This window comes from Cupriavidus sp. UYPR2.512 (genome assembly GCF_000379565.1).
Taxonomy (GTDB): Bacteria; Pseudomonadota; Gammaproteobacteria; order Burkholderiales; family Burkholderiaceae; genus Cupriavidus.
In genome coordinates this window covers 1-52,039 of record NZ_KB903153.1, presented here as the reverse complement: position 1 = coordinate 52,039, position 52,039 = coordinate 1, and the positions used below count along the sequence as shown (strand labels likewise).

At 67.4% G+C, this 52,039-nt stretch carries 42 protein-coding genes, 1 tRNA gene and 4 pseudogenes; 26 read left to right on the top strand and 21 right to left on the bottom strand.

The features are described from left to right. Positions 1-700 precede the first annotated feature (700 nt). Positions 701-2,761 (top strand): serine/threonine protein kinase, encoded by a 2,061-nt coding sequence (locus tag A3A5_RS0126250; RefSeq protein ID WP_018313448.1) that lies wholly within the window; start codon positions 701-703, stop codon positions 2,759-2,761. A 38-nt stretch (positions 2,762-2,799) separates the two neighbouring features. On the opposite strand, the gene A3A5_RS45800 is transcribed toward A3A5_RS0126250, so the two are convergent. Then, on the bottom strand, positions 2,800-3,450 hold the full coding sequence (locus A3A5_RS45800) for a formylglycine-generating enzyme family protein (protein WP_369797817.1): 651 nt from the start codon (positions 3,448-3,450) through the stop codon (positions 2,800-2,802). 863 nt (positions 3,451-4,313) lie between these two features. On the opposite strand from A3A5_RS45800, the gene A3A5_RS0126240 reads away from it, so the two are divergent. The 8 genes from A3A5_RS0126240 (at position 4,314) to A3A5_RS0126205 (ending at position 16,573) form a co-directional block, all read left to right on the top strand. Continuing rightward, the gene (locus A3A5_RS0126240; RefSeq protein ID WP_018313446.1) at positions 4,314-4,739 is read left to right on the top strand and encodes a DUF4399 domain-containing protein; all 426 of its coding nucleotides are present in this window, start codon (positions 4,314-4,316) and stop codon (positions 4,737-4,739) included. A gap of 57 nt (positions 4,740-4,796) precedes the next feature. Further along, entirely contained in the window at positions 4,797-5,225 is a 429-nt protein-coding gene (locus A3A5_RS0126235; protein ID WP_018313445.1) for a DUF4399 domain-containing protein, read from the top strand. 364 nt (positions 5,226-5,589) lie between these two features. Beyond that, a complete protein-coding gene (locus A3A5_RS0126230; protein WP_026201144.1) occupies positions 5,590-7,110 on the top strand; it encodes an efflux transporter outer membrane subunit in 1,521 nt (506 codons plus the stop codon). A 225-nt stretch (positions 7,111-7,335) separates the two neighbouring features. After that, on the top strand, positions 7,336-9,948 hold the full coding sequence (locus A3A5_RS0126225; protein WP_018313443.1) for an FHA domain-containing protein: 2,613 nt from the start codon (positions 7,336-7,338) through the stop codon (positions 9,946-9,948). Then, positions 9,945-11,327 carry an HlyD family efflux transporter periplasmic adaptor subunit gene (locus A3A5_RS0126220; RefSeq protein WP_018313442.1) on the top strand — a complete coding sequence of 461 codons (1,383 nt, stop codon included), beginning with the start codon at positions 9,945-9,947 and terminating at the stop codon, positions 11,325-11,327. Before A3A5_RS0126225 ends, A3A5_RS0126220 begins: the two co-directional genes overlap by 4 nt. Before the next feature lie 80 nt (positions 11,328-11,407). Further along, positions 11,408-12,160: a peptidylprolyl isomerase gene (locus tag A3A5_RS0126215; protein WP_018313441.1), complete on the top strand. Its 753-nt coding sequence runs from the start codon at positions 11,408-11,410 to the stop codon at positions 12,158-12,160. Continuing rightward, positions 12,141-15,260 (top strand): peptidase domain-containing ABC transporter, encoded by a 3,120-nt coding sequence (locus A3A5_RS0126210; RefSeq protein WP_018313440.1) that lies wholly within the window; start codon positions 12,141-12,143, stop codon positions 15,258-15,260. Before A3A5_RS0126215 ends, A3A5_RS0126210 begins: the two co-directional genes overlap by 20 nt. Then, positions 15,257-16,573: a sigma-54-dependent Fis family transcriptional regulator gene (locus tag A3A5_RS0126205; protein ID WP_018313439.1), complete on the top strand. Its 1,317-nt coding sequence runs from the start codon at positions 15,257-15,259 to the stop codon at positions 16,571-16,573. The genes A3A5_RS0126210 and A3A5_RS0126205 overlap by 4 nt, the downstream gene beginning before the upstream one ends. A 26-nt stretch (positions 16,574-16,599) precedes the next feature. Here the strand turns inward: A3A5_RS0126205 and A3A5_RS0126200 are convergent, their stop codons facing one another. Next, positions 16,600-17,376, bottom strand: a complete 777-nt coding sequence (locus tag A3A5_RS0126200) for a PP2C family serine/threonine-protein phosphatase (RefSeq protein WP_018313438.1) — start codon at positions 17,374-17,376, stop codon at positions 16,600-16,602. 63 nt (positions 17,377-17,439) lie between these two features. Further along, entirely contained in the window at positions 17,440-17,805 is a 366-nt protein-coding gene (locus A3A5_RS39380) for a hypothetical protein (protein WP_232431462.1), read from the bottom strand. Between the two features lie 398 nt (positions 17,806-18,203). On the opposite strand from A3A5_RS39380, the gene A3A5_RS0126190 reads away from it, so the two are divergent. The 6 genes from A3A5_RS0126190 (at position 18,204) to A3A5_RS0126160 (ending at position 22,035) form a co-directional block, all read left to right on the top strand. Beyond that, on the top strand, positions 18,204-18,695 hold the full coding sequence (locus tag A3A5_RS0126190; protein ID WP_018313436.1) for a lecithin retinol acyltransferase family protein: 492 nt from the start codon (positions 18,204-18,206) through the stop codon (positions 18,693-18,695). Between the two features lie 327 nt (positions 18,696-19,022). After that, positions 19,023-19,097: transfer RNA gene (locus A3A5_RS0126180), tRNA-Arg, on the top strand. 455 nt (positions 19,098-19,552) lie between these two features. Then, the gene (locus A3A5_RS0126175) at positions 19,553-20,725 is read left to right on the top strand and encodes a glycosyltransferase family 4 protein (RefSeq protein WP_081623992.1); all 1,173 of its coding nucleotides are present in this window, start codon (positions 19,553-19,555) and stop codon (positions 20,723-20,725) included. 18 nt (positions 20,726-20,743) lie between these two features. Continuing rightward, positions 20,744-21,472, top strand: coding sequence for a polysaccharide deacetylase family protein (locus tag A3A5_RS0126170; protein ID WP_018313433.1), 729 nt, complete (start codon positions 20,744-20,746; stop codon positions 21,470-21,472). Between the two features lie 84 nt (positions 21,473-21,556). Further along, complete coding sequence (locus A3A5_RS0126165; protein ID WP_018313432.1) at positions 21,557-21,766, top strand: hypothetical protein; 210 nt, start codon at positions 21,557-21,559, stop codon at positions 21,764-21,766. 32 nt (positions 21,767-21,798) lie between these two features. Then, the gene (locus A3A5_RS0126160) at positions 21,799-22,035 is read left to right on the top strand and encodes a hypothetical protein (protein WP_018313431.1); all 237 of its coding nucleotides are present in this window, start codon (positions 21,799-21,801) and stop codon (positions 22,033-22,035) included. Between the two features lie 27 nt (positions 22,036-22,062). Here A3A5_RS0126160 and A3A5_RS45120 read toward each other — a convergent pair. Both A3A5_RS45120 and A3A5_RS0126150 read right to left on the bottom strand, forming a co-directional pair. After that, positions 22,063-22,203: pseudogene (locus tag A3A5_RS45120) on the bottom strand (transcriptional regulator); the annotation flags it as partial. A 48-nt stretch (positions 22,204-22,251) separates the two neighbouring features. After that, positions 22,252-22,584 carry a multidrug efflux SMR transporter gene (locus tag A3A5_RS0126150; RefSeq protein ID WP_018313429.1) on the bottom strand — a complete coding sequence of 111 codons (333 nt, stop codon included), beginning with the start codon at positions 22,582-22,584 and terminating at the stop codon, positions 22,252-22,254. Between the two features lie 266 nt (positions 22,585-22,850). Here A3A5_RS0126150 and A3A5_RS0126145 point away from each other — a divergent pair, with 266 nt between their 5' ends. Then, positions 22,851-23,360 (top strand): hypothetical protein, encoded by a 510-nt coding sequence (locus A3A5_RS0126145; protein WP_018313428.1) that lies wholly within the window; start codon positions 22,851-22,853, stop codon positions 23,358-23,360. A 17-nt stretch (positions 23,361-23,377) separates the two neighbouring features. Here the strand turns inward: A3A5_RS0126145 and A3A5_RS0126140 are convergent, their stop codons facing one another. Then, complete coding sequence (locus tag A3A5_RS0126140; protein ID WP_026201142.1) at positions 23,378-24,556, bottom strand: benzoate/H(+) symporter BenE family transporter; 1,179 nt, start codon at positions 24,554-24,556, stop codon at positions 23,378-23,380. A gap of 338 nt (positions 24,557-24,894) precedes the next feature. On the opposite strand from A3A5_RS0126140, the gene A3A5_RS0126135 reads away from it, so the two are divergent. Beyond that, positions 24,895-26,826 carry an ATP-binding cassette domain-containing protein gene (locus A3A5_RS0126135; protein ID WP_018313426.1) on the top strand — a complete coding sequence of 644 codons (1,932 nt, stop codon included), beginning with the start codon at positions 24,895-24,897 and terminating at the stop codon, positions 26,824-26,826. Between the two features lie 2 nt (positions 26,827-26,828). On the opposite strand, the gene A3A5_RS44180 is transcribed toward A3A5_RS0126135, so the two are convergent. Both A3A5_RS44180 and A3A5_RS0126125 read right to left on the bottom strand, forming a co-directional pair. Beyond that, the gene (locus A3A5_RS44180; protein WP_018313425.1) at positions 26,829-26,969 is read right to left on the bottom strand and encodes a hypothetical protein; all 141 of its coding nucleotides are present in this window, start codon (positions 26,967-26,969) and stop codon (positions 26,829-26,831) included. Beyond that, positions 26,969-28,180, bottom strand: a complete 1,212-nt coding sequence (locus A3A5_RS0126125) for an MFS transporter (protein ID WP_026201141.1) — start codon at positions 28,178-28,180, stop codon at positions 26,969-26,971. Before A3A5_RS0126125 ends, A3A5_RS44180 begins: the two co-directional genes overlap by 1 nt. Positions 28,181-28,527: 347 nt before the next feature. Here A3A5_RS0126125 and A3A5_RS0126120 point away from each other — a divergent pair, with 347 nt between their 5' ends. From A3A5_RS0126120 to parC, 3 genes are all read left to right on the top strand, one after another. Continuing rightward, positions 28,528-30,519 carry a DNA topoisomerase IV subunit B gene (locus tag A3A5_RS0126120; protein ID WP_018313423.1) on the top strand — a complete coding sequence of 664 codons (1,992 nt, stop codon included), beginning with the start codon at positions 28,528-28,530 and terminating at the stop codon, positions 30,517-30,519. 116 nt (positions 30,520-30,635) lie between these two features. Then, the gene (locus A3A5_RS0126115; protein ID WP_018313422.1) at positions 30,636-31,433 is read left to right on the top strand and encodes a lytic transglycosylase domain-containing protein; all 798 of its coding nucleotides are present in this window, start codon (positions 30,636-30,638) and stop codon (positions 31,431-31,433) included. A gap of 72 nt (positions 31,434-31,505) precedes the next feature. After that, complete coding sequence (gene parC, locus A3A5_RS0126110) at positions 31,506-33,848, top strand: DNA topoisomerase IV subunit A (protein WP_018313421.1); 2,343 nt, start codon at positions 31,506-31,508, stop codon at positions 33,846-33,848. Between the two features lie 53 nt (positions 33,849-33,901). Here parC and A3A5_RS0126105 read toward each other — a convergent pair whose 3' ends face one another. Both A3A5_RS0126105 and A3A5_RS0126100 read right to left on the bottom strand, forming a co-directional pair. Then, positions 33,902-35,731: an ABC transporter ATP-binding protein gene (locus A3A5_RS0126105; protein ID WP_026201140.1), complete on the bottom strand. Its 1,830-nt coding sequence runs from the start codon at positions 35,729-35,731 to the stop codon at positions 33,902-33,904. A 162-nt stretch (positions 35,732-35,893) separates the two neighbouring features. Continuing rightward, complete coding sequence (locus A3A5_RS0126100) at positions 35,894-37,576, bottom strand: L-lactate permease (RefSeq protein ID WP_026201139.1); 1,683 nt, start codon at positions 37,574-37,576, stop codon at positions 35,894-35,896. Positions 37,577-37,990: 414 nt separating this feature from the next. Between A3A5_RS0126100 and A3A5_RS0126095 the strand changes: the two genes are divergently transcribed. Then, a complete protein-coding gene (locus A3A5_RS0126095; RefSeq protein ID WP_018313418.1) occupies positions 37,991-38,644 on the top strand; it encodes a LysE family translocator in 654 nt (217 codons plus the stop codon). Between the two features lie 34 nt (positions 38,645-38,678). On the opposite strand, the gene A3A5_RS0126090 is transcribed toward A3A5_RS0126095, so the two are convergent. The 8 genes from A3A5_RS0126090 to A3A5_RS0126055 are packed head-to-tail and all read right to left on the bottom strand — an operon-like array spanning position 38,679 to position 44,508. After that, positions 38,679-39,323 (bottom strand): glutathione S-transferase family protein, encoded by a 645-nt coding sequence (locus tag A3A5_RS0126090; protein WP_018313417.1) that lies wholly within the window; start codon positions 39,321-39,323, stop codon positions 38,679-38,681. A gap of 32 nt (positions 39,324-39,355) precedes the next feature. After that, complete coding sequence (locus A3A5_RS0126085; protein ID WP_018313416.1) at positions 39,356-40,546, bottom strand: PLP-dependent aminotransferase family protein; 1,191 nt, start codon at positions 40,544-40,546, stop codon at positions 39,356-39,358. 51 nt (positions 40,547-40,597) lie between these two features. After that, entirely contained in the window at positions 40,598-40,927 is a 330-nt protein-coding gene (locus A3A5_RS0126080) for a DHCW motif cupin fold protein (RefSeq protein WP_010813560.1), read from the bottom strand. 7 nt (positions 40,928-40,934) lie between these two features. Then, the gene (locus A3A5_RS0126075) at positions 40,935-41,393 is read right to left on the bottom strand and encodes a RidA family protein (protein WP_018313415.1); all 459 of its coding nucleotides are present in this window, start codon (positions 41,391-41,393) and stop codon (positions 40,935-40,937) included. Positions 41,394-41,408: 15 nt separating this feature from the next. Beyond that, positions 41,409-42,392 (bottom strand): DMT family transporter, encoded by a 984-nt coding sequence (locus tag A3A5_RS0126070; protein ID WP_026201138.1) that lies wholly within the window; start codon positions 42,390-42,392, stop codon positions 41,409-41,411. A 46-nt stretch (positions 42,393-42,438) separates the two neighbouring features. Next, positions 42,439-43,077, bottom strand: coding sequence for a LysE family translocator (locus A3A5_RS0126065; protein WP_018313413.1), 639 nt, complete (start codon positions 43,075-43,077; stop codon positions 42,439-42,441). Continuing rightward, positions 43,077-43,790 carry an alanyl-tRNA editing protein gene (locus A3A5_RS0126060; RefSeq protein WP_018313412.1) on the bottom strand — a complete coding sequence of 238 codons (714 nt, stop codon included), beginning with the start codon at positions 43,788-43,790 and terminating at the stop codon, positions 43,077-43,079. The genes A3A5_RS0126065 and A3A5_RS0126060 overlap by 1 nt, the downstream gene beginning before the upstream one ends. Before the next feature lie 40 nt (positions 43,791-43,830). Continuing rightward, entirely contained in the window at positions 43,831-44,508 is a 678-nt protein-coding gene (locus A3A5_RS0126055) for a VOC family protein (protein ID WP_018313411.1), read from the bottom strand. 84 nt (positions 44,509-44,592) lie between these two features. Between A3A5_RS0126055 and A3A5_RS0126050 the strand changes: the two genes are divergently transcribed. The 4 genes from A3A5_RS0126050 to A3A5_RS0126035 all read left to right on the top strand — a co-directional run bounded on the left by A3A5_RS0126050 (position 44,593) and on the right by A3A5_RS0126035 (position 49,630). After that, complete coding sequence (locus A3A5_RS0126050) at positions 44,593-46,143, top strand: PLP-dependent aminotransferase family protein (RefSeq protein WP_018313410.1); 1,551 nt, start codon at positions 44,593-44,595, stop codon at positions 46,141-46,143. 122 nt (positions 46,144-46,265) lie between these two features. Beyond that, positions 46,266-48,170, top strand: coding sequence for a molecular chaperone HtpG (gene htpG, locus A3A5_RS0126045; protein ID WP_018313409.1), 1,905 nt, complete (start codon positions 46,266-46,268; stop codon positions 48,168-48,170). Positions 48,171-48,243: 73 nt separating this feature from the next. Continuing rightward, a complete protein-coding gene (locus A3A5_RS0126040) occupies positions 48,244-48,738 on the top strand; it encodes a DNA-deoxyinosine glycosylase (protein ID WP_018313408.1) in 495 nt (164 codons plus the stop codon). Between the two features lie 454 nt (positions 48,739-49,192). Further along, positions 49,193-49,630: a universal stress protein gene (locus A3A5_RS0126035; RefSeq protein WP_018313407.1), complete on the top strand. Its 438-nt coding sequence runs from the start codon at positions 49,193-49,195 to the stop codon at positions 49,628-49,630. A gap of 43 nt (positions 49,631-49,673) precedes the next feature. On the opposite strand, the pseudogene A3A5_RS0126030 reads toward A3A5_RS0126035, so the two are convergent. From A3A5_RS0126030 to A3A5_RS39370, 3 genes and pseudogenes are all read right to left on the bottom strand, one after another. Then, positions 49,674-50,483: pseudogene (locus A3A5_RS0126030) on the bottom strand (YoaK family protein); the annotation flags it as partial. A gap of 57 nt (positions 50,484-50,540) precedes the next feature. Beyond that, positions 50,541-51,409, bottom strand: a pseudogene (locus A3A5_RS39375) (spermidine synthase). Further along, the gene (locus tag A3A5_RS39370; RefSeq protein WP_018313405.1) at positions 51,406-51,768 is read right to left on the bottom strand and encodes an HPr family phosphocarrier protein; all 363 of its coding nucleotides are present in this window, start codon (positions 51,766-51,768) and stop codon (positions 51,406-51,408) included. Before A3A5_RS39370 ends, A3A5_RS39375 begins: the two are co-directional and overlap by 4 nt. A 97-nt stretch (positions 51,769-51,865) precedes the next feature. Here A3A5_RS39370 and A3A5_RS44175 point away from each other — a divergent pair. Continuing rightward, positions 51,866-52,039: pseudogene (locus tag A3A5_RS44175) on the top strand (IS630 family transposase); the annotation flags it as partial.

The following is a 52,039-nucleotide window of genomic DNA, read 5'->3' as shown; positions in this document are numbered from 1 at the left end:
TCGGCGGCGGCGGCTTTGCCAGCCCGACCATCGGCTTGCAGGTCGGGCCGACCGTGAACACCATCGACGCGAGCTCGCACCTCAGCCTGAAGATGCCCACCATGCAGAACTTCGGCAACGGCACCCAGTTGGCCGCGCTGTAACGGGATCGAGATGCGTCGCCCCCCGCTTCAACGGGTGGCGACGCACCTCGGAGTCCGCAGCGGAAGATACCACCTACGCGATCTTCCACTGCCTTCTCCGGCCAAGTCTGAGCGGGTCGNCATGGTGGTCCCTAGGGGGTGTCCTAGGATGATGATTCCGGAGACTTGGACTGCATAACCCGGATTGCATAACCCGCCCTATTCCGGGCGGGTCTTTTCGTCACGGACTTTGGGGCCGCGCTTCGGTCGTTATTAGAATTTCCCAGAACGCATGCGCAACTGCCTGAAAACATGGGGATCTATTCTCGATGTCGGTTCGCGCGCACTGGCAATGGGCTGTACCGCGCGCCGCGGGTGACGGGCCGGAGCCAACAGGCGGGGCGCTGGTGTTGGCGCGGCCGCGACACTGGCGGCCTGTAGCTGCCGTGATTGGCAAAGGCAGCACGCGCGCTGCGTTGCACGCCGGCCTCGCATGGATTGCGCATGCCTTGGGTGCGCACTAGTATCCATCGAGGACAGGGCATATCCGCGCTGTGGGGCGGGCCCTGCCAGCAACCATGTCGGGGCATCCCGTGGCCAGTCTCAAAGACCTGATCCGCAAGTTCCAGAACGGTGGTCTCTCCGACGACGAGTTTGTTGCGTCGTTCGAAACGGCGCTGGCGCAGGACCCCACCACGCCCAGCCAGGCCGCGCGCGTGATTATTGAAGAGAACACGCGCTTCCCGTTCCCGCCCGCGGTCTATGCCGAAGTCATGCGGCGCATCGAGCGCCGCGGCGCCACGCAGTACGACGGCGCCACCGAAGCCACGCGCCTGGCCGGCACGCAGACGGGCTCGCTGTATGCGACCTCGCCCGAGCCGGGCACGCTGCCGCAGGCGGCGCATACCAAGGGCGTGGGCGATACGCTGAACGGCCGCTTCGTGCTGGAAGAATGCCTGGGCGTGGGCGGCATGGGCACGGTCTACAAGGCGCTCGACCTGCGCAAGCTGGAGGCCTCGGACCGCAAGCCCTATATCGCCATCAAGGTGCTGAACCTGCAGTTCAGCGGGCACCCCAAGTCGCTGATGGCGCTGCAGCGCGAGGCGCGCAAGGCGCAGACGCTGGCGCACCGGAACATCGTCACCGTCTATGACTTCGACCGCGACGGGCCGGTGGTCTTCCTGACCATGGAATACCTGTCAGGCTCGTCGCTCAACCATGTGCTCAAGGCCCCGGGCTTCACCGGCATGCCGATGGCGCGTGCCATGCCGATCATCAACGGCATGGGCAATGCGCTGGCGTACGCGCACGAGCGCGGCTTCGTGCACTGCGACTTCAAGCCTGCCAACGTCTTCCTGACCGCCGACGGTGAGGTCAAGGTGATCGACTTCGGCATTGCGCGCGGCTTCCTGCCGCCGGCCGACGAATCCGACCGGACGGTGTTCGATCCCGGCTCGCTGGGTGGCATGACGCCGGCCTACGCCAGCCCGGAGATGTTCGACCATTGCGAGCCCGACCCGCGCGACGACATCTTTGCGCTGGCCTGCGTGACTTATGAATTGCTGACCGGCAAGCATCCGTACCAGCGGCTCTCGGCCAACCAGGCGCGCGACGCCGGGCTCAAGCCGGCGCAGCCGCCGCAGTTGAGCCGCACGCAATGGAAGACCCTGCGTGAGTCGCTATCGCTCGACCGCGAAACGCGCACCCCCACCGTCGCGCGCTTCCTGCATGGCATGAGCGCGGTGCCGGTGGTGTCCACGCGGCGCCCCTCGCCGCTGCTGGCCGGCGGCGTGCTGGCCGTGCTGGCCGTGCTGGCGGGCGTGTCGGCGATCGGCTACTACGCGTGGCATTCGCAGCGCCAGGCCGCAGCGCCGGCTGGCGACGCGCGCGTGGAGGCCCCGGCTGCGCCTGTGCCGGCGGCGCCGGTCACCCCGCCCGCACCGCCTGCCCGTCCGGCAGTGCTGTCGATGGCCGACGTCACGAAGATGCTGGCCGGTGTGCCGTGCTCGCTGCTGACCGCCACCCAGCAGGCGCAGACGTTGCGCGTTCGCGGCTTCCTGGCCGAGAGCGTGGGTGCCGCGCGGCTGCGCGAGCAGCTCAGCGCGTTGCCGGGCGTCAAGGCGCTGAAGGGCGTGTCGATCGACACCCAGCCGCTGGCTGCCGACAAATGCGACGTGGCCACCCTGATCGCGCCATACTGGTCGGGCCACCGCGAGGGTGGCACGGCTTCATCGCTGCGGCTACGCGGCCAGGGCACGCAGCTGACCGAGGGTTCACCACTGGTGCTGGATCTGCGCACGCCGGCGCGCGACTCTTATGTTTATGTCGATTACTTCGCGGCCGATGGCAAGGTGGCGCACATGGTGCCGAGTGCGCGCGTGCCCGCCCACCAGGCGCCGCCCGGCCATGGTGCCACGGTTGGCGACGGTGGCGACTGGATCATCTCCCGGCCTTTCGGCACCGAGCTGGTGGTGTTGCTGACCACGCCCGCGCCGCTGTTCGAGGGCCTGCGCGCAGACGTCGAGTTGCACAAGGACTATCTGAAGGCACTGGAAAAGCCGCTGGCGCAGATGGCACGCACCTATGGGCGGGACCGCATCAGCGCGGACTTGGTGCAGATCTCCACGCGCGCGCGCTGATTGCCGCCGCCTGGCGGGCTTGCCAGTTCCGCCGGCCGCTACTTCATGTCGCGCGCCACGCGAAAGCCGTTCTGCGACTGCCGCACGCTGGGGCTGTATTTGAAGCGCGTGGACGACACCATGTAGCTCGCGCCTTCGCGCCAGGAGCCGCCGCGGATCACGCGTGCGCCGCAGGCGTTCTCGTTCCACACGCGCCCGTCGGCGGGCGCGCCCTTGTATGTGCTGTGCCAGCAATCGGCCACCCATTCCCACACACTGCCGTTGACGTCGTGCAGGCCGTATGGATTGGCGGCGAACGTCCCGACCGCGGCCGGTGCGTCCTGGCTCCACGGGTCGCCGCAGTCCTTGCAGTTGGCATTGCCCTTGCGCATCTGGTCGCCCCACCAGTAGGCACTGGCGGTGCCGCCGCGCGCTGCGTATTCCCATTCGGCCTCGGTGGGCAGCCGGTAGGCCTTGCCGGTGGTCTTGCTGAGCCAGGCCACGTACTGCTGCGCGTCGTCCCAGCTGACATCACGCACCGGCGCGGTCTTCGGGCTGTCGGCGACGGTGGGGACGCGCTGGCAGCCGCCGGCGTCAGCGCAAGCATTCCATTGCTCGACCGTGACCTCATAGCGGCCGATGGCAAACGGCTGGCCGATGGTGACGTGATGCGGGGGCTTCTCGGCGGGATCGCTCGCACTGCTGCCCATGGTGAAGCTGCCGGCCGGCAAGGAGACCAGCACCGGGCAGGTCGGGCAATCGCGGATCTCGCCGGTGCGCAATGTGGTGCTGACCGCGCCGGCCGCCGCCGTGGCCGGGCGCGGCGATGCCGTTGCCGGTGGCGCGGCAGGTGGCGCAGCGGGCGGCGATGCCGGACGCGCTGCCGCGGCGGGTGCCGGAGGGGGCGGGGGCCGCGTGACCTGGCCCCCGGCAGAGGTGCCGGAGCGGGGCGGCGAGGCTGGCGCCTGGGCCTTGGGTGCGGAGGCGGACGCCGCCAGCCGCTCCAGGCGCGCCCTGGCCAGCACCGCGAAGCGTCCGTTGGGGTACTGCTTCAGGTAGGCCTCGTAGTCGCCGGCGTAATTGCTGTTCTTGATCGATTCCCAGAAGCTCAGCTCGTACTGCTCGTCGGTGTTCTTGGGCATGATGCCGGCGAGCAGCAGCGGTTCCGTGGCCGCGGGGCCTGCGGCAGCGGTGGCCGCAGGCGCAGGCACCGGCGCTGCGGCGAGGATCGCGGCCATGGCGGCCATGGCCGCGCATACGACTGGTAGATTGCGCCACATCTTCACACCTCGCTGGAGCCGCGGCGATCCCGCTGCATGCCGGTAACTGCCGGCACATGCGTCGGGGGCGCATTGTGGTGTTGCCGAGACGTCGACCGGCTTGCTTCAAGATAGCACAGCGATTGTGTCTCCGGCGGGGCATTGCCATGGCGCCGCGACGCGCCGGGTTCGCTTTTTCCGGGCTTGCGACCTAACCTGAATGACGAATCGCCGAGCGCTGACCAACAAGCAACAAGAATGGGCTTTCGGGACAACGTGATCGGGTTTCGGACTGTTTCCGGGAGGCGCCGCGTATGTCCAGACGATTCCTGTTCCGCCTGCTGGCGGCTGCCACCCTGGCCGCTGCGCCGTCGCTTTCGCTGTCGACGGCAGCCCCGCCCAATGCCGAGGCCTACATCATCTGGCCGCACGATGGCACCGTCATCAGCGGCGGCAAGTTCTGGGTGCGCATGGGCCTGCGCAATATGGGCGTCTGCCCCAAGGGTGTCGAGTCGCCGCGCTGCGGGCACCACCACCTGCTGGTCGACGCCGAACTGCCGCCGCTGGACAAGGAAATCCCTTCGGACAAGAACCACCTGCACTTCGGCGCGGGCGAGACCGACGCGCGCGTTGAGTTGCCGCCCGGCAAGCACACGCTGCAGTTGCTGATGGGCGATGCCAAGCACGTGCCGTTCGAGCCGCCGATCTATTCAAAGAAGATCACGGTCACGGTGAAATAGCGGTGCAGCGCGCCGCAGATGCCGAACCAGGCCGATCAGCAAACAGGGGAGAGCACCATGTCCAGACTACTTGCCGCGGCTGTCTTTGCCGCCAGCCTGCTGCTGTCCACGGTGGTGCAGGGTGGCTCGACGCCGGCGCCGCCCAACGCCTACCTGTATATCGGCTGGCCCAACGACGGGCAGACGATGCCCGCGGGCAAGCCATTCAAGGTGTGGTTTGGGCTGCGCAACATGGGGGTGGCGCCGAAGGATGTGAAGTATCGCAATACCGGGCACCATCATCTGCTGGTCGATGCGGATCTGCCGCCGATGGACAAGGAAATCCCCAATGACCGCAACCATCTGCATTTCGGGGCGGGGGAGACCGAGACCATGATCGAGCTGCCGCCTGGCAAGCATACGCTGCAGCTTTTGATGGGCGATGACAAGCACATTCCCACCAACCCGCCGGTATATTCGAAGAAGATCACGATCTACGTGAAGTGACCCGGACCTTGCGGTGACGGCGGCGCGCGTGCGCCGCCGTTTTTTTGCGCCGGCTCCGCAAGTGTCGCGTGCCATCCAACACCGACGCGCGATCTGTTGGTTGCGCCCCGCCAGTACGCCTTGACGCCAGCTCGCCGCGCATCCGCGGCCGGCGCCGGCGGCAATGAAAAACCCCCGTGTTTACAGGCACTTCCGTGATCCGCGCGGGCATGGCGCTGGAGCTGGCATGCTCCCTGCGATTGTCTCTTCCAACCCGATGCGAGACCAACCCCCAAGACAACACCTTCCGCTGACCTCATGCATCTCGGGGTTGGTGCGCGCGTCCGCGCGCACCACAATACAGACAGACTTCGCGGCCCCCGGCATGCCATGGATAACTCAAGTGCATGCCGCCCGCCGCCGTCGCACGCAGGAACTCATCGTGCCCGAATCCATCATTGCCTCGCCCGGGGTTACGTCAACCGCCGCGCCGCACCGTACTGCCTGGCTGACCGCGCTGGCTGCCTGCACGGCGCTGCTGGCAGGCTGCGCCGACTTCCGGCCGCCGGTGTACCAGCGCCCGGAAATCCCGGCCAAGGCCGAATGGACGCGCCAGGGTTCGATCACGGTGTCGCCGGCCGAAGCGGTGCAGCCCAACTGGTGGCACGGCTTCAAGGATCCCTACCTGAACAAGCTGATCGAACAGGCACTGGGCGGCAACTACGACATCAAGGTGCTGGCGGCGCGCATCCGAGTGGCCAACGCGCAGATCGGCGAGGCCCGCGCGGGAGCGCTGCCCGTGATCGGTATCGGCGCCAGCGCGAACTTCCAAAAGACCTCGGGGCAGAAGTCCATTACGACCTATAACGCCGCCGCCCAGCTGAACTGGGACATCGATATCTGGGGCAAGGTCGAGAAGGGCGTGCAGGCGCAGACCGCTGAATTCAACGCGACCGAGGCCGACTGGCGTGCCGGCTACCTGACGCTGGTGTCCAATGTATCGACCACTTACTTCCAGATCCTGCAGTTCGACGAGCAGATTGAGCAGCAAGCGCGCACCGTCGCCAAGAACGGGCAGATCCTGTCCACCTTCCAGGCGATGTACCAGAACGGCCTGGTGCCCAAGATCCGCGTGATGCAGCAACAGGCGGAAATCAACCGTCTCAACAAGGACTTGCTCGAACTGCGCCGCTCGCGCGATGTGGCCGAAAACGCGCTGGCGACGCTGGTCGGCGTGCCCGCGGGCAATCTCAAGGTTCCGGCAGGGCGCCTGCAGGACCGCGTGCAGCCGCCCGCAGTGCCGGCCGGGCTGCCGTCGCAGCTGCTGGCGCGCCGTCCGGATGTGGTGGCCGCTGAATACCGCGTGCTGGCGGCCTACAACATCGTCGGCCAGGCACGCCTGGCGCAGTTGCCCACCATCAGCCTGACCGCGAGCGGCGGCGCCGCCAGCATTGCGCTGAACTCCCTGCTCAAGTCCTTCACCTTCGGCCTGATGCCCAGCATCAACCTGCCGATGCTCGATCCCAACGTGCGGGCGCGCGTGAAGACCACCGAGGCGCAGGTGGGCGTGGTGGAAAACGAATATGGCCGCACTGTGATGACCGCGTTCGAAGAGGTGGAGAGCGCTCTGGTCAACGTCGACGCGCACAAGAAGCAGCGCATCGAGTTGCAGCAGCAGGTTGAGCAGCTGCGCGTCGTATCCGCGCAGATCGAGGCGCAACTGAAAGAGGGCGTGGTCTCGCAGCTGGAAGTGTTTGAGACCGAGCGCTCGCTGCTGGCCGCGCAACTGCAGTTGTTGGCGGTCCACCAACAGATTCTGGCCGACACCGTCACGCTGTACAAGGCGCTTGGCGGTGGCTGGCCCGATACCGATGTGCGCAACGCGGCCTCGAATCCGCCGCAATAAGTGCTGCCAACGATGCTGTGGAGGATTCAAGTGATGCCGGCGCCAGCAACGCGTTGCGCAACGCGACTGTAGCCCTGGCCACTGGCCCCGCTGCATGTGCCGCTCCCGTGCCAACCGCGCGTTCCCGCGGCCGATTGACTAGCCTTAGCCGTCGCCTACTATGTTCTTAGTCGCTTCACCCCTGGCCTGCCGCCGCGGCAGCCGCGCTGTTGGCTTGCTGGAAACATGGCTCCTGACGAAGCACTGATCATGGAAATGCCGGTGAAAATGGCCCAGGGATTCGCTCGGGAGTTCTCTCAGGATCTGGCGCAGGAATTCGATGTATTCCTGACGCCCGTCGCGCGCCCCGAGCTGGGCGAGATCCGCATCGACGAGGACCTGTTCGCCGTCGGCCGCAGCGAACTGCCGTTCGCCGCCTACCCGGAAGACCTGGCCGCGCCGCTGTCGCGCCGGCATGCGCGCATCTTCGCCGAGCATGGCGCGGTCTATGTGGCGGATCTCGGCAGCAAGAACGGCACGCGCGTGAACGGCGCGGCGGTGGCGCGCCAGCCGGCGCAGCTCAGCGATGGCGATGAGGTGGCCTTCGGGCCTGCGCTGTCGTTCCGTGTCCGGCTGTCGCCGCGCGCGCCGCAGCCCGAGCCGCCGCGGGTGGCGGTGACGCTGGTGCCAGAACGCGGCGATGTCGGATTGCAGCCGCTGCACGTGGACGGCTTCCCGTACCTGATCAGCAAGGCCGACGATGCCTTCGCGCGCTACCGCGACAGTTATCCGCAGCAGGTCAACTACCTGTCGCGGCGCCACGCGCACGTATACCTCAAGGGTGGCGTGCCATTCGTGGAAGACCTGGGCAGCACCAACGGCACCTTCGTCAACGGCAAGCGCCTGGCAGACCACGGCGTGCCGCTGGACGACGGCGACCTGATCGCGTTCGGCGGCAACCACTTTGTCTACCAGGCGCAGGTCCAGCGCACAGGCGATGGCGATGCCACCGCGACGCGCTCGATGCTGCAGCCCGTCGCCGCGGCACCGGACACGCCAGCCGCTTGCCCGGCGCCGGCCGCACGCGACGAGGATGATCGCACCACCTTTGTCGGCGCGGCCGATTCCTTCCTCGACATCTTCTGCGTCGACTATGCGGCGCAGCAGGACGACGAGGTCAACGCCGAGGCCGACGCACAGGCCGCGGCGGCCACGGCGGCGCACGACGGCGCGCAGGCACGCCGCAAGCGCGGACGTGCCGCGCTGCTGCTTGCGGAAGGCGCCAGGCTATTCGGCCTGGACGATCCCGCACGCACGCGGCGCGCGGGGCGATGGGGCGGCGCGTTGCTGTTGCTCGCGATACTGGCGGGCGCGGCCGTGTACTGGCGCGGTGCGGCGGAGCGCGAAGTGCAGGCCTTGTTTGCCGCCGGCGACCACGCCCGTGCGGCGCAGGCCGCCGACGACTACCTGGCGCGTCATCCCGACGATGCCCAGGTGCAGGCCATCGGCACCGAGGCACTGATCCGTGCTGGCGTGCCCGATTTCGCCGCCAGGCTGAAGGCCGGCGATTTCAGCGGCGCCGATGCCGTGCTGGCCCGGATGCGCAAGCTCAGCGCGCACAATGCCGATGCGCGGCCGCTGGTGGCGGAACTCGACTGGATCGGCCGGCTCGAACGCTTCACCGCGCAGCGCGGCGCCGACGCGCCGATCCGCCTCTACACCGACGAGGTGCCGATCCGGCAACTGCTGGCGTACTGGAACCAGGACACCATCGCGCACCAGCGCGCGCTCGGGCGCATCGCGGCCGAGGTGCCGGCGTTCCGCGATCGCTATGCCGATGCGCTCAGCGACGTGCGCCGCCTGCAGAACGACGCCTCGGTCTACCTGGCAGCGATCGACAGGCTGAACGCCACCATTGCTGCCGAACTTGGCCGCGACCGCCCGGAGGCGTTGCCGCCGGTCATCGCCGAGTATCGCGAGAAGTATCCGCGCCTGGCCGGGCTGGACCACGTGCAGTCAGACCTGGACCGCTACACCGCGCTGATGCAGGCACTGCGTGCGCGCCGGCCCGGGCCGCTGGTGGCGCGGCTCGCCGACAGCCGCTTCGCCACGCCGCCGTTCCAGGCGCAGTTCAACCACCTGGCCGCGCGCCTGCCGCCGCCGGAGATGGTGCGCCAGTATGCCAGTGCGGCCAGTGCGTGGCAGCAGGGCGACAGCGCCGCCGCGCTCGCTGGGATCAAGCAGATCAGCGGCGGCCCCTGGGCCGACGACCTGGCGCGCGACCTGTCGCACAAGCAGAAGGTGGCGGCGCAGTACGCCGAGCTGCAGTCCGCGCGCGGCAGCAAGGGCTATGAGGACCGGCTGCTGGGCTTCTACGCCATGCTCGATGCCGACGAAGACGGCCATTTCGCCAAGGCGGTCGAGGCCGACGTCAACGGCGTGCGCGACAGTGCCCTGCGGCGCGCGCGGGAATTGATGGGCAGTGCCGTCGCCGCATGGAAGCAATACCGCAGCAATGGCGTGATCGGCAGCGAGCAGCGGCTTGAGCCCGGCATCTCGCCGAAGTTCCGCGCGCAGGCCCGGTTGCTGTCGCAGGCGCAGGAAGACGCGCGCCAGGGCATGCGCATCTTTACGCAACTGCGTGCGGGGGAAAGCGCCGACCTGGCGCAGCTCGCCAAGATCGAGGAAGAGATCCGCGCCGAGGCCGACCAGCAGCGGCACGCACTGCGCGAGCTGCGCACCGTGCTCGATCCCGCCGTGCTCAAGACCAAGCTGGAACTGATCGGCGGTGAAGACACCGGCAAGGCGCCGGATTCCACCGCGGCTGCCGCGGCGCCACAGCAAGCGGGGCAGCCATGAAGGACGATGCTCGCCAGGGCGGCCTCAAGCCACTCTCCGAGGCGCTGGAAGACCACAGCGCCGAGGGCATTGGCTTGTTGAGTGCCGAGCCGTCGCGCCTGGGACTGCTGACCATCGTCACGACTTTCGCGCTGGTGTTGTGCGGGCTGGTGTGGTCCTTCGTCGGGCATGCCGATGTCATTGTCACGGCGCAGGGCACGCTGGCACCGGAATCCGAGGTGCGCCGCTTTTATGCCCCGGTGGACGGCGAGCTGGCCGACCTCTACGTGGCCGAAGGGCAACCCGTGTCCAAGGACGACGTGCTGGCGCGTCTGAATGCGCGCGGCGCGATCGAGGCCGCGGCCAATGCGCTGGAAGCGCAGCTCAAGCTGGAAGACTCCGAGCGCGAATGGAAGCAGTTCCCCGACAAGAAGGCGCTGATGGAACGCCGCGCGGCGGCGCTCAAGCAGCAGATCGACGTGGCCACGCGCCAGCACGAGACCCGTATCGCCGAAGGCACCACACGGCTTGCCGAACAGCAACGCGCGCAGCTGCAGGAAGCGCGCAGCAACCTCGAGAACGCCCGGCGCGCACGGGAATTCGCGCGCCAGGAGCAGGACCGCTACGCGCGCCTGCTGGCGTTGCCGGGTGGCGGTGGCGTTTCGCAGTCGCAGGTGGATGCCAAGCGCGCCGCGGCGCAGGACGCGGAGAACAACCTGCGCGTGGCGCAGTCGCGCCTGGCAGAGCTGGACGCACGCCTGGGCCGCGAGCTTACCCAGGCCAGTTCCCAGCTTGAAAGCAGCGGCCAGGACCTGGCCGGGCTGCGCGTGCAGTACGACGCGGCGCTGCGTGAGATCGCCAATACCGAGGACAAGCTGCGCCTGCAGGTGCAGACCGCCCGCCTGGTGGCGGACGCGGCGGCGCGCATCCGCTTCGAGAACATCGACAAGGACAACTTCCTGCTGATCCTGGCGCCGGTGGCAGGCGTGATCACCGATGTCACCTCCACCCAGCGCGGCGACAAGGTACAGGCCAACACGCCGCTGGGCGGCATTGCCCCCAAGGATGCGCGCCCGGTGGTGAAGATTGTCATCGCCGAGCGTGACCGCGCCTTCCTGCGCGAGGGCCTGCCGGTCAAGCTCAAGTTCAGTGCCTTTCCGTACCAGCGCTACGGGATCATCGAGGGCACGCTGGAATTCATCTCGCCCGCCACCAAGCCGGGCGGGCCTGACAAGCAACCGGTCTACGAGGGCCGCGTGCGCCTGGCACGCGACTACTACGCCGTGGCCGACAACAAGTATCCGTTGCGTTACGGCATGACCGCGACTGCGGAGATCGTGGTGCGCGAACGTCGCCTGATCGACCTGGGGCTGGACCCCTTCCGAGAGGTGGCCGGCTAGCGTTGCCGGGGCAGTCGGGGGAAACACAAGCACAGCAGCCTGGCGCGCAAGCGCGCGGGGCCGCCAAAGGAGCCGAGAAAATGACTGGCATTGTGCGTATCGACGACGAGGTGCTCGGCGTCGAGGAGTTCGTGCGGCTGCTCAAGCTGACCGGGCAGTTCGAAGGGCTGATCGAGCAGATCGTGCGCGACAAACTGACGGTGCACGCGGCGAAGCGGCAAGGCATGGTGGTCACGCCCGAGGAGATCCAGGAACGCGCGGACCAGTTCCGCCGCGTGCAGGGCCTGCATCGCGCTGCCGACATGAACCACTACCTGGATGCGCTGAACATCAGCCTGGATGAGTTCGAGGCCTTTGTCACCGACAGCCTCTACCAGGAGCGGATGATGGAGCAGGTCTGCAGCGAGGCCGCGGTGCAGGCGTACTTTGCGCTCAACTCGCCGCGCTTCGACAGCATCGAGGTCAGCCATATCGTGGTCGACAGCGAGGGCAAGGCCAAGGAGCTGATCTCGTACCTGCAGGATGATCCGGATGCCTTCGCCGAGATGGCGCGCGAGCATTCCATTGCCGACACGCGCGAGCGCGGTGGCGAGATCGGCAAGGTGCTGCGCGGCTCGCTCAAGACCGATATCGAGGCCAAGGTCTTCAACGCCGAGCCGGGCGACCTGCTGGGGCCGTTCCCGGCGGCGGACCGTTCCTTCTTCGAGGTCTTCCTGGTGCGCAGCAAGCACCCGGCCACGCTCGACAGCGAGGTGGCGGTGGAAGTGCGCCGCCTGCTGCGCGAAGACTGGCTGATGGCCAGGGCGCAGGAACATGTCATCGAAGCCCGCTAGCGAGTCCGGCCAGGCCGGTGATCGCGCCGCCGCGGCTGCCCCGGACACGCCGGAGGCAGGATCGGCGCTGGCCGCCTTTCTTGCCTCCGTCGAGATCCTGTCGGTGCTGACGCCGCAGGAGCTGGCACGCCTGGCGGAAGCCGCGCAGGTACTGACCTTCGGTTTTGGCGACACCGTCTGCAATGCCGGCGAAGCGGCCCCGGGCCTGTTTATCGTCAAGTCCGGCTCGGTGCGCGTGTTCAACGAGGAGCACGGCAAGGAAATGAGCATGGGCGTGCGCAAGGCCGGCGAGGTCTTTGCCGATATCGCGCTGCTGCGCGACTACCGGCATGAGTCGTCGGTGCGCGCCTCGGGCAAGACCGAGCTGCTGATGATCCCGCGCAGCGTGGGCGAGCCGGTGGTGGCCGGCAACCCGGCGGCGCTTGCGTTTATCACTAGCTATGTCGCGATCAGTTCGGCCGGCGGCTTTGTCGCGCGGCTCTTCGACCTGCGCGGCAAGCTCGACAAGCAGGAGCTGGAAGACGCCGTGCGCAGCGTCGGCGTCAAGCGCGTGGCGGGCGGCAAGGAGATCCTGAAGCAGGACGGGCGCGAGGACCGCCGCCTCTATGTGGTGCGCCAGGGCACGGTGCGCATCGTGCGCAGCGAGGAGGGCAGCGAGTTCCCGCTGGCCACGCTGGGGCAGGGCGACATCTTCGGCGAGCGCGCCTGCGTGTTGCGGCAGGAGCAGCTGGCCTCGGCCATTGCAGAAACCGACGTGCGCCTGCTGGTGATCCCTGAGAAGACGGTGCAGCTGATCCTGGAGCGCAACCCGCGCCTGCGCGAGGTGCTGGAAGAGCGCATCCGCGTGCTGGACCGCGAGCTGCATCGCCAGAAGAAGCTGGCCGAACGGCGCAAGCGCCCGGTGCTGCTGGACCTGCATTCCAAACCGGAGTTGGGCGAGAAGCTGATCCGCCGCTTCGCGCTGGTGGAGCAGGCCGAGGAGATGGATTGCGGCGCGGCCTGCCTGGCGATGATCTGCCGGCACTACGGCATCCCGATGACGCTGGGCAAGTTGCGCGAACTGGCCAACGTGACCACGCAGGGCGCCACGCTCGACAGCCTGGCGCGCGCCGGCGAATCGCTCGGCTTCACCACGCGCGGGGTGCAGTGCACGCGCGATTCGCTGATGGGCTTCGAGCTGCCCTTTATCGTGCACTGGGAGGGCTACCACTACGTGGTGGTGTACGGGATCTCGTCGCGCTGGGTGTGGGTGGCCGACCCGGCCATCGGCTTCCGCAAGATGAGCGCGGAGGAGTTCGAGCGCGGCTGGAGCGGCACCTGCCTGCTGTTCAGGCCGGGCGAGAGCATGACCCAGCTGTCGGTGTCGCGCTCGCCGTGGCTGCGCTTTATCGGCTACCTGGCACCGTACAGGAAGATCCTGGCGCACCTGTTCCTGGCCACCTTCGTGATCCAGATGCTGGGGGTGGTGCCGCCGCTGATCATCCAGAACATCCTGGACGGCGTGGTGGTGCACCAGAACGTGGGGCTGCTGCACCTGCTGATCGTGGGGCTGATCATCTCCAGCGTGTTCTCGCAGCTGATGGCGACCATCCGCGCCTACCTGGCGAACTTCATGGTGCGCAACATGGACTTCGCCATGATGTCGCAGTTCTTCATGCACACGCTGTCGTTGCCGCTGTCGTTCTTTGCCAAGCGCAAGACCGGCGACATCTTCGCACGCTTCCAGGAGAACCAGACCATCCGCGCCTTCCTGACCGAGTCGACGGTGACCACGGCGCTGAACCTGCTGATGGTGTTTATCTACTTCACCATCATGTTCCTCTACAACGTCAAGCTGACCCTGCTGCTGATCGCCTTCGTGATCCCGATCGCGGCGCTGACGGTGGTGGTGACGCCCAAGGTCAAGACCTATGCGCGCGAGGTGTTTGCGGCATCGACCGATGCCAAGGCCTACCTGATGGAGACGCTGGGCGGCGCCGAGACCGTCAAGGGCATGGGCATCGAGCGCCCGGTGCGGCTACGCTGGGAGCGCAAGTACGCCAAGGCGCTGGACGCGCAATACCGGGCGCAGGCCTTCCATATCCTGGTGGGGCTGGTGAGCCAGCTGCTCAACGCCGCCACCACCATCGCGGTGCTGTGGGCGGGGGCGACGCTGGTGCTGGAGCGCGAGCTCACCATCGGCCAGCTGATCGCCTTCAACGCCTTCATGGGCAGCGTGCTGGCGCCGCTGATGGGGCTGGTGGCGTTGTGGGGCCAGCTCAACGACGCCGGCGTGGCGATGGAGCGCCTGGGCGACGTGCTCGACCTGGAGCCCGAGCAGAAGCCGCAGGACGTGCTGTCGCGCGTGATGCTGCCTGACCTGCAGGGCGAGATCGTGATGAAGGACCTGTACTTCCGCTACGGCGGCGAAGACACGCCCTATGTGCTGGAGAACATCAGCTTCGCCATCCGCCCCGGCGAGATGGTGGCCATCGTCGGGCGCAGCGGCTCCGGCAAGACCACGCTGGCCAAGCTGCTGGTGGGCTTCTACAAGCCGACCGAGGGCGCGATGACGGTGGACGGCTACGACCTGAACGTGATCGACGCGGCGTTCTACCGCGCGCAGGTGGGCTATGTGATGCAGTCCAACTTGCTGTTCTCGGGGACCATTGCCGAGAACATCGCCTGCGGCGACGACAGCCCGGACCGGCGCCGCATCGAGGAGGTGGCGCGCATGGCCGACGCCCACGCCTTTATCAGCAAGCTGCCGCTGGGCTACGAGCAGGTGGTGGGCGAGCGCGGCATCGGGCTTTCGGGCGGGCAGATCCAGCGCCTGTGCATTGCCCGCGCGCTATACCACGACCCGCGCCTGCTGGTGTTCGACGAGGCCACCTCGGCACTCGACACGCAGTCAGAGAGCAACATCCTGGCCAATATGCAGGAGATCCTTCGCGGGCGCACCGCGGTCATCATCGCGCACCGGCTCAGCACCATCATGCAGGCCGACAAGATCCTGGTGCTGTATGAAGGCGCCATCGTCGAGCAGGGCCGGCACGAAGAGCTGATCGAGCGCAAGGGCATGTATTTCCAACTGGTGCAGAAGCAACTGAGTGCCGCATGAAGCTATACAACCAGGGTGCCACCCCCGCCTCGGCCACCTCGCCGGTGTCGTTCGCCGGCCTGATCGAGAAGATCGAGATCCTGCGCTCCACGCTGCGCTGGTCGTCGCGGCTCGACCGGCCGGAGATCGAGAAGCTGCTCAAGCAGGCCACCACGCTGCGCGACGAGGTGATGGGGCTGTCGCACAAGGAGCGCTTCGTGCAGGCGGCCTCGGCCGAGGCCGCCCCGCCGCAGGAAGAAGTCGAGCGCATGCCGCGCGAGCGCCGGCAGGCGCTGGTGGAGCGCAGCTTTATTTTCGAAGGGACCTTCGGCGACAACCCCAAGTTGCTGGAGGCACTGGAGATTGCCGAGAAGGCGGCGCCGACCGATCTGCCGGTGCTGATCGATGGCGAGAGCGGCACCGGCAAGGAGCTGATGGCCAAGGTGATCCATGCCAATGGCTCACGCACCGACAAGCCGTTTATCTCGGTCAACTGCGGCGCTATTCCCGACAGCCTGCTCGAATCCGAGCTGTTCGGCCACAAGAAGGGCGCCTTCACCGGCGCCAGCAACGACCGCCGCGGCAAGTTCGAGAGCGCGCATACTGGCACCATCTTCCTGGACGAGATCGGCGAGCTGCCGCTGACCGGCCAGGTCAAGCTGCTGCGCGTGCTGGAGGCGCACGAGATCCAGCGCGTGGGCTCGGACGAGGCGATCTCGGTCGATACGCGCATCGTCGCGGCCACCAACAAGGACCTGCGCCGCATGAGCCAGGCCGGCACCTTCCGCGAGGACCTGTTCTACCGCCTGAGCGTGATCCACGTCAGCCTGCCGTCCCTGCGCGAGCGGCGCGACGAGATCCCGCTGCTGGTGTCGTACTTCAGTGACGAGGCCGCCGGCATGCTCAAGCGGCGCCCGCTTAAGCTGACCCCGCGGCTGCGCGACTTCCTGCTGCACTACGACTACCCTGGCAATATCCGCGAGCTGCGCAACCTGCTGTACCGGCTGAGCTGCCTGGCCGGCGACACCGCCGACCTGGCCCACCTGCCGCAGGACATCCGGCCCAGGCCCGCCGCGCTGGCGGTGGTCGGCGCGGGCACGGCAGCCGCGGACATCACCATGGCGACGTCGCTGAGCGAGGCCAAGCGCGCCGCCAGCGACGAGGCCGAGCGGGCCTTCCTCGAACGGGGCTTGCAGGAAGTCGGCGGCACCGTCGCCGAACTGGCGCGGCGCTTCGACATGAACCGCTCGCACCTGCAGATGCTGCTGAAGAAGCACGGCATCCACTCTAAGGATTTCCGCGCCAACCGGCAGGCCGAAGGCGGCAAGGGGTAGGGGGGAGGCTGCCGGCGGTCGTGCCTTCAGGCGTCCAGCTCGGGATTGACCAGCGTCCTGTCAGAGCCGTAGGGGTCCGCCGCACGGAGCACCACCACCGACACGTTGTCGCGGCCGCCGGCATCAAGTGCCATCTGCACCAGCGTCGGCGCGGCCTGCGCAACGTCCTGCTGCGCCAGCACCGCCGCGATGTCGTCATCGTCGACCTCGTTGCTCAGGCCATCGCTGCACAGCAGGTAGACGTCGCCATCGGCCACCTCGGTCAGCAGCTGCTCCGGCGCCAGCGTCGGGGCCGCGCCGACGGCGCGTGTAATGGTGTTCTGCGCGGGATGGTGGCGCGCTTCTTCCGGGGTGATCAGCCCGCGCGCCAGCAGGCGCTCGACCTGGTTGTGGTCGCGCGTGAGGCGGGCGAACTGGCCGCCACGCAGCCGGTACAAGCGGCTGTCGCCGGCCCACACGTAGGCGCAACGGCGGTCGCCCGCCAGCAGCACTACCACCGTGCTGCCGATGCAGCGCACGCCCAGGCGCGCTGCCTCATCGACCAGCGCCAGGTTCACGCCCTGCAACGCCGCGCGCGTGGCGTCGACCCGGTCTTCCAGCCGGGGCTGCGGCGGCAGCGTAGCCAGCGCCTGGACCACCGCCTGGCTGGCGAAGTCCCCCACGGCATGGCCGCCCATGCCGTCGGCCACCGCCCACAGGTCCTGGCCGGGCAGGTCCAGGCAAGCGTCCTCGTTGCGATCGCGCACGCGCCCGACGTCCGTGCATGCGGCCGAGGTCCACTGGAAGTGCGAGTCGAAACCCAATCTTGTCTCCGGTCCGCGTGAAGCCCCGGACCAGCCGGGGCGCTGCCACGGCCGCGCTGGCGCTCAGATCAGCATCAGATCAAGCCGGCCGTCGTTCCTCGCGCCCTGGTCGCCCTGGACATTGATATTGGCGTTTGGCGCGTTGTTGCGGATATCGATGTTCTGGAACTGGTTGTTCATCTGATCAGCATAGAAGCTGTAGTTGATCTCGTAAAAGTTGATCACTGTCCCGAGTGGCAGCGGCGACGAGGGCACGAACGGGCGGATCCAACCGAACACCCACTGCCCGCCGGCGCCGCGCACGCGGCGGCGGGGGCAAGTTCGCGGCAGCTGGCGAGGTCGTTGATTGCAAGGGTGGCCATGATCGGTCTCCGGTGGATGGGGCGTGGCGCCGGGGGCGGTACCGGTATGGAGCAAGGCGCGTGCCACGGCCTCGGCGCGGCAGGCGGGCGACTGGAAACCAAGGCTGGCGCGGGCTGCAGGGCGGGGTAGGGACAACGGGGCGCACGCCGGCAGGCCAGCCACGTTGGCTTGGACCCGACACCCCGGCCAGCCAGTGTCGGGATGCACCCACCACAGCGTACGCATCGCGCGACCCCTCCGGCCAGCCCGCCCAAGCCTCGCGGCGCGGCGGCGAATGGTGGCTGCCAGCCAACAGATCGGCCGCCGTGCGGTTGGCTGCCAGCCGACAGTCCATCCCCTCCAAAACCCTCGGATTCCCGCCAGACCATTGTCCTGTCGTGCCTCCCGGGCATTGGCATGGTTGATGCGGTTGGTGTGGCATGAAGCAGCAATGCCTGCAGCAACCAGACAGACCGAGGCCAGCCATGAATATCCAGGAACAACAAGAACGCGCTACCTGCAGCGACGATCGTTTCGCCGACCCGCTGCCGCTCGGCGCCCACCTGGTCACCGAACGCCGCGGCTACGCCCATCATGGGATCTATGCCGGCGCCGGCCGCGTCATCCACTACGCCGGTTTCGCCTACTCCCTGCAAGCCGCGCCGGTTGAAGAAACTACCCTCGAAGCCTTCGCCGCCGGTTTCGGCATCGCCGTCAGGCCGGAACCCTGCGCCCGCTTCGCCGGGCGCCAGGCCGTCGAACGCGCCCGTTCCCGCGTGGGCGAAAACGCCTACCACTTGCTGACCAACAATTGTGAGCATTTCTGCTCCTGGTGCCTGTCCGGCGAAAGCCGCAGCGAACAGGTGGAAGCATGCGTGCGCCGCCCGCGCGCCGCGCTGCACATCGGCTGGCTGCTGCTGGGCGCGCTGCTGCAAGCCCAACTGGGCGGCCTGAACCTGGGCCTGAGCCTCGCCTGAAACGCGCGGCCATCACCGAATCAAGGAGCCTGCCATGTCCGGACTGATCGACTGGGAACTGCGCTGCAACCTGCGCGGACAAGCCTGCCACCGCAGTTGCGCCACGGCCGCCGCCAGTTGCGCCCGCGGCCGCCACCGGCCGGGGCGCCGCCCCCTGCGCCATGCGGGCCGGCCGACGCGCCTGCCGTCGTCCGGCCGCCTTGCCGGGCGAGGCCGCCGGGACGGGGCCGCCACCGGCGGCGAACCGGGCAGGTGCGGATTTTGATATACTCCGGGCCGTCTCCAGGATCACCGCGCCCGTGGTTCCCGATCCTGACAGTCCTGTCCCTCGCCGTAGTTCAATGGATAGAACGAGCGCCTCCTAAGCGCTAGATACAGGTTCGATTCCTGTCGGCGGGACCACAGATAGAACTATCCCCTCGAATTCCTTAAAGCATCGCCGCACAAAGGTTCTCGGTCGTTTTGCTGCCCGGCAGGTCCCGGTTCCACACGGTTCCCTTTATTTCGCGGCAAAAATCGAAGTACCTGACCAAACTGTCGCTGCGCGAGGCGGGGACTTGGCGTGCTCTCACCAGTAGGTTTCGTCCGCTCGCTTTCCCCGCACGGACCTGGTCAACGAGAACTGTTCTCAATACGTTACGGAATCTTACATCGGTCGCAGAGGCCAGTCAGTGTGCAAAGGCAACGGCACCCACTCCTTGAGCGCCGTGAGGGTTTTGCCTATTTTTCGGCACAAATAGCTGCCAAAACTTACAAAATCGCGTCCTCTGTTGGGAGTTTGGGCCAACCCCTATGGGCTGCCTTGTAATTATCTGTAATGATCGAGGCATGCTCTGACAACAAGAGAGCTCCCAGAGATGGAGGAGAAATTGCGGGTGCTGTTCACGAACTTCCACCGTGGAAACGGTGGCGGGCACGATACCTATGTCATCAACCTGCTGGCAGGTCTGGCGCCGTCGCATGAAGTGACGGTGGCGGCTCCGCGGACCAGCCGTCTGTTCCGGCTCGCCAGCGGCCGGGCAGACGTCGAGGTGGCGGCGGTCGATTATGCGCCGCGGGGCCTGCGCTGGCTGCGCGAGTTGTGGACGCTCTGGCGGCTCATCAGCCTTGGGCGCTTCGATATCGTTCATGTCAACGGTTCAGCCGACCACAAGCTGGTCATGCTCGTGCGCCTGGTTGCCTTGCGCCGGCCGCGCATTGTCTATACAAAACACAACGATCACCGCAGCAACAGTGCCGGCAACTGGCTGCGCGCGTGGCTTGGTACCCATCATGTGATTGCGGTCAGCGACTATGTCGCCCGGAAGCTGCGCACCTCCCCGTACAGCCGCGTGCCGGTGACCACCGTGTCCCATGGCATCAACATGGATCACTTTGCACCGCCGGCGCCGGCGCAGGCCGATGCGCTGCGGGCGCGATACTTCGGTGCCGGCTCGGCATGCACGGTCTTCGTCAGTACCGCGGGCACCCATTATGAAAAGGGTTGGACGGACCTGCTGGAAGCTGTCGCGCAGTTGCCCGCCCACTTGCGTAGCGGTGTACGCGTGATCCTGGCTGGCGAAGCGCCCTTGCCATGCATGACCGGGAAGGTCGCGGCGCTGGGGCTCGGCGATCAGGTCATTTTTACGGGCTTGCTGGACGATGTTCGTCCCACCCTCGGGGCAGGGCACGCCGCCTTTGTGCTGTCGCGAAGCGAGACGTTGTCGTTTGCCTGCCGCGAGGCGATGGCGATGGGCCTGCCGGTACTGGTTTCCGATGCCGGCGGCCTGCCCGAGAACGTGACCGATGGGCAAGACGGCTGGGTGGTGCCGTGCGCCAACATCGCGGCACTGCGGGCGCGGCTGGAGCAAATCCTTTCAGCCCCCGATCGGCTGGCCGGGATGGGTGAGGCTGCCCGGTTAAAGAGTCGGACGTACTTTGGCATGGATACCTTCGTCGCCGGCACACTCGCCGTGTACCAGGCAGTTCTCGAGCGGGGAGCGCGGCCTCAACCCCTGCCAGCAGCGCTGACCCAGAGCCCCAGCCAGTAACCGCGCACCTCGTACGACATGCCGATCCCGATCCTGACCTATCACCAGATTGACAGCGTGCCGCCCCATGGCACGCCGTTTCGTGGCCTGACCGTCAGTCCCGCGCAGTTCCGCCAGCAGATCGCCTGGATGCGCCGGCTGGGCTATCGCGGCCTCTCGATGCGCGAACTCATGCCCTATATTCGGGGCGAGTCAGCCGGCAAAGTGTTCGGGATTACCTTTGACGACGGCTTCCGCAATGTCCACCGGTATGCGCTGCCCGTCCTGGCAGAGTTCGGCTTTAGTGCCACCAATTACTTTGTGTCCGGCCAGATCGACGGCAGCAATGTCTGGGACGCCAGCCAAGGCGTGCCGCCTGCTCCGCTGATGAACGCCGAAGAGGTGCGGGAATGGGCTCGCCTCGGCCATGAGGTCGGCGCCCATACGGTCGACCACGTGCACCTGCCCGCATTGCCGCCGGCGCAAGCCCGCCAGCAGATTGAAACCTCCAAGGCAGCGCTGGAGGACTTGGTGGCGATGCCGGTCACGGCGTTTTGCTACCCTTATGGCGAACAGCAGGCGGCGCACCGGGAAATGGTGCGCGAGGCTGGCTACGACAACGCCACGCTGACGCAGCGCGGGCTGGCGCGTGCCGATGACAACCCTTTTGGCCTGCCGCGTGTCCATGTGCATTGCGGTACCAACCTGTTCCGCTTCCTGCAGAAATGCCTGACGCGTCATGAGGACAAGCGGCGGCGGGGCGACTGACCTCCGGGTGCGTTACTGTGGACTAGCCGCGCCGAGGGGCATAGTCCCTTGCACATCAATCCACCAAACTCCGGAGAGCTCGCCATGGAACTGAAATACAAAGGCCGGGAGATCTCAATCCAGGCCAAAAAGGACGCGAGCGGCCAGTGGGACTGGTCATATGGCATCCGCGGTCACGGACACCGGCACAACACCGGGGCGCTTGCCCCTTCGGAATCGGTCGCAATTGACAACGCCTATGCGTCCGCGAAACGGGAGATTGACCAAGCCACTTCAGGCGACGCCAACGACTGACACTTCCTGAACTCTCCCTGGTGGAGAAAGACATGGATCTCCAAGGGTTCACGTATTACCGCGACCACTGGTATGAAGCATCGGCAACGTCTCCTGGCGTTGGCGGGCCCTGGCAAGGTGAGGTGACCATCTGCGCGAAAGCGGCAGATGGAGCGCCGCTTAAAGTCTTCGATCACCATCTTGTTCCGGGCCAGTTCTTCAGCGAAGGCGAGGCATGGCAGCATGCCTCGGACTGGGCCAGGAAGCAGATCGATGCGCGCTTTGGCTAGCACGCGCACCATCGGCTCTGCCAGTGCTCACGCCGCACTGCGCTCGGCGATCAGTACGTTCGCAGGAATCTTCAGGTCACGATGCAGCCGCCGGATCATGGCCAGACTCAGGGCGCGCTTGCCATTAAGCACTTCATATACGCGGTTGAGGTTACCCAGGTACGGTTGCTGCGGCAACAGTGGTGAGTGTTGATCAACCGCCGGGCATACCCACGATCAATGCGCGCTCGTCTTCGAAAACAGCTGAATGACGGCGACGCCGGCAACAATCAGACCAATCCCAGCGCAAGCCGCCAGGTCCGGCACCTGCCGGTACAGCACCACCGCAATCAGCGACACCAGCACGATCCCGGCCCCGCTCCAGATCGCATAGGCGATCCCCACTGGCACTGTCCGCATGACTACCATCAGCAAATAGAACGCCGCCACATAGCCGGTCACGACCAGCACGCTGGGAACCAGCCGCGTAAAGCCTTGCGACGCCTTCAGGCTGCTGGTGGCGATGACTTCGGCGACGATGGCGAGGGCGAGCAGCAGGTATCCGTTCATGGAAGCGCACAAGTGGGTGGCCCGAAACGGGCCGAAGCCGGCATCTTAGCGCCCCGGCATGTTGCGCCAAAGCCGCGTCCCTCCCTTGCGGTGGTTGTGCAAAGCGGCAATGAGGGATTGAATGTGGCTATAAAGACCAAAACAAGCGGGCGCACGGCCGGCCCGCGGCACAAGAAAAGTCTTACAAGACAGTCGCGGTAGTTAGCCCGACCAAGCCGGCACGAACCTCACGATGCCGGCGGCGGGCATGGGGTAAGGGGAGCGGTATGCATCACAATGGCATCGACGGCACGGCCGCCTGGACGTCTTCGCAGTCCGGGGATGGGGAGCCCGCGCCGGACGCGAATCCGTGGCAGGACACCATCGCCGCGGCGGACCACGCACTGGAAGAGGCCTCGCGCATCCAACGCGGCGTGCAGCACAACCTGAAGCTGTTGCAGGAAGTGCGGTCGCTGCGCGAAGAGTTGCGCAAGGCCCATGCGGAGGTCGATCGCTACCGGGGCATGCATGCCCGGGTGGTAGTCAGCATGCGTCAGCTGGACGACGACCATATGGGGGAAATGAGCCGGCTCCAGGCGGCGAACGAGATGCTGCAGGTGCGCCATCGCGTCTACAAGCTGATGGCCGAGCACTACGCGCGCGTGGCGTTGAACCTGGATCCGGAAATCTTCGCGGCGCACCGCGACCGCGTGCTGCAGCATGTCTTGTTCCAGCGCCGCAGGGGCGTGTCGCCAGATGATATCGGCTACGCGGACGTGGCTTTCCTGATGCTCTGACCCCGGAAGGGCGATGCTCAGGCAGCGCGCTGGCGCAGCACGTGGAACGCCAGCATGCCGCCCACCACGCCCCAGAACGCAGAGCCGACACCCGCCAGGGTCATGCCGGACGCCGTGATCATGAAGGTCAGCAGCGCGGCTTCGCGCTCGGCCGGGATTTGCATGGCCACGGTCAGGCCGTTGGCGATCGAGCCCATCAGCGCGAACGCGGTCACGCCCACCACCAGCGCTTGCGGAAAGGCCGCAAACAGCGCCGCGATGCTGGCGGCCAGCGTGCCCGCGACCAGGTAGCCCACGCCGCAGACCACGGCCGCGGTATAGCGGCGGTTGCGGTCGGGGTCTGCCTGCGGGCCGGTGCAGATGGCCGCGGTGATCGCCGCCAGGTTGACGCCGTGCGAGCCGAACGGCGCCAGCACGGCCGAGGCCAGGCCGGTGATCGAGATCAGGCGCGAGGCCGGCACGTGGTAGCCGTCGGCTTGCAGCACGGCCAGCCCGGGGATGTTCTGCGAGGCCAGCGCCACGATGAACAGCGGAACCGCCATGCTGACAAAGGCCGACAGCGAGAACGCCGGCGTGGTCCACACCGGCACCGCCAACTCCAGCCGCACGCCCGAGAAATCTAGCTGGCCGAGCACGCCGGCGATCACCGCCCCGGTCAGCAGCGCCCCTGGCACCGCATAGGCCGGCCACAGCCGCCGCCCGAGCAGGTAGGCGGCGAACATCGCCAGCAACAGCACGGTCTGGTGCTGCGCCTGCACGAACACATCCACGCTGATGCGAAACAGGATGCCGGCCAGCAGAGCAGAGGCGATGCTGGCCGGCAGGGCGCGCATCAGCTTGTCGAACCAGCCGGTCATGCCGGCGGCGGCCATCATCAGCCCGGCCAGCAGGAAGGCGCCGATGGCTTGCGCGTAGGGCACGCCGGGCAGGCTGGCGATCAGCAGCGCGGCGCCGGGGGTGGACCAGGCCACCACGATCGGCACGCGCAGCGCCAGCGACAGGCCGATGGTGGTGATCCCCATTCCCATCGACAGCGCCCAGATCCAGGACGAGATCTGGGCATCGGTCAGGTGGGCGGCATGGCCGGCCTGGATCATCAGCACCAGCGAACTGGTATAGCCGGTGAGCGTGGCGACCAGCCCGGCGACGAGCGCGGACACAGACAGGTCGGACAATTTCAGTGAAGCGGTGGTCATCGGAAGGGGCGGCGGCAAGCGCATTGGCACGGCCGACATCTTCGCATGGGTGCCTTGGCCGTACCAATTTGCCGCGGCGGCGTCCCGAAATCGCGGTTGACGGGGCTTTCCCTTACGGACTTTTCCGACTGGAGCGGGCGGGGGGGCGTTGTTATGCTGGCTTCGTGCCTTGCGAGCAGGGCACCGAGGAGAGACTCTTGGGCCCGCAGTGCGCGGGCCCTTCTTTTTTGGGGCCGGCCTTGGCCTGGCCCCGGTCGTCTACAATGCGGGCTGCCGTGCCACGCCAGCCCTGGCTGCCTGGCCGTCCCTCCTTTCTCTCGTCGTCTCGTCTTTCTCCCATGGCCCTGTTTTCCATTACCGACGCCCAGCTTGCCTTCGGGCACGTGGCCCTGCTCGATCACACCGATTTTTCGCTGGAGGCCGGCGAGCGCGTGGGGTTGATCGGGCGCAACGGCTCGGGCAAGTCCTCGCTGCTGAAAATCGTGGCGGGGTTGTCGGCGCCGGACGACGGGCTGATCGCGCGGCAGAGCGGCGTGACCAGCGCCTACGTGCCGCAGGAGCCGCAGTTCGAAGCGGGGATCACCGTGTTCGACGCCGTCTCCCAGGGCATGGGCGATGCGCACGACCTGCTGGTGCGCTACGAGGCCGCCGCCGACCGCGTGGCCGAGAACCATGACGACGAAGCCGCGCTGGCCGAATTGCACCGGCTGCAGTCCGAGCTCGACGCCGCCGGCGCCTGGCAACTGCGCACCCGCGTGGAAACCACGCTGGCGCGCCTGGGGCTGGATTCGCACACGCGCGTCGAGGCACTGTCCGGCGGCCTGCAGAAACGCGTGGCGCTGGCGCAGGCGCTGGTGGCCGAGCCCGACATCCTGCTGCTGGACGAGCCCACCAACCACCTCGACGTAGAAGCGATCCGCTGGCTGGAAGACCTGCTGCTGGGCTTCCGCGGCAGCGTGCTGCTGATTACCCACGACCGCGCCTTCCTGGACCGCGTGGCCACGCGCATCATCGAACTGGACCGCGGCCGGCTGGTGTCCTTCCCCGGCAACTTCGCCGCCTACCAGGCGCGCAAGGAAGAGATGCTGGCCGCCGAGCAGGTCGAGCAGGCCAAGTTCGACAAGCTGCTGGCGCAGGAAGAGGTGTGGATCCGCAAGGGGGTGGAGGCGCGCCGCACGCGCAGTGTGTCGCGCATCCAGCGCCTGGTGGCGATGCGCAACGAGCGCGCCGCGCGCCGTGAAGTCCAGGGCAACGTCAAGCTGGAAGTGTCGCAGGCCGACCGCTCCGGCAAGATCGTGTCGGAGCTGACCGACGTCAGCAAGGCCTATGGCGACAAGGTAGTGGTGCGCGACTTCACCGCCACCATCATGCGCGGCGACAAGGTCGGCCTGATCGGCCCCAACGGCGCCGGCAAGACCACGCTGCTGCGGCTGATCCTGGGCGAACTGGCGCCGGACAGCGGCACCGTGCGCAATGGCAGCAACCTGCAGGTGGCGTACTTCGACCAGATGCGCACCGCGCTGGACCTGGAGAAGTCCCTGGCGGACACCATCAGCCCGGGCAGCGACTGGGTCGAGGTCAACGGCCAGCGCAAGCATGTGATGAGCTACCTGGGCGACTTCCTGTTTGCGCCGGAACGCGCGCGTTCGCCGGTCAAGTCGCTGTCTGGCGGCGAGCGCAACCGGCTGCTGCTGGCGCGCCTGTTTGCGCGCCCGGCCAATGTGCTGGTGCTGGACGAGCCGACCAACGACCTTGACATCGACACGCTGGAACTGCTGGAAGAACTGCTGCAGGACTACAGCGGCACCGTGTTCCTGGTCTCGCACGACCGGGCCTTCCTGGACAACGTGGTGACCTCGACCCTGGCCGCCGAAGGCGATGGCGTGTGGCGCGAATCGGTGGGCGGGTATTCCGACTGGGTCGAGCAGTCGGCCCGCAGCGCGGCGCTGCAGGCGGCGCGCAGGCCGGAACAGAAGGCGGCGGAGCCGGCCCGGGGCAAGGACTCACGCGAGGCGCGCGGCGCCAACCGGACCGTCAAGCTGTCGTACAAGGAGCAGCGCGAGCTGGACGGCCTGCCGGAGCGCATCGCCGCGCTGGAAACCGAGCAGAAGACAATCTCGGCGCAGCTGGAAGACGGCTCGCTCTACGTCAGCGATGCGGCCAAGGCCGCGCTGCTGGCCACGCGGCATGACGAGATCGAGATGGAACTGCTGGAAGCGCTGGAGCGCTGGGAAGTGCTGGAGGCGAAGTCGAAGGGCGAGGGGGCGTAATCTCACCCGCACCAGGCCAGCACCATATTGGTCAGGTCGACCATGAACCCCGGCCGCAGGTAACCCACGAACCCAAGCGCCAGCAGCCCGGCCAGCACCGCCAGCCCGGCTGCCTGCGCCACGCGGACGCGGGCCGCTGTCATCACGCGGCCGCCGGCTGCGCGCGCACCAGAGCCTGCTCGCGGATCGGCAGGTTCACCAGCGCGGCCACCACGCCCAGCGCGATCGAGATCAGCCACACCGTGTTGTAGCCGCCGGTGCGGTCATAGAGGTAGCCGCCCAGCCAGGCACCGAGGAAGCTGCCGATCTGGTGCGAGAAGAACACCACGCCCGACAGCATCGACAGGTATTTCACGCCGAACACCTGGGCGATGATGCCGTTGGTCAGCGGCACCGTGGACAGCCACAGGAAGCCCATCAGCGCCGCGAACACCCAGGTGCTGGCCACCGTCAGCGGCAGCAGCAGGTAGCCGGCGATCACCACCGAGCGCGTCACGTAGATGGCGGACAGCAGGTAGCGCTTGGGCAGGCGCTGGCCCAGCGCGCCCGCGGTATAGGTGCCGAATACATTGAACAGCCCGATCAGCGCCAGGGCCACGACAGCGACTTTCGGGTCGGTCAGGCCCTGGTCCTTCAGGTACGGCGCCAGGTGCACGCCGATAAACACCACCTGGAAGCCACACACGAAGTAGCCCAGCGTCAGCAGCTGGAAGTTGCGGTTGCCGAAGGCTTCGTGGACGGCCTGGCCGATGGTCTGGTGATGGCCGCCGGTGTGGGCCGCTTCGCGCGGCTCGCGCAGCGTCAGTGTCAGTGGCAGCATCACGCAGGCCATCAGCGCCATCACGTACAGCGCGTTCTGCCAGCCCAGGCCGGAGATCAGCCCCTGCTCCACCGGAATCATCAGGAACTGGCCGAACGAGCCGGCCGCGGCGGCGATGCCCATGGCCCAGACCCGCTTCTCGGGGCTGGCCACGCGCCCGATCACGCCGTAGACGATGCTGTAGGTGGTGCCGGACTGGGCGATGCCGATCATCACGCCGGCACCGGTGGCAAAGGCGGTGCCGCTGGTGGCCAGTGCCATCACCACCAGCCCGGCCACGTACAGCGCCACGCCAGCCAGCATGATGCGCAGCGCGCCGAACTTGTCGGCCAGCGCCCCGGCAAAGGGCTGGCTGGCGCCCCACATCAGGTTCTGCAGCGCCAGGGCAAAGGCGAAGGTCTCGCGGTTCCAGCCGTGGGCCTGCGTGATCGGCAGGTTGAACAGGCCGAAGCCGTGCCGGATGCCCATCGAAAGCGTCACGAGCAGCCCGCCGCACACAAGTACGGTGGTCAGGGAGAGTTGTCGGTTCTGCATGTCTTGGCTCGATGTGCGGCAGTCCCGCCGGGTGGGGCGGCGCCGACAGGGATTGTGTGTGCTTGTTGTTGTCCGTGCCGGGACGGCAATCAGGCTTGCCGGGGCCGGGTGGTGGCGAGTTTACTCTGGCTCGGGAAAACGCGTACTGCGCCGCCCGCGTTGCCGTCGCCCTGGCAAAAAGTGGCGGCCGCCCGGCAAACCGGGCGCCGGCGCGGGCTGGCAGGGCGAGCGCCTTTTTGGCGGGATTGCCGTCGCCCGCTTCCATTACAATGCAGTGCCCGGTGCCCCGGCGCGTGCACAGTTGTGCGCCTCGTGGCAGCCGGGAACCTCACTTTCGTAGCGACTCCATGGCGAGCAAAACCAGTCAGTACAGCGAATCTTCCATCCGGGTCCTGAAGGGCCTGGAGCCGGTCAAGCAGCGCCCCGGCATGTACACCCGGACCGACAACCCCCTGCATATCGTGCAGGAGGTGATCGACAACGCCTCGGATGAGGCCCTCGGCGGCCACGGCTCCGAGATCCTGGTGACCCTGCATCGCGACGGCAGCCTCAGCGTGGAGGACGACGGCCGCGGCATCCCGGTGGGCGTCCACCCGGAAGAAGGCGTGCCAGTGGTCGAGATCGTCTTCACCCGGCTGCACGCCGGCGGCAAGTTCGACAAGGGCAAGGGCGGTGCCTATGCCTTCTCGGGCGGCCTGCACGGCGTGGGCGTGTCGGTGACCAATGCCTTGTCGACGCAGCTGGACGTGACCGTGTGGCGCGACAGCATGTGCTCGACGCTGACCTTCTCCGGCGGCGACGTGACCGTGCCGCTGGCCTCGCGCAAGATCGAGCGTGGCGAGAAGAAGAGCGGCACCCGCGTGCAGGTATGGCCGGATGCCAAGTATTTCGACTCGGCCGCGATCCCGCTGGCCGAGCTGCAGCGCCTGCTGCGCAGCAAGGCGGTGCTGCTGCCGGGGGTCAAGGTCACACTGGTGACCGAGAAGACCGGCGAGCGCCAGACCTGGCAGTACGACCAGGGCCTGAAGGGCTATCTGGTCGAGGCGCTGGCCCAGGGCAGCGGCGCCGAGCTGGTGATCCCGATGTTCGAGGGCGAGCATTTCGCCGACCCCGACGCCAACCCGAGCGAGGAAGGCTTTGCCGATGGCGAAGGCGCCTCCTGGGTGGTGGCCTGGACCGAAGACGGCGCGCCGGTGCGCGAGTCCTACGTCAACCTGATCCCCACGCCGGCCGGCGGCACGCATGAATCCGGCCTGCGCGAAGGGCTGTTCCAGGCGGTCAAGAGCTTTATCGAGATGCACGCGCTGCAGCCCAAGGGCGTCAAGCTGATGAGCGAAGACGTGTTCGCGCGCGCCTCGTTCGTGCTCTCGGCCAAGGTGCTGGACCCGCAGTTCCAGGGCCAGATCAAGGAACGCCTGAACAGCCGCGACGCGGTGCGGCTGGTGTCCACCTTCAGCCGCCCGGCGCTGGAGCTGTGGCTGAACCACCATGTCGAGTACGGCAAGAAGCTGGCCGAGCTGGTGATCCGCCAGGCCCAGGCGCGCACGCGCGCGGCGCAGAAGGTCGAGAAAAAGAAGGGCTCCGGCGTGGCCGTGCTGCCCGGCAAGCTGACCGACTGCGAGTCCACTGACGTGACCCGCAACGAACTGTTCCTGGTTGAGGGCGACTCCGCCGGCGGCTCGGCCAAGATGGGCCGCGACAAGGAGTTCCAGGCCATCCTGCCGCTGCGCGGCAAGGTGCTCAACACCTGGGAGACCGAGCGCGACCGCCTCTTTGCCAACAACGAAGTGCACGACATCGCCGTGGCGATCGGCGTGGACCCGCACGGCGCCAACGACGAGCCCGACCTGTCCAATCTGCGCTACGGCAAGATCTGCATCCTGTCCGACGCGGACGTGGACGGCGCGCATATCCAGGTGCTGCTGCTGACGTTGTTCTTCCGGCACTTCCCCAAGCTGATCGATACCGGCAATGTCTGTGTGGCGCGTCCGCCGCTGTTCCGCGTCGACGCGCCCGCGCGCGGCAAGAAGCCGGCGCAGAAGCTGTACGCGCTGGACGAAGGCGAGCTGTTGGCCATCCAGGACAAGCTGCTCAAGGACGGCGTCAAGGAAAACTCATGGCAGATTTCCCGCTTCAAGGGCCTGGGCGAAATGAGCGCCGAGCAGCTCTGGGAAACCACCATGAACCCCGACACGCGGCGCTTGCTGCCCGTGTCGCTGGGCGAATACGACCTGCCGCAGACCGTCGAGATGATGAATATGCTGATGGGCAAGGGCGAGGCCGCACAGCGCCGCAGCTGGCTGGAAGAGAAGGGCAACGAGGTCGAGGCCGATATCTGAGGGAAGTGAGCGGCACCCGGACGGTAAGCGTCGGCCGGGGATTGGGTAGATAATCCCCACTCTCCCCTGGCCGTCGCTCCCGATGGTCGCCAACTGACAGCAATCCGGAACCCACGATGACGACGAGAACTCCCGGCAAACCATGGCGCAAGGCGGCGGCAGCCGTCGTGGCGCTGGCCGGGCTCGCCTTCGTGCCGGCGGCGCATGCCGAGCTGTGGGGCTTTATCGATGCCGACGGCGTGGCGCACTTTGCCGACCAGAAGCTCGACGCGCGCTACAAGCTGTTCATGAAGGACGGCGGCAAGCTGGATACCGGGCGCCTGGCGGCGCGGCAGTCGCAGGCGGCAGCAGGCGCGGACATCGACCTTGAGCAGCACAAGCTGTACCGCTACGTCGTCAACCATCCCAATATCAAGACCGTCGAGCCGCTGATCCACCAGATCGCCGGCAAGCAGGATGTCGATCCCGCGCTGGTCAAGGCGGTGATGGCGGTGGAGTCGGGCTTCAACCCGGGCGCGGTGTCGCCCAAGGGCGCGATCGGCCTGATGCAGGTGATCCCCGACACCGGCGCGCGCTTTGGCGTGAGCGCTGATGCGCGCCGCACCGTCGGGCAGAAGCTGGCCGATCCACGCACCAATATCACCGCGGGCGTGCGCTACCTGAGCTGGCTGATGCAGCTGTTCCCGAACAACCTGGAGCTGGTGCTGGCTGCCTATAACGCCGGCGAGGGCGCGGTGCAGCGCTACAACAACCGCATTCCGCCTTACCCGGAGACCCAGCAGTATGTCAGCACCGTGCTGCAGTTCTACCGGCTGTACCAGCCGCAGCAGGGCGCGGTGCTCAAGCGCGCCAGCGCCAGCGCGGACGGCCCGCGCGTGAAGATGGTCATCGGCGGGCGTCGCGCCATGCCCTGACCGGCATACCCGAACAACAAGCAACCCGGCGCGCCGGCAGTTCAACATGGCGCGCCGAATTCTTGCCTACCCATGGAACAACAAGACATCACGTTTCAACCTGAAGAGCCGGCCGATTCGCTGACGCTGGCGCGCTACGCCGAGCGCGCCTACCTGGACTACGCCGTCAGCGTGGTCAAGGGCCGCGCGCTGCCCGAGGTGGCCGACGGCCAGAAGCCGGTGCAGCGGCGCATCCTGTTCGCGATGCACGAGATGGGCCTGCGCGCCGACGCCAAGCCGGTCAAGTCCGCGCGCGTGGTCGGCGATGTGCTGGGCAAGTTTCACCCGCATGGCGACCAGTCCGCCTATGACGCGCTGGTGCGCCTGGCGCAGGACTTCTCGCTGCGCTACCCGCTGATCGACGGCCAGGGCAACTTCGGCTCGCGCGATGGCGACGGCGCGGCGGCGATGCGCTACACCGAAGCGCGCCTCACGCCGATCTCGCGGCTGCTGCTCGATGAGATCGACGAAGGCACGGTCGATTTCGCCCCCAACTACGACGGCTCGATGCAGGAGCCCAGGCTGTTGCCGGCACGGCTGCCGTTCGTGCTGCTCAACGGCGCCTCGGGCATCGCGGTGGGCATGGCGACCGAGATCGCGCCGCACAACCTGCGTGAAGTCGCCGCGGCCACCGTGGCGATGATCCGCAACCCCAATATCACGCTGGCCGAACTGCTGGCGCTGATGCCGGGGCCGGACTATCCGGGCGGTGGCCAGATCATCTCGCCGGCGTCCGATATCGCCCAGATCTATGAGGGCGGCCGCGGCAGCCTGAAGGTGCGCGCGCGCTGGACCATCGAGGAGATGGCGCGCGGCCAGTGGCAGCTGGTGGTGACCGAGCTGCCGCCCAACACCTCGGCGCAGAAGGTGCTGGAAGAGATCGAGGAAATCACCAACCCCAAGGTCAAGACCGGCAAGAAGGCGCTGACGCAGGACCAGCAGCAGCTCAAGGCCACCGTACTGGCAGTGCTGGATGCGGTGCGTGACGAATCGGGCAAGGATGCGCCGGTGCGGCTGGTGTTCGAGCCCAAGAGCAAGAACGTCGGCCAGCAGGAGTTCATCCATACGCTGCTGGCGCATACCAGCCTGGAGTCTGGCGCGCCGATCAACCTGGTGATGATCGGCACCGACGGGCGCCCGCGCCAGAAGGGCCTGCGCGAGATCCTGTCAGAGTGGATCGCGTTCCGCTTCGACACCGTCACGCGCCGCACGCGCCACCGCCTGGGCAAGGTCGAGGACCGTATCCATATCCTCGAAGGCCGGATGCTGGTGCTGCTCAATATCGACGAGGTGATCCGCATCATCCGCGAGAGCGACGAGCCCAAGCCGGCGCTGATCGAGGCCTTTGGCCTGAGCGACCGCCAGGCCGAGGACATCCTGGAAATCCGCCTGCGCCAGCTGGCTCGCCTCGAGTCGATCAAGATCGAGAAGGAGCTCAAGGAGCTGCGCGAAGAACAGGCCGACCTGGACGTGCTGCTCAAGTCCGAGACCATGATGCGCCGCCGCATCATCAAGGAGATCGAGACCGACGCCAGGCAGTACAGCCCGGAAGACAAGGACCCGCGCCGCACCCTGATCCAGGAGGAACGCCGCGCCGCGGCCGAAGTGCGCGTGGTCGACGAGCCGGTGACGGTGGTGATGTCGCAGAAGGGCTGGGTGCGCACGCGCCAGGGCCATGGCCACGATGCGCAGCAGTTCACCTTCAAGGCCGGCGACGCGCTCTACGGCACCTTCGAATGCCGCACCGTCGACGTGCTGCTGGCCTTCGGCACCAACGGCCGGGTCTATTCCGTGCCGGTCGCCAGCCTGCCCGGCGGGCGCGGCGACGGGGTGCCCATCACCACGCTGATCGAGCTGCAGTCCGGCAGCCAGGTCGCGCATACCTTCGCGGGCGCTGCCGAGCAGCGCATGCTGATTGCCACCGCAGGCGGCAACGGCTTCCAGACCAGGGTGGGCGACATGATCAGCCGGCAGAAGGGCGGCAAGTCGTTCCTGACGCTCGATGACGGTGACTCGCCGCTGGTGCCGGCGCCGCTGGGCGACGAGGCAACTCATGCGGCCTGCCTGTCCGGCAACGGCCGCTTGCTGCTGGTGGCGCTCGATGAAGTGAAGGTGCTGTCCGCAGGCGGGCGCGGCGTGATCCTGATGGAGCTGGAACCCAAGGAGAAGCTGCTGCAGGCGGTTGCCGTGGGCGCACCGGGGCTGGTGCTGTCGGGCGCGGGCCGCGGCGGCAAGCCGTCGTCGCAGAAGCTGGCGGGGCAGTCGCTGCTGCCGTATGTCGGCAAGCGCGCTCGCAAGGGCAAGCCGATCGAGGCGAAGCTGAAGGAGCCGAGGATCGATCCGGTGCGGGTGCAGCCGCCGGCTAGCGGAAACTGATTCCGTGTTTTCTCCCCTCTCCCATTTATGGGAGAGGGGAGAAAACCGCCGCCTCAATCCACCCCCACAAATCCCCCCGTCTGGTGCGCCCACAGCCGCGCATACAGCCCGCCGTGCGCCAGCAATTGCGCGTGCGTGCCGCTTTCCACGATATGGCCGTTGTCCAGCACGACCAGCCGGTCCATGCGCGCAATCGTCGACAGCCGGTGCGCGATGGCGATCACCGTCTTGCCCTGCATCAGCGTTTCCAGGCTTTCCTGGATCGCTGCTTCCACTTCCGAATCCAGCGCGGAGGTCGCTTCGTCCAGAATCAGGATCGGCGCGTTCTTGAGCAGCACGCGCGCGATGGCAATGCGCTGGCGCTGGCCGCCTGACAGCTTCACGCCGCGCTCGCCGACCTGCGCCTCCAGCCCGGTATTGCCGTGGGCGTCGATCAGGTGCGGGGTGAATTCGTCGGCGCGGGCGCGGTGCAGGGCTTCGGCCAGTTCAGCCTCGGTGCTGGCGGGCTTGCCGTAGCGCAGGTTGTCGCGGATCGAGCGGTGCAGCAGCGAGGTGTCCTGCGTGACCATGCCGATCTGTGCGCGCAGGCTTTCCTGCGTGACCGCGGCGATGTCCTGGCCGTCGATCAGGATGCGGCCGCGCTCGACGTCGTAGAGGCGCAGCAGCAGGTTGACCAGCGTCGACTTGCCGGCGCCCGAGGGACCAACCAGCCCGATCTTCTCGCCAGGACGCACTGTCAGGTCCACGCCTTCGATGACGCCTGAGCCCTTGCCGTAGTGGAATCCCACCTGCTCGAAGCGGACCTCGCCATGGGTGACGCGCAACGGCTTCGAGTCGGCGCGGTCGGTCACCACGCGCGGCACGGCAATCGTCTTCATGCCGTCCTGCACCTGGCCGACATTCTCGAAGATGCCGTTGACCACCCACATGATCCAGCCCGACATATTGTTGATGCGGATCACCAGCCCGGTGGTGAGCGCAATCGCGCCGGTGGTGACATGGCCCTCGCTCCACAGCCACAGCGCCAGGCCGGTGGTGCCGGCGATCAGCGCGCCGTTCATGGCGGTGATGGTGAGGTCCATGCTGCTCACCATGCGTCCGGCCAGGCGCGCCTTGTCGGTCTGATCGGCCATGGCGTCGCGCGCGTAGTCTTCCTCGTGCCGGGTATGGGCGAACAGCTTGAGCGTGGTGATATTGGTGTAGCCGTCGACGATGCGTCCCATCAGCCGGGAACGCGATTCCGTGGCCACCACCGAGCGCTGCTTCACGCGCGGCACGAAATTGAGCAGGGCAGCCATATAGCAGACGATCCACAGCAGCAGCGGGATCATCAGCCGCCAGTCGGCCTGCGCGAACAGCACCAGCGCGCTGACCGCATAGATCACCACGTGCCAGATCGCGTCCACTGCCTGCACGGCCGAGTCGCGCAGCGAGAAGCCGGTCTGCATGATGCGCTGCGCGATGCGTCCGGCAAAGTCGTTCTGGAAGAACGACAGGCTTTGCTTGAGCACATAGCGGTGGTTCTGCCAGCGGATCAGGTTGGCCAGGCCGGGGTTGATGACCTGGTGCACCAGCACGTCGTGCAGGCCGAAGAAGACCGGGCGCAGCAGCAGCGCCACCACCGCCATCCACAGCAGTTCATTGCGATGCCGGCTGAAGAACTCCGCGCCGGGCGTGGTCTGGGCCATGTCGACCAGCCGGCCGAGGAAGCTGAACAGCGCCACCTCGATCAGCGCGCCGACCAGGCCCACCAGCAACAGCAGCGCGAACACGCCCCAGACTTCGCGCAGGTACCAGGCATAGAAGCGCCAGACCTGGCCGGGCGGCTCGTGGTCGGGCATGCCCCGGAAGGGGTCGATCAGTCTTTCCAGGCGACGCAACATGGCGGATTCCCGTTGTGCACGGCGTGCCCCCGGCGTCTTCGTGGGATGTTGGGGGCGCGCGTGCGGCGGATCAGACACAACATGATACGCGCCTTGCACAATGGAAAAGCCCCGCCAGCGGCGGGGCATCGTCTGAACCGCAGTGCGGAAAATGCTGAACGGTCAGGGGTGATGGATAACCATATGCGTGAACGGCGGCACATAAGCCTGCAGCGTCACGAACAGGCCCACCAGGATCGCCAGCACGATCGAGTGGAAGAACACATAGCGCAGGATGTCGCCCTCGTGGCCGTACCACTTGGTGGCGGTGGAGGCCACCACGATGGACTGCGCATCGATCATCTTGCCCATCACGCCGCCCGAGCTGTTGGCCGAGGCCATCAGCACCGGCGACAGGCCCAGCTGCTCCGCCGTGGTCTTCTGCAGGCCGCCGAACAGCACGTTCGAGGCCGTGTCCGAACCGGTCAGCGCCACTCCCAGCCAGCCCAGCATGGTGCCGAACAGCGGATAGAACACGCCGGTGTGGGCGAAGGCCAGGCCCAGCGTGGCATCCAGGCCCGAGTAGCGGGTCAGGTAGCCGACGCCGAACATCGCGCAGATGGTCAAGAGCGAGTAGCGCACCAGCTTGATCGTTTCCCAGTACTCCTTGATCAGGCGCGGCACCGAGTAGCCCATCAGCAGGCCGCCGGCGATGGCCGAGACAAAGATGCCGGTGCCGGCCATCGACAGCACGTTGAAGTTGAAGACCGCGCCTTCGATGACGTCCTTGGGCACGACCGGCGGCACCTTGATGACGGCCTTGTCCAGCCCCGGGATCGGGAATTTCCACGCCCACAGGCTATCCATCAGCTTCTTGAACTCGGGGACGCCCCAGACGAAGACGAACACCGTCAGGATCACCCACGGCATCCAGGCCCTGGCCACCGAGATGCCGACCGAGGCGGCGCTGGCGCGCGCATCGGCTTCGAGCGCTTCGGGATGGTCGACCCTGGAGTCGTCGTGGCGGCCCAGGATCCTGGTCGAGGTCCAGATCTCCTTCGGATGCCAGACTTTCAGGAACAGCGTCAGCGAGCCCATCGACACCAGCGCGGCGATCACGTCGACCAGCCACGGGCCGTGGAAGTTCGACACCAGGAACTGCGGGACCGCAAAGCTCACGCCCGCCACCAGGACCGCCGGCCAGATCGCCAGCATGCCGCGGAAGCCGGCAAAGGCCCAGATCAGCCAGAACGGCACGATCACCGAGAAGAACGGCAGCTGGCGGCCGATCATGGCCGACAGGTCGAGCAGGTCCAGCCCGGTCACCGACGCCAGGCCGATGATCGGCGCGCCCAGCGCGCCATAGGCCACCGGCGCGGTGTTGGCGATCAGCGCCAGGCCCGAGGCGGCCAGCGGCGAGAAGCCCAGGCCGATCAGGATGGCGCCGGTCACGGCCACCGGCGTGCCGAAGCCGGCCGCGCCCTCGAAGAAGGCGCCGAAGCTGAACGCCACCAGCAGCAGCTGCAGGCGGCGGTCCTCGGTGATGCCGGAGATCGAGTTCTGCAAGACCTTGAAGGATCCGTTCAGCGTTGTGAGCCGGTGCAGGAAGATGATGTTCAGCACGATCCAGCCGATCGGGAACAGCCCGGACACGATGCCCAGCCCCGCCGCCTTGCCGGCCATCGCCGCCGGCATGCCGAACACCGTGGAGGCGACCACGATGCCGATCAGCAACGCCAGCCCGGCCGCCAGGTGGGCCTGCATATGAAAGAACGCCAGCGCTGCCAGCAGCACGGCGACGGGAATGCCCGCGGCAATGGTCGACAGCGCCATATTGCCTAGCGGATCATAGACTTGACTCCACACGATCGAAATCCTCCTCTGGTTTGGCTCAGGTGCCCGGGCGATCTGCGTGCCCTGGATATCCCGCATGCGCTTTGCACCGGCGTGCGGCAGCCGCCGCGCATCGGCAAAGAACAAGGATTTTAAGAACGGGTACCCACGCGGCTGTCGTACATCGCGTCATGATTGCCATGAGCCACATTCAGGGATCAGGGTTTGCCCAGGGGGCACGACAGCGCACATGGGACCCTTGCGCCACACCGACCAGAGTACTCTAAACGGCGCCTGTTGCAAAAGTATGCGTGCCAGCTGCCAGGCTGCATGACTGGCCGATGCAACCACCCGGCGCCGGCTGGCGTGAGCGTCGTTGTCCGGCCATACTGGCAGGCAGCGCGCGGGCAGGCTGCCCGCGCCACCCACTTCGAGGCGAGGTTCCCCATGTCCGAATTCCTTCCCCCGTTGCCGCTGCTGACCGCGTTCGTGCTGGCCAGCCTGGCGCTGGCCATCACACCCGGCCCGGCCGTGGTCTATATCGTCACGCGCACCCTGGCGCAGGGCCGGCAGGCCGGGCTGGCCTCGATCGGCGCGGTGGCGCTGGGCAACCTGGGCAATGCGATCGGCGCCTCGCTGGGGCTGGCGGTGCTGTTTTCGGTATCGTCGCTGGCGTTTTCGGTGGTCAAGTACGCGGGGGCGGCCTACCTGATCTGGCTGGGCATCCGCGCATTGCGCGGCGGCGGCGCGGCGGCCGACGGCGGCACCGCCGAAGTGGCGCCACGCAGCCTGCGCCAGGTGGTGCGCGACGGCTTCGTGGTGGCGCTGCTCAATCCCAAGACCGCGATTTTCTTTGCCGCCTTCCTGCCGCAGTTCATGAACCCGGCAGGCTCGGCGCTGACGCAGAGCCTGGCGCTGGGCGTGGCCTTCGTGCTGATCGCCGCGACCACCGATGCCTGCTACGTGATGGCCGCCGCCGCGGTGATGCCGGCACTGCGCCGCGCCGGCAGGGCGCGCGCGTTCGGCCGCTACCTGACCGGCGCGGCGTTTATCGGGCTGGGGGTATTTACCGCGGCATCGGGCTCGCGCGCCGCGAAGTAAGGCAGCACCGCAGCAAAGAAAAAACTGCCGCGGCTCAGCGCAGCGGCAGTTCCAGGATGCCGTCCGCGGCGGGACGGGCGCGCATCGCGCTCAACCAGCGCTCCAGGTCGGGGCGCGGCTGGTGCTTGAGTGGCAGCCCCATCCAGCGGTGCGCGGCGCAGGCCAGCGAGATGTCGGCCATGGTGAAGCGGTCGCCGCCGATGAACTCGCGTCCGGCCAGCGCCTTGTCCAGCAGCGCGGCCAGCGGCTCGGTGCGCTCGCAGGATGCCTTGATGGCAGCCTCGTCGCGCTCCGCTTTTGGCTTGCGCACCAGGCTCAGGAACGCCGTCACCATGGCCGGGCTGAAGGCGGTGGTCTGCCAGTCCATCCAGCGGTCGGCCGAGGCGCGTGCCTTGACGTCCTCGGGCCACAGCGTGCCTTCGCCGTAGCGCGCGCACAGGTACCGCACGATCGCATTGGATTCCCACAGCACGAACGGCTCGCCGCCGACATCGGTGCCGCGAAAATCCTCGATCACCGGGATCTGGCGGTTCGGGTTCAGGCGCACATAGGCCTCGGTGTCGAGGTCACCCCTGGTCACGCCGATATCGACGCGCTCATGGTCCAGGTGCAGTTCGCGCGCGCACCAGACCACCTTCTGCACGTTGATGGAGGAGAGTCGGCCCCAGATACGCAACATGTCGGCTCCTGTGGTGATATTTGCCCGTGGCCTCAGGCGGCGCGTGCCTGCCTGGCGGCGGCCGCAGCGATGGCTTCGCGGAATAGCTCGCCAAGGATCGCCACGCCCTGCTCGATGCGCTCGGCCGACACCGTGACAAAGGCCAGGCGCAGCGCGTTGCGCTTCGGGTTGCTGGCGTAGAACGGCGCGCCGGGCACATAGGCCACATTGCGCTTCACGGCTTCTTCCAGAATCACCATGCTGTCCAGGCCCTCGGGCAGCTCCATCCAGATGAACATGCCGCCTTCGGGCGCGTTCCAGCTCACGCCCTCGGGCATATGGCGCTTGAGCGCGTCCAGCATGTACTGGCACTGCTTGCCGTAGAGCTCGCGGATGGTCGGGATATGCGTGTCGAGCAGGCCGTCGCGGATGGTCTCGTAGGCCACGCGCTGGGTGAAGGTCGGCGTGTGCAGGTCCGATGCCTGCTTGGCCTGGCACAGCTTGAAGTGCAGCTCGGGCGGGGCGATCACATAGCCCAGGCGCATGCCGGGGGCCAGGATCTTAGAGAACGAGCCCATGTAGATCACGCCGTCCGGGTTCATCGACAGCAGGCTGGGCAGCTGGTCGCCGGTGTAGCTGAGCGCGCCGTAGGGATCGTCCTCGACCAGCAGCACGCCCTGTTCCTTTGCGCGGGCCACCAGCGCCTCGCGGCGCTCCAGCGGCAGGCGGCGCCCGGTCGGGTTCTGGAAGTTGGGCAGGGCGTACAGGAAGCGGGCGCCGGCGGTCAGTTCGGGCGTCAGCGCCTCGGGCAAGAGGCCCTTGTCGTCGCTGGGGATCGAGACGAATTCAGGTTCGAACAGCGAGAACGCCTGCAGGGCGCCGAGGTAGCTGGGGGTCTCCACCAGCACCTTGCTGCCCGGGTCGATCATCACCTTGGCGATCAGGTCCAGTGCCTGCTGCGAGCCGGTGGTGATCAGCACGCGCTCGACCGGCGCGCCATGGCGCCTGGCGACGAACTCGCGCAGCGGCAGGTAGCCTTCGGTCGCGGCATATTGCAGCGCCGCCTGTGGGTTGTCGGCGAATACGCGGGCCGTCGCTGCCTCCATGGCCGCTACCGGGAACGAGGCCGGCGACGGCAGGCCGCCGGCGAACGAAATGACTTCCGGACGCTCGGTGACCTTCAGGATTTCGCGGATGGCCGAGCTGGTCAGTTGCTGCGCCCGGCGAGAGATGGCCCATTTCATGATGTGTCTCTTGTGGTCTGGGGATTCTGGGCTGAGCGGAAAGCCTGCCGCTCAGTCAACGATAAATAGCCGTGCGCCCTTCGGCGAGGACGAACGGTGCGCTTCCGCCTGGTCGGCTACCTGGTAGCTGGTGCCCGCGCCGAGCACGAACTGCCGGCCGTCTTCCAGCTCGGTATGGAGCTCGCCGTCCAGCACGAACAGGATATGGCCCTTGCTGCACCAGTGGTCGGCCAGGTAGCCGGGCGAATATTCGACCATGCGCACGCGGATGTCGCCGAACTGGCGCGTGCGCCAGGTGGCCTCGCCCTGCTCGCCGGGGTGGCGGGTCGGCGCGATGGCCGACCAGTCGGTGGTGCCGAAGGGCAGGTTGTCGATGCGCACGCGGGCCTCAGGCCTTCACTTCGGCGATCATCTCGATCTCGACGCAGGCGCCCAGCGGGATCTGCGCCACGCCGAAAGCGCTGCGCGCATGCTTGCCCTTGTCGCCGAACACTTCGGCCAGCAGCTCCGAGGCGCCGTTGGTAACCAGGTGCTGCTCGGTGAATTCAGGGGTCGAGTTGACCAGGCTCATCACCTTGACGATGCGGGTGACGCGGTTCAGGTCGCCCACATGCGCGTGCAGCGTGGCCAGCAGGTCGATGGCGATCGCGCGCGCGGCGGCTTTGCCGGACTCGGTATCGATGTCCTTGCCCAGCTTGCCGGTCCATACCTTGCCGTCCTTGCGGGCGATATGGCCCGACAGGAACACGGTGTTGCCGGTTTGCGCGGCCATCACATAGGCGGCGGCGGGGGCGTTGACGGCCGGCAGTTCGATGCCGAGGCGGGCAAGGGTATCGTAGACGGACATGCGTTGGACTCCTGGTCAGTGAATGCGTCCTGGAAGGACGGGGGACGTTGCCGTGACGGGGGCGGGTGCGGTTTGGCGCACGGCGGCGCGGCGGCCCAGCGCCACGACCGCAATCACCGCCACCGCGAAGGCGATGGTGGGGGCGTCAAGCGGCTCGGACAGAATCAGCGCGCCGCCCGCCAGCGTCAGGAACGGCTGCAGCAATTGTATCTGGCCGACGCGGGCCACGCCGCCTTTTGCGAGGCCGGCGTACCAGAAAAGAAAGCCGACAAACATCGAGAACACCGACACATAGGCCATGCCGCTCCAGGCGCGCGGCGACGCCGCGGCAATCGCCGGCAGGTCGCGCAGGATCAGCCAGGCCACCAGCGGCACCAGCACCGGCAGCGACACCACCAGCGCCCAGCTGATGGTTTCCAGCCCGCCCAGCTCGCGCGACAGCTTGCCGCCCTCGGCATAGCCCAGCGCGCCCAGCACCACGGCGGCGAACAGGTACCAGTCCGCATGCTGCAGGCCGCCGGCACCCTGCCAGACAGCAAAGCCCACCACCAGCGCGCTGCCGGCCACGGCCGACAGCCAGAACGCCGGCGACGGCCGCTCACGCCCGAACCACGCGGCGAATACCGCGGTCGCCAGCGGCAGCAGGCCGATCACGATGGCGCCGTGGCTGGCCGGCACCTCGCGCATCGCCAGCGAAGAAAACAGCGGGAAACCCGCCACCACGCCCAGCGCGGTCACGGCCAGCCGCGGCCACTGGCCGCCGCGCGGGCGGCGGCTGGCGGACAGCGCGCCGCGCCAGGCAAGCAGCGCCAGCGCCAGCAGCGCGGCCAGGACGGCGCGCGCCAGTGCGACAAAGATCGGGTCCAGCTCGGCCACCGCCATGCGCGTGAACGGCAGCGTCTGGCTGAAGATCGCCACACCGACAAAGCCGAGCAGCATGCCGCCGGAGGCCGGTGGGGCAGACGTCGGTGGTGGTGAAGCGGGGCGGCTGGCGGGCATGGTCGGGCTCTTGGTTGTTGTTGGCTCGGGATCGGATCGCCGGGTGTCACTGCATGCCCGGGCGGGCACTGACCGCAATCCACAGCGCGGTCAGCGCCAGCGCCGCACCCATGGCGCGGTTGAACCAGCGCACGCGCTGGCCTTGCTGCAGCCATTGCCGCAGCGACGCGCCCAGCACGCCGTATACGCCGTTGCTGACAAAGCCCAGCACGGCAAACACGCCGCACACCAGCAGCACCCGCTGCACCGGCGCGGGCGCGCCCGTCATGTAAGAGGCCGCGACCGCCAGCGCCAGCATCCACGCCTTGATGTTGGCGTACTGCAGCACCGCTGACTGCCACACGCTCAGCGGGCGCAGCACCTGCTTCTGCGCCAGCACCGTGCTGCGCGCGATCTTCCACGCCAGCCACAGCAGATAGGCGACGCCGGCCAGGTGCACGATGGCGGCCAGCGCGGGCTGGCCCAGGATCAGTGCGCCCACGCCCAGCGCGCACAGCGCCAGGATGCTGGCAAAGCCGAAGGCCACGCCCACGCAGTGCGGCAGCGTGGCGCGCAGCCCGAAGTTGGCGCCGGTGACCGCGGCGATGGTGGTGTTGGGCCCGGGCGTGAACAGGCCCACCGTCAGCAGGGTCAGCAGGGCCAGGAACTGCGCGGCCGTCAGGCCGGTGAGCAAGCCGGACGCCATCACGCGAACGCGACCACCACGCGCCGGTTGGTGCGGCTCTTCTTCTCGATCCTGGTCACCACCACCGCGCCGATCTCGCTGGTGTTGGCCACGTGCGTGCCGCCGCAGGGCTGGCGGTCCACGCCGGGGATCTCGATGATGCGGATGCTGGCCGTACCCGCCGGCGGCGCGGCGCCGATGGTGCGCACGAGCTCGGGCTGGGCGGCCAGTTCCTGCGGCGTGATCAGCGTGGTGCGCACTGCGGTGCTGGCGTGGATCAGCGCGTTCAGGCGCTCGGTCAGGTCGGCCTTGTCCAGGGTCGATTCCGGCAGGTCGAAGTCGACGCGCGCCGACTCCGGCGAGATGCCGCAGCCGGTTACCGGCGCCGGGATCAGCGAGCCCAGCAGGTGCAGGCAGGTATGCAGCCGCATCAGCTTGTGGCGGCGCGCCCAGTCGATGGTCACGGTGACGCGCTCGCCCACGCGCGGCAGCGGCGCATCCGGTGCGGGCACATGCAGGATGCGGCTGCGGTCCTCAGCGTAGAGGGTGTCGGCGATGGCCACCGTGCGCCCGTCGGCCAGCGCCAGCGTGGCGGTGTCGCCGGCCTGGCCGCCGCTGCGCGCGTAGCACACGGTTTCGTCGAGCTCGATCCCTTCGGCGCCGGCCGCCAACACGGTGGCGGTGCAGTGGCCGAGGTAGGGGTCTTCGTCGAAGCGCTTGCGGGTGGCGGGCATCGGGGGTCTCCTTGCGGGCTTGTTCTGGGTGTGGCAGTGGCTAGCGCAGGGTGCGGATGCCCTGCGCGGTTTCGATTTCGGCAATCAGTTCGGGCGGGCCGTCGGCCTGCTCGATGGCGATGAGGTGGTCGGCGCCCAGCCAGGCCAGCCCCTGGCGCAGCAACTCGGCGCGCGGGTGGCGCCCGGACAGCTTGCGCAGCGCCAGGTCCTGCCGCGGCAGGCTGACGCCAGGATAGCTGGCCACGTCCCACTGGATCAGGCTGGGCAGCAGGCCGTCGCCGGCGCTGCCGGCTTCGCCCGGCCAGGCGGGCAGGCTGCCGTCTTCGGGCACGGTGATGCGCCAGTGCAGGCCGCCGCGGGTCATCGGGATGACCGGCACGATGCGCTCCGGGTACTGCGCCTGCCACCGGCCGAGGTCGGCGGGGCGTTCCACGCGCACGGCCCAGTGCAGCAGGAAGGGGCCGCCGCGCAGGCGCTGCCGCACGGCTTCGGTGTCCAGGCCGAACCAGCGCGCACGGGTCGGCGCCGTTGCCGCCGGATCGACCGCGATCACTTCCAGGTAGAGGCCGCCGAACATGCCCAGAACGCGGTTGTGCGTGCCCATGGCCGTGTGCGCACCGCCGCCCTGGGGCGCAATGCCCAGCAGGCCGGCAACGTAGTCCGTGCCGGCGGCCAGGTCGGGCGCGGCGATGACGAGGTGATCGAGGGCGAGCTTCATCTTGGCTTGATGGTAGACAAGGTAGTCGGTACAGTACCGGTACAGTTGAGCGGATCGTATTCAGTACAGTTGCAGGAGCAGCACATGGATGCCAAAAGCAGGGATGGCGAGGCGGGCAGCGAGACTGCCACTGTCACCCGCCAAAAGGATAACGGAGGCGACGCCAAAAGCACATCGTGGCATGCCTCCGGCCGCGCGCTGCGGCTGGTGGTGCCGCCCACCGAGCGCTTCCCGGATCCGATTCCCTCGGCGCAGATGACGCTGGTCGAGCAGTTGACCGAATGGGCCCGCATGCGCATCGACGAGCGCGTGTTCCGCGCCGGCATGCGCATGCCGTCGATCCGGCAACTGGCGCAGGAGAAGGGCATCTCGCGCTTTACCGTGGTCGAGGCCTATGAGCGGCTGGTGGCGCTGGGCTACCTGGAATCGCGCCGCGGCTCCGGCTTCTACGTGCGCGAGCGCGCCCCGGCCGCGCCCGCGGCGCCGGTGTCCAGCGACGTGGCGGTGGCGCGCAATATTGACGTGACCTGGCTGCTGCGCAGCATGTTCCATACGGCCGAGGCGCACAAGGCGCCGGGGCTGGGCTTCCTGCCCAACGACTGGCTCGACGGCGAGCTGATCGCCAGCGCGCTGCGCGGGCTGGGCCGCCAGCCCGGCAACCATTTCCTGGCCAGCGGCACGCCGCAGGGGTTCCTGCCGCTGCGCCAGCAGCTGCGCACCCGGCTGGAAGAACTGGAGATCGGTGCCAGTGCCGAGCAGATCGTGCTGACCTCGGGCATCACCCAGGCCCTGGACCTGATCGCGCGGCTTTACCTGCAGCCCGGCGACACGGTGCTGGTGGGCGACCCGGCGTGGTTCGTGATGTTCGGCCGCTTTGCCGCGCAGGGCGCCCAGGTGATCGGGGTGCCGTACACCGCCGAAGGGCCGGACCTGGAGGCGCTGGAGCGCATCGTGCAGGCACGACGGCCCAAGCTGTTCGTGATCAACTCGGTGCTGCACAACCCCACCGGCACCTCGCTGTCGGCGGCCAAGGCCTTCCAGCTGCTGCGCCTGGCCGAGCAGTACGACTTCCTGATCGTCGAGGACGATATCTATTGCGACCTGTGCCCGCCCGGCCACGCCGCGACCCGGCTGGCCAGCCTGGACCAGCTGCGCCGGGTGATCTACCTGGGCAGCTTTTCCAAGACCCTGGCGGCCAACCTGCGCGTGGGCTTTATCGCCGCGCACCCGGAGATGGCGTCAGCGCTGACCGACAGCAAGCTGCTGGCGGGGCTGGCCACGCCGGAGATCAACGAGCGCGTGCTGTACAAGGTGCTGACCGAGGGCCACTACCGCAAGCATGTGGAGCGCGTGCGCACCCGGCTGGACCGCGCCCGCGACGAGACCCGGCGTGAGCTGGAACGCCTGGGCCTGCGCCTCTTTCCCGGCCAGCACGCCGGCATGTACCTGTGGGCCGATACCGGCCGCGACACCAACGCGATCGCCACCGCGGGGCATGAAGAGGGCTACCTGTTCGCCCCGGGCAGCCTGTTCTCGCCGTCGCAGATGCCGTCGGGCTGGATGCGCTTCAACGTTGCCAGCAGCGGCCACCCGGACATGCTGGCCTTCCTGGCGCGCTGGCTCGAGCGCCTGTAAGTCATTCCGGCAGCCCCCGGGGCCTTGAAAAATGGCCCGGGCGGCCCTATGTCTGGCGGCACCGGCCATATGACCATGGCCACACCCACTTTCCAGATTCGCCTGTTTCCAAGAGGAGAACCATGACCGCACCGCACGAGACGATGAGCTTCCAGGCGGAAGTGAAGCAACTGCTGCACCTGATGATCCACTCGCTGTACAGCAACAAGGAAATCTTCCTGCGCGAGCTGGTCTCGAATGCTTCGGACGCCACCGACAAGCTGCGCTTCGAGGCGATCGCGAATCCGTCCCTGCTGGAAAACGACGCCGACCTGGCCATCCGCATCGAGGCCGACCCGCAGGCGCGCACGCTGACGATCACCGACAACGGCATCGGCATGAGCCGCGACGAGGCCATCCGCAACCTCGGCACCATCGCCCGCTCGGGTACCAGGGAATTCTTCCAGCAATTGTCCGGCGACCAGCAGAAGGACGCCGCGCTGATCGGCCAGTTCGGCGTGGGCTTCTACTCGGCCTTTATCGTCGCCGACAAGGTCACCGTGGAAACCCGCCGCGCCGGCCTGCCAGCCAACGAGGCGGTGCGCTGGGAAAGCGCCGGCGACGGCGAGTTCTCGATCGACGCGATCGACCGCGCCGAGCGCGGCACCACCATCACGCTGCACCTGCGCGAGGGCGAGGACGATTTCCTTTCCGCCTGGCGCCTGAAGGGCATCATCCAGAAGTATTCGGACCACATCTCGCTGCCAATCCGTATGCCCAAGGAAATCTGGGACGCCGAGGCCAGCGCGTACAAGCGCACCGACGAATGGGAAAGCGTGAACCAGGCCAGCGCCCTGTGGACGCGCAACAGGTCCGACATCACCGACGAGCAGTACACCGCCTTCTACCAGCACATCGCGCACCATGACAGCGAAACGCCGCTGGCCTGGACTCACAACCGCGTGGAAGGCCGCAGCGAATATACCCAGCTGCTCTACATTCCTTCGCGCGCCCCGTTCGACCTGTGGGACCGCAACCACAAGGCCGGCCTGAAGCTGTACGTCAAGCGCGTCTTCATCATGGACGATGCCGACCAGCTGCTGCCGGGCTACCTGCGCTGGGTCAAGGGCGTGGTTGATTCCGCCGACCTGCCGCTGAACGTATCGCGCGAACTGCTGCAGGAAAGCCGTGACGTCAAGGCCATCCGCGAGGGCTGCACCAAGCGCGTGCTGTCGATGCTGGAAACGCTGGCCGACAGTGAGGAAGAAGCCGAGCGCGCCAAGTACACGACCTTCTGGCAGCAATTCGGCCAGGCGCTCAAGGAAGGCATCGGCGAAGACCAGGCCAACCTGGAGCGCGTGGCGAAGCTGCTGCGCTTTGCCTCCACGCACAACGACACCGCCGAGCAGAGCGTGGCGCTGGCCGCCTACGTCGGCCGCATGAAGGAAGGCCAGGACAAGATCTACTATGTCACGGCCGATACCTGGTCCGCCGCGAAGAACAGCCCGCACCTGGAAGTGTTCCGCAAGAAGGGCATCGAAGTGCTGCTGCTGACCGACCGCGTCGACGAATGGATGCTGTCGTTCCTGCGCGAGTTCGACGGCAAGGAGCTGGTGTCGGTCGCGCGCGGCGACCTGGACCTGGGCAAGCTCGCCGACGAAGCCGAGAAGGCCGAGCAGGAAAAGGCCGAGGCCGACTGGAAGGACGTGGTCGAACGCGCCAAGGCCGTGCTCGACGGCAAGGCCAAGGACGTGCGCGTGACGCTGCGCCTGACGGCATCGGCCTCGTGCCTGGTCTCTGACGAAGGCGACATGAGCGGCTACCTGCAGCGCCTGCTCAAGCAGGCCGGCCAGAAGGCGCCGGACGCCCAGCCGATCCTGGAACTGAACCCGGAACACGCGCTGGTGCAGAGGCTGCGTGATCTTCCCGCTGGCGATGCCTTCAGCGACCGCGTGCAGGTGCTGTTCGACCAGGCACTGCTGGCCGAAGGCGGCATGCTGGACGATCCGGCTGCGTATGTGCAGCGCGTGAACAAGCTCCTGGCCTGACGCCCGGGCTGCCCTCGCCGCGCAGGCGGCGGGGGATTCCCGTCTCAATGTGGTGTAACGGAGCGCGTGACCGATGACGCTGAAGCGGTGCTTCCCGCCGGTCGTTGACGCCGGCACGCGCATCCTTATTCTCGGCAGCCTGCCGGGTGAGGCGTCACTGGCGCAAAGCCAGTATTACGCGCATCGGCAGAATCAGTTCTGGCGCCTGACCGGCGATGTTCTGCGTGAAGACCTGGTCCACATGGACTATGCCGCGCGGCTGCAAACGCTGCTGGCGCATCACGTCGGTCTGTGGGACGTGGTGGCGCAAGCGAAGCGTGAGGGCAGCCTGGACAGCAACATTCGCGGCCACGCGGGCAATGACCTGGCAGGTCTGGTTGAATCGCTACCGAAGCTGGAGGTGATTGCGTTCAATGGCGGTACTGCCGATCGTATTGGAATGAAGGCCCTCGCCCAGCATGGCGACCGCCATCGCATCGTCAGGCTCCCCTCAAGCAGTCCGGCTCATACCTTGGCCTACGCGGAAAAGTTACGTGCGTGGCAGCAGCTCGGGGTGTGGTTGTCCTGAGCTCGCTGACGGCGGAAGGTGTCAGCAAGGCCTGGCACTTCGATCAGATGCTCGCAATGTCTGAATTTGATATGGGTTCATGCCTGGCGATACTGCCTTTTGCTCGAATCGCATGCGCGCGCGTATCCCGGCGGCGCGGGTTGATGTGATCCAGGATGCGGAGCACATGACCACCGCAGAGACCCGGCGCGACCCCGGTCGGGCCTGAAGCGGCCCGCAGCCAGCCAGCGGCTTCGCAAATCGCCCGTATTGAATCCACCCGTGCGCATGTGACGCATGCGGGATTGCCGTGGGCCATGGCGCACCTATACTCAAGTCGAGTGACCCATCATTCGAAACCGGGGGTATCGGCCGCTCCTTGTTGCGCCTTGCGGACTCGCACTTTCGGACGCATGGCGCTGACGCATCGGAAGTGAGCGCCTGAGGCGGCAACTATGCAGGCAAGGAGGCAATCATGTTCAAGCATCTCCTGCTGGCGGTCGATGGCTCCGACCTGTCTGAACTGGCATTCCGCAAGGCCCTGATGCTGGCGCGGGACATGGGGGCGCGTACCACCGCGGTGCGGGTCTGTCCGAACTACCACGTCCTGACCTACCAGGTCGAGATGCTGGAGGACACCCGCGAAACCTACGTGAAGCAAGCCTGGGAAGACGCAACCCGCTACCTGCGCGGACTGGCCGACGAGGCCGGCGCCGCGGGCGTGCCCTGTGAGACGGCATACGCCGTCAACGACCATCCCTACGAGGCCATCATCAAGACGGCCGAGGAAAAAGGCTGCGACCTGATCGTGATGGCTTCGCACGGGCGGCGCGGGGTTCAGGGCATGCTGATCGGCAGCGAAACCCTGAAGGTGCTGACCCACAGCAAGATTCCGGTGCTGGTGTACCGGTAGGCGGCGACTAGCGCCGCCGGCGCAGCGCGCCCGCCTGCACGCATTGCCGCATCCGCGCCGCCAGGTGCGGCAGTGAGCCTGTGCGCCAGCGGCTGCGCAGGTCGTCGGTCAGCGGCACTGCGATCAGCCCCAGCAGCAGCACGGCCAGCGGCAGCGTGGCGCTGAAACCCAGGTGCTTGAACCCCAGCGCGCCGGCGACGCCGCCAGCAAAGAACAGCGTGACCAGCACCACCAGCAAGCGCAGCTTGCGCCGGTTGGCGAGCACGCGGGGCAGGGCGCGCGCTTGTGTGCGTGATGGCGGGCGCGCCGGCGCGGCTGTGTTCCAGTAGCACAGCTTACCCAGCTCGATGCCGATATCGGTGACCATGCCAGTGAGGTGGGTGGTGCGGATCTCGGCGTTCGAGAGCTTGGTGATCATGGCATTCTGCAGCCCCATGATGAAGCACAGCAGCATCACCGTGGCTGGCACGAACAGCCACTGGTCCTGCCCCAGGTTGCCGCCGATCAGGCCAAAGCACAGCAGCAGCCCCGCTTCCAGCGCCAGCGGCAGCGCGTATTCACTGTGCAGCCGCTCGCGCCGCCCCCAGTTGACCAGCACCGCTGAGCACGCGGCGCCGCCGAGAAACGACAGCAGCGCCCCGACCCCGTCCAGTACCAGCGCGAAGCTGCCCAACGCCAGGTTGTCGGCCATGGCTGAGACCACGCCGGACATATGCGAGGTGTATTGCTGCACGGCCAGGAAGCCGCCGGCATTGATGGCGCCGGCGACAAAGCAGAGGTAGCCGGCCAGATGCCGGTTGGCGTGGGGGCTGCGCCGCTTCCCGGTCAGTTTGCGCAGGTACAGGATCGGCATGGCGATGGGGGCGGCGTCTGGCGGATTGGGCAGGGAGGCGGAGGACCTGCGTTGCCGCTACAGGGTGTTCCGGGGCCGGGCAAGGGCGTGCCAGGCGTCGGGGGCGGCGGCAACTGCCTCGCCGCGCTTCATGCGGCGGGCAGTCGGTGTCAGCTTCAGGGCATGCACGGCTTCCAGCACCCGTGCGCGTGCCAGCAGCGTCTGCAGCGGCGGCAGCCGGGGCGGGCCTTTCCAGGCAAACAGCGTGTAGTTGCAGCTGTCCTCGGCACGCGCGACCGACATCGAGGCCCCGAACACGGCGCGCACCGCGCCCAGGTAGTGCGGCATGCCGCGGTCGCTTGCAAGGAAGTTGGCCACCAGCACGCCGTGGTCGGCCAGCCGCGCGTGGCAGGCCGCGTAGAAGCCGGCGGAGCCAAGCTGCAGCGGCATGCCGTCAGCCAGGAAGCCGTCGACGAGGATGACCTCGGGGCGCGCTTCCCGGCCCTTGACGAATTCGGCGCCATCGGCGCAGACCACTTGCAGGCGGGCATCGTCGGGCGGAATGCGGAAGCGCTCGCGCAGTGCGATCACCGCCGGGTCGATCTCGACCGCGACCACCCGCTGGCAGGCAGGTGCCGGTAGCAATACTTGACCAGCGAGCCTCCGCCGAGCCCGATCACCGAAATCCGAGCCGGCGACGGATGCAGCAGCAGGAATCCCATCATGGTGCGCGTGTAGCCCAGCACCAGCCGGTCGGGATCGCGGCGCGACATGAAGCTCTGCGTGGCCAGCACGTCGAAGTGCAGCGACAGGGCGGTCTCGGTTTCCAGCACCACGGGCGTGCCGTCGCGCGGGGCTTCGGCCAGGAACCGCATATAGGAGTCAAAGGACGTGCGGCCGCTATCCGTGGCGATGCCGGGGGCGGCGTCCGGTATGCGTTCGTTCATGGCTGGCCGTTCCCTGGACCGAGCAGTTGTGCGATGGACCTGACCGCGGCGACTTCGTCCGGGCCGTCGGCCTGGATGCGCAGCACGGTGCCAGGCGGCGTGCGCAGGCGCATGACGGCCATCACGTCGCGCGCATCGGCCGAGCCGGAGTCCGTGACCAGCACAATGCGGCTGGTAAAGCGGCTGGCCACCAGGCTCACGCGCGCCGAGCCACGTCCCTGGAAACCCCTGCCGGCAGCGATGTTGAGGGTCGCCTCGATCACGGCAGCCTTGCGCAGTGCAGGCCCCGGGGGGGCGGGACCGGTCGGCTGGCTGGGGCGGGCAAGGTGGCGGGTGCCGCTCCCGGGCATCGTGGACATCGGAGACATCTGTCGCAGTCACATATGATGTTACTCAGTAGTCAGAAATATATGCGACAAAAATTGAACTTCCATAATCTGTCGAAATCCGACGTTTATGAAACGAGACGGACGAACCTTGGCGCATAACACCCTTGAGGAAATGCGCGTACTGGCCGTGCAACGGATGAGGGAGGGTGAGCATCCTGAGGACGTAGCCAAATCCTTTGGCATGCATCGTTCCTGGGCCTTCCGATGTCGCGCTATGACCATGGGGCGCGGCAAGGGCTTG

Coding starts and splice junctions, on each gene's coding strand:
- A3A5_RS0126250 (WP_018313448.1), top strand. CDS start 701: ATGTCGGGGCATCCCGTGGCCAGTCTCAAAGACCTGATCCGCAAGTTC.
- A3A5_RS45800 (WP_369797817.1), bottom strand. CDS start 3,450: ATGGGCAGCAGTGCGAGCGATCCCGCCGAGAAGCCCCCGCATCACGTC.
- A3A5_RS0126240 (WP_018313446.1), top strand. CDS start 4,314: ATGTCCAGACGATTCCTGTTCCGCCTGCTGGCGGCTGCCACCCTGGCC.
- A3A5_RS0126235 (WP_018313445.1), top strand. CDS start 4,797: ATGTCCAGACTACTTGCCGCGGCTGTCTTTGCCGCCAGCCTGCTGCTG.
- A3A5_RS0126230 (WP_026201144.1), top strand. CDS start 5,590: ATGCCATGGATAACTCAAGTGCATGCCGCCCGCCGCCGTCGCACGCAG.
- A3A5_RS0126225 (WP_018313443.1), top strand. CDS start 7,336: ATGGCTCCTGACGAAGCACTGATCATGGAAATGCCGGTGAAAATGGCC.
- A3A5_RS0126220 (WP_018313442.1), top strand. CDS start 9,945: ATGAAGGACGATGCTCGCCAGGGCGGCCTCAAGCCACTCTCCGAGGCG.
- A3A5_RS0126215 (WP_018313441.1), top strand. CDS start 11,408: ATGACTGGCATTGTGCGTATCGACGACGAGGTGCTCGGCGTCGAGGAG.
- A3A5_RS0126210 (WP_018313440.1), top strand. CDS start 12,141: ATGTCATCGAAGCCCGCTAGCGAGTCCGGCCAGGCCGGTGATCGCGCC.
- A3A5_RS0126205 (WP_018313439.1), top strand. CDS start 15,257: ATGAAGCTATACAACCAGGGTGCCACCCCCGCCTCGGCCACCTCGCCG.
- A3A5_RS0126190 (WP_018313436.1), top strand. CDS start 18,204: ATGAATATCCAGGAACAACAAGAACGCGCTACCTGCAGCGACGATCGT.
- A3A5_RS0126175 (WP_081623992.1), top strand. CDS start 19,553: ATGGAGGAGAAATTGCGGGTGCTGTTCACGAACTTCCACCGTGGAAAC.
- A3A5_RS0126170 (WP_018313433.1), top strand. CDS start 20,744: ATGCCGATCCCGATCCTGACCTATCACCAGATTGACAGCGTGCCGCCC.
- A3A5_RS0126165 (WP_018313432.1), top strand. CDS start 21,557: ATGGAACTGAAATACAAAGGCCGGGAGATCTCAATCCAGGCCAAAAAG.
- A3A5_RS0126160 (WP_018313431.1), top strand. CDS start 21,799: ATGGATCTCCAAGGGTTCACGTATTACCGCGACCACTGGTATGAAGCA.
- A3A5_RS0126150 (WP_018313429.1), bottom strand. CDS start 22,584: ATGAACGGATACCTGCTGCTCGCCCTCGCCATCGTCGCCGAAGTCATC.
- A3A5_RS0126145 (WP_018313428.1), top strand. CDS start 22,851: ATGCATCACAATGGCATCGACGGCACGGCCGCCTGGACGTCTTCGCAG.
- A3A5_RS0126140 (WP_026201142.1), bottom strand. CDS start 24,556: ATGACCACCGCTTCACTGAAATTGTCCGACCTGTCTGTGTCCGCGCTC.
- A3A5_RS0126135 (WP_018313426.1), top strand. CDS start 24,895: ATGGCCCTGTTTTCCATTACCGACGCCCAGCTTGCCTTCGGGCACGTG.
- A3A5_RS44180 (WP_018313425.1), bottom strand. CDS start 26,969: ATGACAGCGGCCCGCGTCCGCGTGGCGCAGGCAGCCGGGCTGGCGGTG.
- A3A5_RS0126125 (WP_026201141.1), bottom strand. CDS start 28,180: ATGCAGAACCGACAACTCTCCCTGACCACCGTACTTGTGTGCGGCGGG.
- A3A5_RS0126120 (WP_018313423.1), top strand. CDS start 28,528: ATGGCGAGCAAAACCAGTCAGTACAGCGAATCTTCCATCCGGGTCCTG.
- A3A5_RS0126115 (WP_018313422.1), top strand. CDS start 30,636: ATGACGACGAGAACTCCCGGCAAACCATGGCGCAAGGCGGCGGCAGCC.
- parC (WP_018313421.1), top strand. CDS start 31,506: ATGGAACAACAAGACATCACGTTTCAACCTGAAGAGCCGGCCGATTCG.
- A3A5_RS0126105 (WP_026201140.1), bottom strand. CDS start 35,731: ATGTTGCGTCGCCTGGAAAGACTGATCGACCCCTTCCGGGGCATGCCC.
- A3A5_RS0126095 (WP_018313418.1), top strand. CDS start 37,991: ATGTCCGAATTCCTTCCCCCGTTGCCGCTGCTGACCGCGTTCGTGCTG.
- A3A5_RS0126090 (WP_018313417.1), bottom strand. CDS start 39,323: ATGTTGCGTATCTGGGGCCGACTCTCCTCCATCAACGTGCAGAAGGTG.
- A3A5_RS0126085 (WP_018313416.1), bottom strand. CDS start 40,546: ATGAAATGGGCCATCTCTCGCCGGGCGCAGCAACTGACCAGCTCGGCC.
- A3A5_RS0126075 (WP_018313415.1), bottom strand. CDS start 41,393: ATGTCCGTCTACGATACCCTTGCCCGCCTCGGCATCGAACTGCCGGCC.
- A3A5_RS0126070 (WP_026201138.1), bottom strand. CDS start 42,392: ATGCCCGCCAGCCGCCCCGCTTCACCACCACCGACGTCTGCCCCACCG.
- A3A5_RS0126065 (WP_018313413.1), bottom strand. CDS start 43,077: ATGGCGTCCGGCTTGCTCACCGGCCTGACGGCCGCGCAGTTCCTGGCC.
- A3A5_RS0126060 (WP_018313412.1), bottom strand. CDS start 43,790: ATGCCCGCCACCCGCAAGCGCTTCGACGAAGACCCCTACCTCGGCCAC.
- A3A5_RS0126055 (WP_018313411.1), bottom strand. CDS start 44,508: ATGAAGCTCGCCCTCGATCACCTCGTCATCGCCGCGCCCGACCTGGCC.
- A3A5_RS0126050 (WP_018313410.1), top strand. CDS start 44,593: ATGGATGCCAAAAGCAGGGATGGCGAGGCGGGCAGCGAGACTGCCACT.
- htpG (WP_018313409.1), top strand. CDS start 46,266: ATGACCGCACCGCACGAGACGATGAGCTTCCAGGCGGAAGTGAAGCAA.
- A3A5_RS0126040 (WP_018313408.1), top strand. CDS start 48,244: ATGACGCTGAAGCGGTGCTTCCCGCCGGTCGTTGACGCCGGCACGCGC.
- A3A5_RS0126035 (WP_018313407.1), top strand. CDS start 49,193: ATGTTCAAGCATCTCCTGCTGGCGGTCGATGGCTCCGACCTGTCTGAA.
- A3A5_RS39370 (WP_018313405.1), bottom strand. CDS start 51,768: ATGTCCACGATGCCCGGGAGCGGCACCCGCCACCTTGCCCGCCCCAGC.